A 57,671-nucleotide genomic window follows, 5' to 3' on the forward strand; every position below is an offset into this window, starting at 1 on the left:
CCGACGGTGCAGAACAGGGCCGCGGCGGCGTCGAGCACGTCCCGACGAGTGTCGCGCTCGCCGTCGGGATCGCCGCTCGCGCGGGGTCGTCCGGGTCTGCGTGCCATGGCGAGCCGACGCTACCACCGGGCCCTGCGCGCCCGGTAACAGGAGGTTTACCTGGCGGTGATCGCGGCGGAACGTCGGGGTCGGAGCCTGTTTCTGTCAGCCGACAGAAATCGAGGACGCGATGACCGCCACCACCACCGGGACCACCGCCGGTGCCCGTGAGCACGCCCGGGCGCAGGAAGCCGCCGCCGTCGGCACGGTCGCCACGATGCCGATCCGGCCCGCCAGCAGCTGGCCGAGCCCGCCCAGCGAGGTCGACCCGGAGACGCTCGTGCACGCCGAGGTCGTCGCGGGCGGCGGCTACACGCACCTGAGCGTCGCGCGTGGCACCCACATCCGTCTCACGGACCTCGCCGGCGACGCCTGCGCCCACGTCCTGGCCTACCGGCTCGACCGACCGTGGGAGCGGCTCAACGTCGCCGACACGGTCAAGGTCCAGTGGCAGGTGTACCTGACCGCGGGTCACCTGCTGCTCAGCGACCAGGGCAGGGTGCTCGCGAGCATCGTCGGGGACTCGTCGGCACACCAGGACGCCCTCTACGGCACGACGACCCGCGCCCGGAACGACGAGCGCTACGGCGACGGCAGCGCCCAGGGTCCGACTCCGGCGGGCCGCGAGCTCTTCGCGCTCGCGGCCGCCAAGCACGACCTGGCCCGTCGCGACCTGCCGCCGAGCATCTCGTTCTTCCAGGGAATCCGGGTCGACGACGAGGGTCGCCCGGTGTTCGAGGGATCGGCCGGCCCCGGTGCGGCGGTGACGCTGCGCGCCGAGGTGCCGCTGCTGCTGCTCGTCGCCAACACGGCGCACCCGCTCGACCCGCGCGAGTTCACGAGCTCGCCGCTCGAGGTGCTCGCGTGGACCGGGCTGCCGACGACCGAGGGCGACCCGCTCTGGGACGCCACCCCCGAGGGCCGCCGCGCCTTCGTCAACACCCGGGAAGACCTCACTGCACGGGGGATCGCATGACCACGCTCGTCGACGACGTCGTTCCCGCCCGCGCCCCCTGGTCCGCCGTCGTGCGTCAGGGCGACGTGCTCACGATCATCGACCTCGGCGGCAACCAGGCCGTCGACTTCCTCGTGTTCGACGCCGCCGACACCACCCTGCGGTACAGCGCCCCGGACACGATCCAGGGTCAGGACTCGGTGTTCCTGACCACCGGGTCGGTCCTGCGCGACTGCGAGTACGGGCCGCTCATGACGGTCGTGGCCGACGAGGTCGGGCGGCACGACACCCTGGGCGGCGCGTGCTCCAAGGAGTCCAACACGCTGCGCTACGGCAACCACACGTGGGCCCAGCACGCTTGCGTGGAGAACTTCCTGGCCGAGGGCGGCCGGCACGGCCTGGGCAAGCGCGACCTGGTCTCCAACATCAACTGGTACATGAACGTGCCGGTCGACCCCGACGGCGCCCTCGGCATCGTCGACGGCATCTCCGCGCCGGGCCTGTCCGTGTCGATGCGCGCCGAGCGGGACGTGCTGGTGGTCGTCAGCAACTGCCCGCAGATCAACAACCCGTGCAACGGCTTCGACCCGACGCCCGTGCGGATGGTCGTCACCACGGGAGACCTCGCATGAGGTTCGACACCCTGCTCGTCGCGAACCGCGGCGAGATCGCCGTCCGGATCCTGCGCACCGCCCGCGAGCTCGGGCTGCGCACGGTCGCCGTGTACTCCGACGCCGACGCGGGCGCGCCGCACGTCCACCTCGCCGACGCCGCGGTCCGCCTCGGCCCGGCGCCGGCCGCGCAGTCGTACCTGCGCTCGGACCTCATCCTGCAGGCCGCGCTCGCACAGGGCGCCGGTGCCATCCACCCCGGCTACGGATTCCTGTCCGAGAACGCCGAGTTCGCGCGCGCGGCCGAGTCGGCGGGGATCGCGTTCGTGGGTCCGACGCCGGCGCAGCTCGAGCTGTTCGGGTCGAAGCACACGGCTCGCGACGCCGCGCGGGCCGTGGCCATGCCGATGCTCGCCGGCACCGGCCTGCTGGACACCGTCGAGGAGGCCGTCGCGGCTGCCGGGTCGATCGGCTACCCGGTCATGCTCAAGGCCACGGCGGGCGGCGGGGGGATCGGCATGCGCGCGTGCGCGAGCCCCGACGAGCTCGTCGCCGCCTGGGAGGCCGTCCGGCGCACCGCCGGAGCTGCGTTCGGGTCCGCCGGGGTCTACCTCGAGCGGCTGATCACGGCCGCCCGGCACGTCGAGGTGCAGGTGTTCGGCGACGGGCTCGGCCGGGTCGTCACGCTCGGCGACCGCGACTGCTCCCTGCAGCGCCGGCACCAGAAGGTCGTGGAGGAGGCCCCGGCCCCCGGGCTTCCCGACGAGGTCCGCGCGCTCATCGCGTCGTCGGCGCGGACCCTCGCGGAGTCGGTCGACTACCGGTCCGCGGGCACTGTCGAGTTCGTCTACGACGCCGAGCGGCAGGAGGCTGCCTTCCTCGAGGTCAACACGCGCCTGCAGGTCGAGCACCCGGTCACCGAGGCGGTGTTCGGCGTCGACCTGGTCGGCTGGATGATCCGCCTGGCGCAGGGGGACACGTCCGTCGTCGACACCCCGCTCGACCCCCAGGGCGCCGCCGTCGAGGCCCGCGTCTACGCCGAGAACCCCGACCGCGACCACCTGCCCAGCGCCGGCACGGTGACCGCCTTCGAGGTCCCCGACGGCGTCCGCGTCGACACGTGGGTCGAGCCCGGGCTCGAGGTGTCCACCCACTACGACCCGCTCCTGGCCAAGGTGGTCACGGCAGGCCCCGATCGCGAGAGTGCCTGGTCTGCCCTGGGTGACGCCCTGCACGGGACCCGCCTGACGGGCATCGCGACCAACCTGGGCCTGCTCGCCACGATCGTGCGCGCTCCCGAGGTCGCCGCCGCCGTGCACCACACGGGCACCCTCGCGCACCTGCGCGACGAGACCCCGCGCATCGAGGTCCTGCGCCCCGGGATGCTCACGACGGTCCAGGACTGGCCCGGCCGGACCGGCCTGTGGCACGTCGGCATCCCGCCGTCGGGGCCGATGGACGACCTGTCCTTCCGGCTCGGGAACCTCGCGCTCGGCAACGCCGAGGGAGCCCCCGGCCTGGAGTGCACGATGGCCGGGCCGGAGCTGCGGTTCGCCACCGGCGTGACCGTCATGGTGACCGGGGCCCCGGCCGCGGTGACGCTCGACGACGTCGCCGTCCCGCAGTGGGAGCCGGTCGACGTCGCCGCGGGCGGGGTGCTCGCCATCGGAGCCCCCGCCGTGGGCATGCGGACGTACCTGCTGGTCCGGGGTGGGCTGGACGTCCCGCGGGTGCTCGGCTCGGCCGCTACGTTCGACCTGGGGCGTATCGGCGGCACGACCGGCGTCCCGCTGCGGCCGGGCGACCAGCTGGCGATCGCGCCGTCCGCGGGGCGTGCCGCCCGACCGGTCCCTCACGAGGACCGGCCCGTGCTCACCGGCGACTGGGAGATCGGCGCGCTCGAGGGTCCGCACGCGGCGCCGGAGTTCTTCACGCCGGACGACGTCGAGGAGTTCTACGCCACCACCTGGGCGGTGCACTTCAACTCGGCGCGCACGGGCGTCCGGCTCGTCGGGCCCAAACCGACCTGGGCCCGACCCGACGGCGGCGAGGCCGGCCTGCACCCGTCGAACATCCACGACACGCCGTACGCGGTCGGCGCGGTCGACTACACCGGCGACCTGCCGATCCTGCTCGGCCCCGACGGCCCGTCGCTGGGCGGGTTCACGTGCCCCGCGACCGTCGCCCTGGGCCAGCTCTGGAAGCTGGGCCAGCTGCGCCCGGGGGACAGCGTGCGGTTCGTGCCGGTCGACGAGGCGCAGGCCGACGCCTTGCGACGACGCCCGCAGGCGATCCCGCGGCCGACGAGACCGGCGCACGACGACGGCGGCATCCTCGCCCGCAAGGACAGCGACACCGAGGTGACCTACCGACGCAGCGGGGACGACAACCTGCTCGTCGAGTACGGCGCGATGACCCTCGACCTCGCCTCGCGGATGCGCGTGCACGCCCTCGCGCAGGAGGTGCAGCAGCGGGTCGACCACGACGGGCTGCGCGGCATCGTCGACCTCACGCCGGGGATCCGCTCTCTCCAGCTGCACGTCGACCCCGAGCGGCTGCCGCTGCGCAAGGCGCTCGACCTCGTCCGCGAGATCGAGGACGCGCTGCCGGCCACCACCGACCTCGTCGTGCCCAGCCGGACGGTCCACCTGCCGCTCAGCTGGGACGACCCGGCCACGCGCGAGGCCATCGAGCGGTACATGGCCGGCGTCCGCGACGACGCCCCGTGGTGCCCGTGGAACATCGAGTTCATCCGCCGGATCAACGGGCTCGGCGCGGTCGACGACGTCTACCGCACGGTGTTCGACGCGTCGTACCTGGTGATGGGTCTGGGCGACGTCTACCTCGGTGCCCCCGTGGCGACCCCGCTGGACCCGCGGCACCGGCTGGTCACGACGAAGTACAACCCGGCGCGCACCTGGACCCCGCAGAACGCGGTCGGCATCGGCGGCGCCTACCTGTGCATCTACGGGATGGAGGGCCCGGGCGGCTACCAGTTCGTCGGCCGCACCATCCAGGTGTGGGACACGCACGCCCGGCACCGGCCCTTCGAGCCGGGCACCCCGTGGCTGCTCCGGTTCTTCGACACCATCCGCTGGTACCCCGTCGGCGCCGACGACCTGCTCGACATGCGTGCCGACATGGCCGCCGGCCGACTCGACGTGGCCATCGACCCCGGCACGTTCTCGATCGCCGAGCACCAGCAGTTCCTCGCGGCGAACGCCCCGTCGATCGAGGCGTTCCGCGCCCAGCAGGCCGACGCGTTCGGCGCCGAGCGCGACGCCTGGGCCGCTGCCGGTGAGTTCGACCGGCGGGCCGAGCCGGACCTCCCGCTCCCGGCCGTCGGCGGCGGGCTCGAGGTGCCGGACGGTTGCGAGGGCATGGAGGCGCCGTTCGTCGCGACGGTGTTCCGCATCGACGTCCGCCCCGGCGACGTCGTCGAGAGAGGGCAGCAGCTCCTCGCGCTCGAGGCCATGAAGATGGAGGCGCCCGTGACGGCGACGGTCGGCGGGACGGTGGTGGACATCGTCGTCACGCCCGGCGACCAGGTCGGCCCGGGCCAGGTCCTGGTGATCGTGGAGCCGGCTGCCGTGACGACGGCCGCGTGAGCGAACCTCACAGTCGCCCTCGGCACCCAGTGCGCGAAAGGTTCCGCACGCGCAACCGGGGGCGCAGTCCGGCGGAAACACGGCCTCCCTAGCGTTCGGGACGTACCCCACCCCCCAGCTTCCCGGAGGTCCTCATGGCGACACCGCTCGCGACCGCCGACGCCCCAGACACCACCACGGCGTCCACCACGCTCGACACCGGCGCCCTCGCGGGTGCACCGATCACCACTCGTCCCGGCCGGTGGATCGACGGCTGGAACCCCGAGGACGCAGGCCAGTGGGCAGGCGTCGGCAGGTCGATCGCCCGCCGGAACCTGGTCCTGTCGATCTTCGCCGAGTTCCTCGGGTTCGCGGTCTGGGCCGTCTGGAGCATCGTGGTCCCGCAGCTCGCGGGCGTCGGCTTCGTGCTCAGCGTCGACCAGACGTTCTGGCTCATCGCGGTGCCGAGCCTCGTCGGCGCCACGCTGCGCATCCCCTACACGTTCGCGGTCCCGCTGTTCGGCGGCCGCAACTGGACGATCATCTCGGCGCTGCTCCTGCTCATCCCGACGATCGGGCTCGGCGTCGTCGTGCAGAACCCCGACTGGGGCTTCGGTGCCCTGCTCGCGGTGGCCTGCCTGGCCGGCGTGGGCGGCGGCAACTTCGCGTCGTCGATGGCCAACATCTCGTTCTTCTACCCGGAGAAGGAGAAGGGCCGCGCGCTCGGCTTCAACGCCGCCGGCGGCAACCTCGGCACCGCCGCGGTGCAGTGGGCCGTCCCGCTGGTGATCGTGATCGGCGCCGGCATCAGCCTGGAGCGCGCCGGTTTCATGTTCGTGCCGCTCGTCGTCCTCGCGGCGGTCCTGGCGTGGAAGTACATGAACAACCTGTCCAACGCCAAGTCGGACCCGCGCTCCTACGGCGTGGCCACGCGGTCGCGGCACACCTGGATCATCTCGTTCATCTACATCGGCACGTTCGGCTCGTTCATCGGGTTCGCGGGTGCCTTCCCGACCCTCCTCAAGGGTCAGTTCCCCGAGATCAGCTGGAACATCGCGTTCGCCGGTGCGCTCGTCGGCTCGCTGGCCCGTCCGCTCGGCGGGATCCTGGCGGACAGGCTCGGCGGCGCACGCGTCACCATCGCGGCCTTCACGATCATGGGCGCCGGCGTGGTCTGCGCGATCTTCGCGCTGCGGGCCCACTCGTTCGGCGCCTTCCTGGCCTCGTTCCTCGTCCTGTTCACCGCGACCGGCGCGGGCAACGGCTCGGTCTACCGGATGATCCCCGCGGTGTTCCGCTTCGGGGTCACCGACGAGGCGGACCGACTCCGTCGCATCAAGGCCGCGGCCGGCTGCATCGGCATCGCCGGTGCGATCGGGGCCTTCGGCGGGTTCCTCGTGCCGCGTGGCTTCGCGGCGTCCACCTCGCTGACGGGCAACATCCAGGCCGCCCTCTGGGCGATCGTCGGGTTCTACGTGGTGATGGGCGTGACCACCTGGTTCGTCTACCAGCGTCGCTCCGGCAGGTTCGGCGCGACGGTCATCTGACTCCCGACGCGTGCAGGACCCGGCCGAGCCGGCCGCGGGAACGCCCGCGGCCGGCTTCGCCGCGCCAGGCCCCGTGCACGTCCACGCGGTCTGGCCTGCGCCTGGGTTACCGTTCGCGACGTGGACGTCTTCCGTTGCCCCCGCTGCGCAACCATCGCCTTCATCGAGTCGACGCAGTGCGCGGCGTGCGGGCTGGAGATGGGACTGCACCCGCCGACGCTGACGATGCGCGCGGCACCCGAGCAGGGCACGGACGTCGGGGGCCAGTGGTGGTTCCCGTGCGGCAACCGGGACTGGGGCTGCAACTGGCTCGTCGCGGGTGACTCCGGTTCCGGGCGCTGCCTCGCGTGCCGGCTCACGCGCACCAGGCCCAGCAGCGACGACACCCTGGCCCTGGAGAAGCTCGCGAGCGCGTCCGCGGACAAGCGCCGGCTCCTGGTCCAGCTCGCCGACCTCGGCCTGCCCGTCACGCCCTGGTACGCGAAGGAGGGCGGCCTGGGCTTCGACCTGCTCTCCTCGCGGTCCAGCGGCACCCGAGTGGGCATCGGGCACGCGAACGGGATCATCACCATCGACCTGGCGGAGTCGCTCGACGCGCACCGCGAGGCGCTGCGGATCAGCCTCGGCGAGCCGTACCGCACGATGCTCGGCCACTTCCGGCACGAGGTCGGGCACTACTACGAGCTGATCCTGGTCGAGCGCACCGACTGGATCGACGAGTGCCGCACGATCTTCGGCGACGAGCGCGCCTCCTACTCGGACGCGATCTCCCGCCACTACAAGACCGGCGCCCCACGGGACTGGGCCGAGAGCTTCATCTCCCAGTACGCGACCATGCACCCGTGGGAGGACTTCGCGGAGTGCTTCGCGCACTACCTGCACCTCACCAGCACGCTGATCACCGCCGGCGCGGGAAACCTGAGTGTGCAGATGGAGGGGGTCCCGACGATCCCCGACGGCGAGATCACCCCGCGAACCAGCTACGCCGACGCGACGATGGACGAGATCCTCGGCGACTGGCTCCCGCTCGCGACCTTCTTCAACCGGGTCAACCGTGCGATGGGCAAGCACGACCTGTACCCGTTCGACATCCCCGAACCGGTGGCCCGCAAGCTCGACTTCGTGCACCGCGTGGTGAAGGCCTCGCGCGTGCCGGTACCGCTCAGCTGACCTTCACGCGGACCGTGTCGTAGCCGGTGGCGCCGTCGGGGATCTCGCCCTGGACGGCACCGGTCTGCGGGCCCTGCGGGTCGAACGCCCGCACGAACAGCTCGTGGTCGCCGGGTTCCGCGTCCCAGGACCAGGTCCACTGCCGCCACGAGTCGATGCCGCCGTCGTCGGCGAGCGTGGCGTCGTTCCAGGCGCCGTCGTCGACGCGGACCTGGACGCCCTTGACGCCGCGGTGCTGCGCCCACGACGTGCCGGCCACGACGACCGTGCCCGCGGGGACGGTCGTGCTCGCCTTGGGCACGTCGATGCGGGACTGGGTCTTGACCGGGCCCTCGGGCGACCAGCCGCGCTTGGTCCAGTACGCCTCGGCGTCCGCGAACCGCGTCACCTCCAGGTCGGTGACCCACTTGGTCGCGGAGACGTAGCCGTACAGGCCGGGAACCACCATGCGCACCGGAAAGCCGTGCTCGAACGGCAGCGGCTCGCCGTCCATCGCGATCGCCAGCAGCGCGTCGCGCCCGTCCATCAGCACCTCGAGCGGGGTGCCTGCCGTGAAGCCGTCGACACTCGTGGACAGGACCATGTCGGCGTCGCCCGTCGGGTTCGCCCGCTCCAGCAGCCCCTTGATCGGCAGCCCCAGCCACTTCTGGTTGCTGATGAGGTCGCCGCCCACCGGGTTCGACACGCACGCCAGCGTCACGTACGCCTCGACCAGGTCGGAGCCGAGCAGCTCGTCCCAGGTCAGCGTGATCTCCTTGTCGACCATCCCGTGGATCCGCAGGCTCCACGTCGACGGGTCGACGTGCGGGACGGTCAGCGCGGTGTCGATCCGGTAGAAGTCCTCGGCGGGCGTCAGCCACGGGTCCACGCCCTCGACGCCCACGTCCACGCCCGCCGGGACCGGGGCCACGGGCGTGCCGGCCTTCGGGATCTTGAGGGCGTCCCGGGCGGTCTGGGCGCCGCGTGCGTTGCTGCCGATCGTCCGGCCGACGAGGAGGGCGACCACGCCGAGTGCACCCGCCGCGAGCGTCGCCTGCAGGAAGCCGCGGCGGCCGATCGCCGCCTGACGCGCGCTCGCGTCGGGCGCGGGGATCTTCCGGATGAGGAACCGCAGGGTCCAGAGCCCGGCCACGGTGCCGACGACCGCGGGCAGCCCAGCCAGCGCACCGGCGTCCGGCCGTGCCATCGCGGCGAGGGCGGCGGCGGCGCCGAGCAGCACGACGAGGATCGCGCCCCACGCCCACCGGCGGGCCGCCAGGACGCCGGCGAGCGCTGCCAGGGCAAGCAGGACCACCAGCTCGCCGAGTCCGAGCACCACCTTGTCCGAGGTGCCGAACGTCGAGGTCGCGAACTCCTTGAGCCACGCCGGCGTCGCGTCGACGAACGCCGAGCCGACCGCCACGAGCGGGTCCGACGACGGCCCCGTCACCAGCGCGACCACCGCACCGACGCCGATCGTCACGATCCCGGCGACGAGCCCCGCAACCGCGGCCAGACCGGTCTGTCGACGTCCTGCCATCCCGAATGCCTCCTCGTCGCCGCGTCTAGGGCCGACTCTGCCTCCTGCGGCGCGGCTTGTCGTCACCCTGCGCAGTTCCGTCAGGCAACCGCAAGGAACTCACAGGTCGGGTGCCTGCACGAGGAAGGTCCGCAGCTTGTCGACGACCGGCTCGGTGAGGTCCACCAGCCGAGCCGCGGTGACGTACCAGTCGTAGTCGCCGACGACGAGGACGCGCTGGTCGAGCAGGAAGAACCACGCCTCTTCGATGTCCGCCATGTTGTCCTGCGCGGTGCGGGAGCTCATCGCAACGGCGGCGGTGCCGACGCCGCTCCAGACCACGACGACGGTCTCGTCGTCGGTCGAGTGCGCGCGCAGGACCTCGACCAGCTCCGCTGCGAGCTCGGAGCCGGTCGCGAACGGTCCCGAGCGGCTCAGGAACCGGTAGGCGTCCCAGTCGATCTCGTTCGAGGTCCATGACGTCGTCGGGACGCCCTGCAACGCGTACCGCAGGAACTCGAGCTCCTGCTCGTCCGTGAGGACGACCAGGTGGTCCTTCGACCGGCCCGGGCCGTCGAGCACGAACGCCGGCAGACCCGCCCAGCGGCTGGACTCGTGGCGCGGCATGCGCGCCATGTCAGGGAGCGTCCGGCCCGAGCGCAGCGGAGCCGAGCACAGCGGAGCCGAGCGACGTCGGGACGTGGGCGCCGTGACCCAGCTCGATCAGCGCGGTCCGGACTCGCTCGGCGGAGGCGTCCAGCGACGCGGCGGGTAGGTCCGGGCGCGCGTTGCGGAACGTCAGGCTCGCCTCGTCCCAGGCCGGGAGCACGTGCAGGTGCAGGTGGGGGACCTCGAACCCGGCGACGAGCAGCGCGGCGCGGGGTGCGTCCCAGGCGTGCTGCTGCGCCTGGCCGATGGTGCGCGCGACGAGCATCAGGTGGGTCAGGACGTCGTCGGGCGCGTCGGTGAGCTGGAGGATCTCGGCGCGGGGGACCACGAGCACGTGCCCGTCGGTGATCGGCGCGATGGTGCCGAACGCGACGGCGATCTCGTCGGCCCACACGAACCGGCCGGGGATGTCGCCGTCGATGATCTTGGTGAACAGGGTGGCCATGGGCCCACGCTAGACGCGTTCGCGCGCGAGCTTCTGGAGGGCGAGGACGGTGTTCCAGTTGCGGGCGGTGCCGACCCGCCCCGACGCCTTGGCCAGCACGTCCGGCGTCAGCTTCGAGCGGCCCTGCCCGTCGGGGTAGTAGGCGTACGTCTCCCGCTTCGCCCACACCAGGGTCTCGCGGCCGTACCGCGACGGGTCGAAGTGCTTGGCGGACGCGGCGACCGGACCGTCCCAGAACACGGCGACGACGTGGGCGGGGTCCTCCGCGACCTCTGTGGTGAACGGGACGGCGTCGACCACCGCGTCCCACTCCTCGAGGGTCCGTGCGATCACCGGGACGTCGAACCCGAACTCGTCGGCGAACGCCGCGGACAACCCGGCGGCGACGTCCGACCCCGACGCCGGGACGAGCACGAGGTTCCCGCTGTTCACGTAGGTGGTCACGGACGTGTGCCCGAGGTCCGACGCGACGGACCTCAGCTGGGCCGAGGTGACCTTGCGGCCGCCGACGTTCACGGCGCGGAGCAGGGCTATCACAGGACTCATGCGTCCCACTCTCACACCTCGCACCCACCCCGTGTGCGCGAAAGGTTCCTCCGGGGTAACGGTGCCGCACCCGTCGCGCAACACCGGCTTCCTACCGTCGGAGGTGCCCCAGCCCCCGATCGACGGAGCACCCCATGACCCAGCACCTCGTCGTCGTCGGCGGCGGCATGGTCGCCCAGCGCCTCGTCGAAGCCCTCCGCGACCGGGACGCCGCCGGGACGTGGCGGATCACGGTCCTGGCCGAGGAGCCGCGCCGGCCGTACGACCGTGTCGCGCTCACCAGCTACTTCTCCGGCCGCGACGCCGACGACCTGGCCCTCGGCGACCCCGCCCTGTGGGACGACCCGCTGGTCACGCTGGTCCGCGACGACGCCGTCGTGGCGCTGGACCGGGCCGCCCGCACGGTCACCACCGCGCACGGCCGCACCGAGCGCTACGACCACCTGGTGATGGCGACCGGCTCGTCGGCCTGGGTCCCTCCGCTCGAGGGTGCGGACCTGCCGGGCGTCTTCGTCTACCGGACCGTCGACGACGTCGCCGAGCTGCGCGGCTACGTCGAGAAGCTGTCGCAGGACCGTGTGGTCAAGGGCGCGGTCCTCGGCGGCGGCCTGCTCGGCCTCGAGGCCGCCGGTGCTCTGCAGGCGCTCGGGGCGAAGACCACCGTGCTCCAGGTGGGCACGCACCTCATGTCCGCGCAGATCGACCTCGGCGGCGGCGAGGCCCTGCGGCGCCTGATCAACCAGCTCGGCGTCGGCGTCCGGCTCAACGCGATGACCACGAGGATCCGCCCGCACCGCCGCGGCGGGGTGGGTCGCCTCGAGCTCGCCGACGGCGGCCGCGTCGACGCGGACGTCGTCGTGATCGCGGCGGGTGTGCGGCCGCGCGACGAGCTCGGGCGCGCCTGCGACCTGGCCATCGGCGCGCGCGGCGGCATCGTCGTCGACGACACCTGCCTGACCAGCGACCCGTCCATCTCGGCCGTCGGCGAGGTCGCGTGCATCCAGGGCGCCTGCATCGGCCTCGTCGCACCCGGGTACGCGATGGCCGAGATCACCGCGGACCGGCTGCTCGGTGGCTCGTCCACCTTCCCGGGGGCCGACACGGCCACGAAGCTCAAGCTCTCGGGCGTCGACGTCGCGTCCTTCGGCGACGCGTTCGGCGAGACGCCCGGCGCGCTGGAGATCGTCTGGGCGGATCCCGTGGCGGGCGTCTACAAGAAGCTCGTGATGTCCGACGACGCGCGCACGCTGCTCGGTGGCGTCCTCGTCGGCGACGCCTCGGCCTATGCGAGCCTGCGCCCGATGCTGGGCCGGGAGCTGCCCGGAGACCCGGCCGCGTTCCTGCTCCCCGAGGGGGGCGGCGGCGCGCCGGAGCTGGAGCTTCCCGACGACGCGGGCGTGTGCTCGTGCAACAACGTCTCTGCAGGGACCATCCGCGGCGCGGTCACCGAGCACGAGTGCACCGACCTCGGCGCGGTCAAGGCGTGCACCCGCGCGGGCACGTCCTGCGGGTCCTGCCTGCCGCTGGTGAAGAAGCTCATGACCACCGAGCTGACCAAGCAGGGGGTGACCGTGAGCTCGGCGCTGTGCGAGCACTTCGCCTTGAGCCGGGCGCAGCTGTACGACGCGGTCCGGGTCTCCGGGGTCTCGTCGTTCACCGCCGTCATCGAGCGCTTCGGCACCGGCCGCGGCTGCGACATCTGCCGCCCGACCGTCGCGTCGATCCTGTCGACGACGTCTCCGGCGCACGTGCTCGAGGGCGAGCGTGCCGCGCTGCAGGACACCAACGACCACGTCATGGCGAACCTGCAGAAGGACGGGTCGTACTCGGTGGTCCCGCGGATCCCGGGCGGCGAGGTGACCCCCGAGGGCCTCATCGCGATCGGGTCGGTGGCGCAGGAGTTCGGGCTCTACACCAAGATCACCGGCGGGCAGCGGATCGACCTGTTCGGCGCCCGGATCGACCAGCTGCCCGTGATCTGGCGTCGCCTGGTGGACGCGGGCTTCGAGTCCGGGCACGCCTACGGCAAGTCGCTGCGCACCGTGAAGTCGTGCGTCGGGTCCACGTGGTGCCGGTTCGGGGTGCAGGACTCGGTGGCGCTCGCGGTGATGCTCGAGCTGCGGTACCGCGGCCTGCGCTCGCCGCACAAGATCAAGCTCGGCGTCTCCGGGTGCGCGCGCGAGTGCGCGGAGGCCCGCGGCAAGGACGTCGGGGTCATCGCGACCGACAAGGGATGGAACGTCTACGTCGGCGGCAACGGCGGCTTCACGCCCCGGCACGCCCAGCTGCTGGCGGAGGACCTCGACACCGAGACCCTCGTGCGGACGATCGACCGGTTCCTGCTCTACTACGTCCGCACGGCCGACCGGCTGCAGCGCACGGCGCCGTGGATCGACGACGTCGAAGGCGGCCTCGCGGGCGTCCGGGCGGTCGTGATGGACGACGCGCTCGGCATCTGCGCCGACCTCGACGCACAGATGGACCTGCACGTCGACGAGTACGAGGACGAGTGGCGCGCCACCCTTGAGGACCCCGAGAAGCTCAGCCGGTTCGCGTCGTTCGTGAACGCCCCGGAGACTCCCGACCCGTCGCTCGCCTACGTCCCGGAACGCGGCCAGTCCCGCCCCGCGACGGCCGACGAGCGCGCAGCCGCGCGGCCGACTCCGCACCATGAACCCGTCCTGGTTGCCGGCACCACCCTGGAGGTCCGCTCATGACCGCGCTGGACGTCGCACCCGCCGCCTCGAGCACCGCCCGCTGGACGGTGGTGTGCCGGCTCTCCGACCTCGCCCCGGAGCGCGGTGCCGCGGCGCTCCTGGCGGACGGCGACCAGGTCGCCCTCTTCCGGCTCGTCGACGACCGCGTCTTCGCGGTCCAGCAGCACGACCCGTTCAGCGACGCGTACGTGATCTCGCGGGGGATCGTCGGGTCGCGTCGTGTGGGCGACACCGATGTACCGACGGTCGCCTCGCCGATGTACAAGCAGGTCTTCGCCCTGGAGACCGGGTCGTGCCTCGACGTCGCCGGCAAGGCCCCGCTCCGCGACCTGGCTCCTGACCTGCGCACCTGGCCCGTGCGGGTGCGCGACGGGCTCGTCGAGGTGGCGTCGTGACGACGATGCTCGGGCTCGACCTCACCGGTCGGCGCGTGCTCGTCGTCGGGGGCGGCCCGGTCGCCGCACGTCGGGTCCAGGCGCTGCTGGCCGACGCGGCCCGCGTGGTCGTCGTCGCGCCGCAGCTGTGCGAGGGGCTGAAGGACATGCACACGTGGGGGCTGCTCGAGTGGCGTGCGCGCGAGGTGGTCGAGGCGGACCTCGACGGCGTGTGGCTCGTGCACACCGCCACCGGTGACAAGGGCACCGACGCCGCGGTCGTCGGCTGGGCGGACGGTCGGCAGACGTTCTGCGTGGACGCGGGTGCGTCGAGCGGCTCCGCCCGCACCCCGGCCAGCACCCAGCACGGGGACGTCCTGGTCGGCGTCGTCTCGACCGGTGCGCCCGACCCCGTGCGGACGCGGGTCGTGCGCGACGCCCTGGCGACCCACCTGCGCGAGGGCCACGTCGACCTGCGTCGGCACCGCGCGGGTACGGGTCGCGTGGTGCTCGTCGGCGGCGGACCCGGGGACCTCGGGCTGCTGACCATCGCCGGTCGACGCGCGCTCGCCGAGGCCGACGTCGTGGTCACCGACCGCCTGGGACCCGTGAGCGTGCTGGACGAGCTGCACGCGGGCGTCGAGGTCATCGACGTCGGCAAGACCCCCGGCAACCACCCCGTCCCGCAGCACGAGATCGGTCGGATCCTCGTCGAGCAGGCGCAGCGGGGGCGTGTCGTCGTCCGGCTCAAGGGCGGCGACCCGTTCGTCTACGGGCGTGGCGGCGAGGAGGTGCTGGCCTGCCGTGAGGCCGGCGTCGACGTGTCGGTGGTACCGGGCGTGAGCAGCGCGTTCGGTGCGCCGGCCGCGGCGGGCATCCCGCTGACGCACCGCGGCACGGTCGGTGCCGTGCACGTGATGAACGGGCACGACGGCTGGTCGTCGGCCGCGCTGCTGGGCCTGCGCGAGAAGTCCTGCACCGTCGTGGTGCTCATGGGCGTCGGCGCGCTGCCCACGCTCGCGCAGCGTGCGCTCGACGGCGGCGTGGACCCGCAGACGCCCGTCGCCCTGGTCGAGGACGGCACCCTGCCCGGTCAGCGCGTCACGCGGGCGGTGCTGGCCGACGTCGTCGACGTCGCGGCCGCCGCAGGCGTGCGGGCGCCGGCCGTCATCGTGCTCGGCGATGTGGCGAACGCGGACCTGCTGAAGCCTCCAGCCGTCACAATGTCCTCGTGACCGAACCTATCGACCAGACCCTCGCCGGCTGCGTCGTGCTCGTCACCGCCGACCGTCGTTCCGCAGAGCTGGCCGCGGCACTCGGCCGCAGGGGCGCCGCGATCCGGCACGCGCCCGCGCTGAGCATGGTTCCGCACACGGACGACGCCGCACTGCTGGAGGGCACGCGCTCGCTGCTGGCGGACCCGCCGGACACCGTCATCGTCACCACCGGCATCGGGTTCCGCGGCTGGATCGAGGCCGCCGACGCGTACGGGCTTGCCGAGCCGCTGGTCGCGATGCTGCGCGACACCCGGATCGTCGCGCGCGGCCCCAAGGCGCGCGGTGCGATCCAGGCCGCCGGCCTCACCGCCGACTGGGTGGCCGAGTCCGAGACGAGCGCCGAGATCGCCGAGGTGCTGCTCGACGAGGGCGTCGCCGGCCGCGACATCGCCGTGCAGCACCACGGCGCCGGGGCCGACGGGCTCGACGAGGCGTTCGCCGCCGCGGGCGCCCGCGTCCGCAGCCTCATCGTCTACCGCTGGGGTCCGCCGCCCGACGCCGCCGTGGTCGAGGCCTCGGTCCGCTCCGTCGCCGCGGGCGAGGTCGACGCGGTCGTGTTCACGTCCGCGCCCGGTGCGGCGGCCTGGCTCGCGGCCGCCGACGACGCGGGCGTCTCCGAGCAGATCGAGCGGCTGGCCCGGCGGGGGAGCGTCGTGATGGCGGCCGTCGGACCGATCACCGCCAAGCCGCTGCAGGAGCGGGGGATCGAGCCGCTCGTGCCCGACCGAGGTCGGCTGGGGTCGCTGGTGCGCGCGGTCGTCGGCCACTACGGCGGGCTGCAGGCCTTACAGACGATCGCCGGCCCGCTGCAGGTGCACCGCGGCGCGGCCGTGCTGGACGGGCGCGTTCTGGCCCTGACCCCGACCGGGCTCGAGGTGCTCCGCCTGCTGGTCAAGGCCGGTGGATCGGTCGTCCCGCGCGACCACGTGCTCGCGGTCCTGCCCGGTGACTCGACCGACCCGCACGCCGCGGAGGTCGCGATCGCGCGCCTCCGGGACGCGACCGGCAGCCGGGCACTCATCAAGACTGTCGTGAAGAGGGGATACCGTCTCGAGCTGGAGGAGGTTCGATGACCAACGCACTGCATGCTCGCGGTCCGGTGCCCGACTACTCGTCGCCGGCCCACCCCGTCCTCGTCGGCTGCTCGCACGGCACCGACGACGTGCAGGGCCGTGCGGCCGTCCGCTCGATCCTCACCGGTGCCGCCGCCGCGCGCCCCGAGCTGGACGTGCGTGAGGCCTTCGTCGACGTGCAGCAGCCCGAGGTGGCCAACGTCGTCGCCGACGCTCTCGACGGCGACGCCGCCGGCGCGGTCGTCGTCCCGCTGCTCCTGTCGACCGGCTTCCACGTCCGCGTGGACATCGCCGCGGCCGTCGACCAGCCGGGCGCCACCGCGGCCTCGCCGCTCGGTCCGGACCCGCGGCTCGTGGACATCCTCGTCGACCGGCTCCACGCGGTCGAGCTCGCTCCCGACGACCTCGTCGTGCTCGCCGCCGCAGGGTCGACCGACCCGGCCGCCGCGCTCGCCGTCGAGGCCATCGCCGCCGGCCTTGCCGACCGCATCCCGCAGCCCGTCACGATCGGCTACGGCGCCGGTGCCGAGCCGCGGGTGCCCGTCGCGGTCGCCGCCGCCCGGGCGGACCTGCCCGAGGGCGGGCGCGTCGTGGTGGCGTCCTACCTGCTGGCCCCCGGCTACTTCCACGACCGGGTGCTCGAGGCCGGGGCCGACGTCGTCACCGACCCGCTCGCGCCCGACGACCGACTCGTCGAGATCGTCCTCGACCGCTACGACGAAGCCACCTGACACCTCCTCCACCAACGAGAGCGGGATCCGTCGCACGCGACGGATCCCGCTCTCGTTCCTGGTGCGTCAGGCGATGCGACGTCCGACCAGCGTGGCGATCCCGATGCCGGCCGCGAAGAACACGATCGCCAGGATCAGCCGGGCGAGCGCGTTCACGCCCTCCCCGTCGGCGCCCGCGATGTCGATCGAGTACGCGGTCGCCCCGGTCGCCCCCTCGGGTGCCCCGTAGGCCATCGACTCGTCGGCCGCCCGCTGCGCCCCGGCGGTGAGCACGGCGTACTTGACGCCGAAGTCGGCCGCCGTCTCCTTGCCGCTCGCGACGACCTGCGACGTGCCCTCGTCCGAGAGCTGCTGCGTGCCGTCCACGAGCTTGGGTGCGCCGGTCGCGGCGTCCCCGAGTCCGTCGGCGAGCTGCGTCGACCCGTCGGCCGCGTCTCGCAGCCCTGCGGCAAGGTCGTCGGCGCCGTCGCTGAGCCGGCCGGCGCCGTTGCCCAGCTCACCCAGGCCAGAGACGAGCGCGGTGCCACCGCTGCTGAGCTGGTTCGTGCCGCCCTGCAGCGCGTGGACCCCGCCGCGCAGAGTGCCGTTCGCCTTCGTGTCGCCGGCACCGCCGATCGCGGCTCTGGCGTCGACATACCCCTGCAGGAGCGCTGACACGCCGCCGCTGACGAGCGCGACACCCTCGAGGAGGCCGGGGTCAGCTCCACAGTTGGAGAAGGTCTTGTTGCTCAAGCCGCACTCGACCCGGTAGAGGCCGGGCGCCACCTGGTCCCGCAGGCCGGCTGCGATGGCGGTCGTCCCGCCGGCGATCGTCGTCGGGTCGGCAGTGTTCGTGAGGACTGGGACGCCGTCGTTCAGGCCGGCGACGATCAGGTCGTACGTCGGCAGGTACGCGGGGTTCATCCCGGCTCGGATCTGGCCGAGAGCGGTGATGGCGTTCGAGAGCTCGCCGCCCGCCTTCAGGGATCCGGCGACCACCTGGTCGAGGGACCCGGCCGCGGACAGGACCCCGAGTCGCGACTGGTCGACGCCGAACAGGAGGGTCTGAGGGGTCGTAGTCGTGCCGATGGCGGCCCGCATCCTCGCGATGCCGTCGACGAGCGGCTTCGCCGAGTCCGGTACAGCGCCGAACTTCGCGTACATGGCCGCGAGGCCCCCGTCGACCAGCGCCAGGCCCGAGTCGACCTGCTTGAGTCCGTCGATGAGAGCCGGAGCGGATGCCCGGGCCTTGGCCAAGCCCGCGTCGAGCTGGTGGGCGCCGTCGGCCAGCTGTCCGGCACCAGGGACGGCCGAGTCGTTGAGCCCGCTCGACAGCTGGGTGGCGCCGTCGTGCAGCTGCAGCAGGCCGGCCAGGAGCTGGGCCGCGCCGTCGTGCAGCTGGAGCACGCTGTCGTCGATCTGCAGGGCGCCGCCGGTCAGGTCGACGCCCTTCTGGGCGCCGGCCTCGTAGCTGGCCGCACCGCCCTTGAACGACGGGTAGTCGAGCGGGGAGACGGCCATCGAGGTGAGGTTGGCCGGGGGCACCACGCCGTGCGACACGTGTGCGGTGTAGCCGAACTCGGCGGTGTCCGAGCCGATCGGCGGGAAGAGAGTCATCTGGAACGTGAGCCGGTTGCCACCGTGGCCGTCGCCCGCGACGCCGGCCTCGTCGGAGCGGATGTCGGTGAAGCTCGAGGGCAGGGTGGTGACCAGCTGGCCGATCATCGGCACGACGGTCTCGGCCGACGCGGTCGCGCGGGTGCCGGTGCCGTCGTCGTAGGTGACGTCCTGCGTGCGGCCGGTGACGTTGGTGACCGTGTAGTGCACGCCGAGCGTGCCGCTGCGGCCGACCACGTGACCCGGCTCGACCGGCTCGCCGTCCAGCGTGTAGGTGACCTTGACCGTCAGGGGCAGGTCCTTGTCGTAGTCGCTGACGGAGCGCTGGCGCTTCTCCCCGTCGACGGTGACCTGGCTGACCAGCGTGCCGCCGACCACCTTGTAGCCCCCGAACCCGTCGAGGTTGCGCAGGCCCTTGGTGGAGACGGGGTTGGAGATCGTCGCGGTGCCGTGGCCGGAGAGCGCGAGCTGCTCGTAGACGCGCGCCTCCAGCAGGGCGCCCTTGGCGTCGAGCTTGGCCTGCACGGTCTCGGTGTTGGTGACGGCCACGTCGCCGCTGTCGGCTGCGGCCAGGGCGGGGGCGCTCGCGGCGCCGAAGGTCAGCGGGAGCATGACGACGGCGACACCGGCCGTCGCGAGGGAACGGCGCACGTCAGGCCTCCGTCTGAGGGTCGAAGGACAGGGTGTTGGCGGGCATGGAACGCCGGGTCGGGGGCTCCTCGACGACGAGCGCCTCGGCCTCCCGCTCGAGCTCGCGCTCCTGGACGATCTGCGGGCCGAGCAGCGCCGTGGCCAGGAAGCCGGCTCCGGCCGCGAGCAGGATCGACGTCGCGGTCGTGGCCGACGAGGCGACGAAGGCCGTCGGGTCCGCGGCGTAGGTGGCCTCGTACGCGCCGGCCATGGCCGCGGCGCCGAGCAGGGTCGACCACAGGGGCAGGCGGCCGCGGGTACCGGCGGCGACCGCGAGGCAGGCGAGCAGGACGAGCAGGACCGCGACGGCGCGGCCGGAGGTGGCGTCGGGCAGCACGGCGGCGCGCAGCGCATAGCCCAGCCAGGCCGCGACGAAGCCGACGGCGAAGCCGCCGACCCGGTGGGCGGGGGACCGGTCCGGGACCAGTCCGAGGGTGCCGCCCAGGGCCGCACCGAGCAGCGCGACGCTCTGCAGCTCGGGAGACGCGAACAGGACGACTGCTGTCGTGACCAGGGCGAGGACGAGCCCCGCCAAGAGGTACCGCTTCATGACCACCCCGTCGTGGTTGTGCCGTGGAGACGGGACGTGCCCGCTCATGAACGAGGTCCGCCGAAGTGCTCGGCGCGCTGCTGTGATCGCCGTTGACCGCGCGGCTCACCGGGCACTTCGGGCGGAACCCGGGCACTGTCTAGCACCCGGGACAACACCTGAGCCATGCGGTACTAGGTACTTGGTCACCGGTACTACATACATTGTTACCGGTCCGTAACCTGGGGCTCCGCTGTGAGCCCGAGAACCACCCGTCAGAGGTAGCGCAGCGGGTCGAACTCGTCGAGCGGGATGATCCGCAGCCGGGGCAGCTGGACGTTGAACGCCGCCACGTCGCCCTCGAGGTCGAACGTCGACAGACCCTTCGCGGTGAGCGCCGCGAGCTGGGTGCTGGTGAACTCCCGGAACGCCAGCAGGCCCACGCGCCGGTCGTCGTCGTCGACGAGCACCTCGAGCTCCGGCGCGAAGTCGCCGTCATGGCTGGCCAGCAGCACGTCCCCGCTGCGGCCGGCGATGGCGTCCAGCGTGCGCTTGATGCCGATGTCGACGACCTTCTCGTACGACTCGCCCGACAGGGGGATCGGCTGGAAGCCGATGGCCAGCAGTGCCTGGACGAACGACATGGGCAGCGAGCCGTTGGAGGCGTTGAGGAAGAACAGCGCCTTGACCGGCTGGTCCCACGTCTGCTGCGCGAAGGTCAGCACGCGCTCCCAGCGGGGGCGCTGCTCCGGCGTCGGCCGGCCCCCGAGGATCGACGAGCCGAGGGTGGCGTCGATGTTCTCGCCGTCCACCAGCAGGTAGGTGGTGCGCGGGGCCGCCTCGGTGGTCATCGACTGAGCGTATCCGCAGGTGGATCGCGGAGCCCGGGCGGAACACCGGTGACCTGCGCCGAGTTGAGAATGCATACGTACGCATGGACACGAAGGAGCGAGCGGTGAGCGAGAGCACGGACCTGCCCGGGACGCGGGAGGCGGCCGAGGCGTGGGAGTCGTTGTTCCGCGCCCAGGTGGCACTCATGCGCAGGTTCCAGCGCGACGACGTGTGGGGTCCGCTCACCATCCGCGAGTACGACGTGCTGTTCACGCTGTCCGGCTGCCCCGGCGGCGCGGCGCGGCTGCGCGAGCTGGGCGAGGGCAGCCTGTTGACCCAGCCCAGCCTGTCCCGGCTGGTCGAGCGGCTCGAGAACGACGGACTGGTCACGCGCGGCCCGGTGGAGGGCGACGCCCGGGGCGTGCTGGTGACCCTCACGCCGGAGGGCCGGCGCATGCAGCGCGAGATCGGGCGGCGGCACGTGCGCAGCATCCGGCACCTCGTCGGGGGAGCCCTCGACTCGGGGGAGCTGGCGACCCTGCGCGCCCTCACGGACAAGCTCCGCGCTGCTCAGCCGGGCATCCCCGACCCGACGCCGTAGCCCCGTGACACGCCGATGTGCACCGCTTGCAACGCTCTGCAAGCGGTTTGCGCGTCAGCGCGTACGATGACGCGCATGTCACGGCGACTCGCAGAGGTAGCGCGCAAGGTCGGTGTCTCCGAAGCGACCGTGAGCAGAGTGCTCAACGGGAAGCCCGGAGTGTCCGAGTCCACCCGCGAGGCGGTCCTGACCGCGCTCGACGTCCTGGGCTACGAGCGGCCCACCAAGCTCCGCGGCGAACGGGCCCGGCTGGTCGGTCTGGTGCTCCCCGAGCTCCAGAACCCGATCTTCCCGGCGTTCGCCGAGGTGGTCGGGGGAGCGCTCGCGCAGCAGGGCTTCACGCCGGTGCTGTGCACCCAGACGGCCGGCGGGGTGTCCGAGGCGGACTACGTCGAGCTGCTCCTGGGCCAGCAGGTCTCGGGCATCGTCTTCGCGGGCGGCCACTACGCCCAGCGCGACGCGACGCACGACCACTACGAGCGCCTGACAGGCCGCAACCTGCCGGTCGTGCTCATCAACGCCTCGATCGAGGAGCTCCCGTTCCCGCGGGTGTCGTGCGACGACGAGGTCGCCATCGAGCAGGCGATCGGGCACCTGGCGTCCCTCGGCCACACGACGATCGGGCTCGTCCTCGGGCCCGTCGACCACGTGCCGTCCGAGCGCAAGCTCCGCGCGGCGCAGGTGATCATGCGGCGCCTGGGCCTGGAGCTGGGCGAGAACCACGTCGTCCGCAGCGCGTACTCGCTCGAGAGCGGGCAGGCGGCGGGCAACCGGCTGCTGCGCGAGGGCGTGACCGGGATCGTGTGCGCGAGCGACCCGCTGGCCCTCGGTGTCATCCGGGCCGCGCGCCGGGCAGGCCTGAACGTGCCCGACGACATCTCGGTCGTCGGCTACGACGACTCGGCGTTCATGAGCTGCACCGAACCGCCGCTCACGACGGTCCGCCAGCCGATCGAGCCGATGGGCCGGGCCGCGATCGACCTCCTCGTCAGCCAGATCCACGGCGCCGCGGTCCCGCACGACGAGCTGCTGTTCGAGCCCGAGCTCGTCGTGCGCGGCTCCACGGGTCCGGCGCGCGCACGCCAGGTCGCTGCCGTCTAGACGCACAAGCGTGTCGTCGCCGTGACCTTCGGGTGCGAGCCTCCTCCGCGAGCGTCCGACGACACCGGCGGCCCACAGCTGAGGCGTGAGCACCGCGCGGAGCTCCTCGTCGCCTCGTGCTGCGGGGGGGCTCTCGTGTCGGCGTGGGCGTCTCTCCCGGCGAGAGGGGAGCGGGGGTCGATCGAGTATCGGCCGTCGTTTGGTCACACTTCGATAACTTGACTGTCAGGTTCTTGCGTACTTTCAGTCGAGTCCTTTAGTGTCCATCTCGCGACGATGACGTGGCGATGGCACATGAGAGACGAGACCGCAGTGACGCAGCCTCAACCGGAGACCGACCCTCAGTGGTGGCGCGGCGCGGTGATCTACCAGGTCTACCCCCGCAGCTTCGCGGACGGGAACGGTGACGGCACCGGCGACCTGGAGGGCCTGCGATCGCGCCTGCCGTACCTGCGGGACCTCGGCGTCGACGCGATCTGGGTCACTCCCTGGTACGTCTCCCCGCTGGCAGACGGCGGCTACGACGTGGCCGACTACCGGGCCATCGACCCGGCGTTCGGCACGCTCGCCGAGGCAGAGCGGCTCATCGACGACGCGCTCGCCGTCGGGATCCGCACGATCATCGACGTCGTCCCCAACCACGTCTCCGACCAGCACGCGTGGTTCCAGGCGGCCCTCGCCGCCGGACCGGGCTCCCCGGAGCGGGCGCGGTTCTGGTTCCACCCCGGCAAGGGCGAGAACGGCGACGAGATCCCCACCCACTGGGTCTCCGACTTCCAGGGCAGCACGTGGACCCGCACGACGAACCCCGACGGCACCCCCGGCGAGTGGTACCTGCACCTCTTCGCGCCGGCACAGCCGGATGTCAACTGGTCGCACCCGGACGTCGTCGCGGAGTTCGAGGACGTCCTGCGCTTCTGGTTCGACCGTGGCGTGGCCGGCATCCGGATCGACTCGGCAGCGCTCCTCATCAAGGACCCGGAGCTCCCCGAGGTGCCCGAGCACCCGGGCCCGGGGGGTCACCCGCACGTCGACCGCGACGAGCTGCACGACGTCTACCGCAGCTGGCGCGCCGTCGCCGACTCCTACCCGGGCACCCGGGTGCTCGTCGGCGAGGTCTGGCTGCGGGACACCGAGCGGTTCGCGCAGTACCTGCGCCCCGACGAGATGCACACCGCCTTCAACTTCGACTTCATGGCCCGCCCGTGGGACGCGAAGAAGTTCCGCGAGTCCATCGAGCTGACCCTGGCCGCGCACGGCCCCGTCGGTGCGCCCGCCACGTGGGTGCTGTCCAACCACGACGTCACGCGACCGGTCACCAGGTACGGGCGCGAGGACAGCTCGTTCGCCTTCAGCGCCAAGCGGTTCGGCACGGAGACGGACCTGACGGTGGGCCGGCGCCGTGCCCGCGCCGCCGCGATGCTCACCGCGGCGCTGCCCGGCTCCCTGTACATCTACCAGGGCGACGAGCTGGGCCTGCCCGAGGTGGAGGATCTGCCGCTGGAGCTCCTGCAGGACCCCATGCACTTCCGATCCGAGGGTGTCGACCCCGGCCGGGACGGCTGCCGCGTGCCGCTGCCCTGGTCCGGGACGTCCGCCCCGTTCGGGTTCAGTCCTGACGGCGCCACGGGGGAGCCTTGGCTTCCCCAGCCCGCCGCCTGGAGCGAGCTCACGGTCGAGGCGCAGGAGTCGGACCCGACGTCCACCCTGCACCTGTACCGCGACCTGCTCGCGATCCGCCGGTCCGAGCCCAGCCTGGGCGACGGGCCACTGAGATGGCTCGACCAGCTGGACACCTCCGACGACGTGCTCGCGTTCGCCCGTGGCGACCTCGTGTGCGTGGTCAACCTGGGCGACGCGCCCGCACCACTGCCCGCCCATTCCGACCTCCTGCTCACGAGCGCGCCGCTCGAGGCAGGGCTGCTCCCGCGCGACACCGCCGCGTGGTTGCGCACCGCTCGACCCTGAGCACCGCCCCCGCAGAAACCCCGCACGAACCAGACACGAACCAGAACGACTCCGAACCGGCATCCCGCCGGGCACGGAACCTCTCCCGAAGGAGTGACGATGAGGTCCTCACGCACCACCGCGCTCGCCATGGCCGGTGTGCTGTCCATCGGCCTGCTGGCCGCGTGCAGCTCGAACGACGACTCGGGCGACGACTCGTCCGCATCCAGCGACAGCAAGGTGACCATCACGGTCGCCGGCCTGCAGCCGGGAGCCGAGCAGACCGCGGTCGACGCGCTCAACGAGCGCGTGACGCAGTTCGAGGAGAAGTACCCGGACATCAAGATCGAGACGCAGGAGTACAACTGGCTCGCGTCGACGTTCGCCGCCGACCTCGCCGGTGGCACGCTGCCGACGGTCTTCGAGGTCCCCGCCACGGACACCAAGACGCTGATCCAGAACGGGCAGATCGCCGACATCGACGCGCAGGTGCAGCAGCTGCCCTACGCGGGCGACTTCAACGAGCAGGTCCTCGCGGCCGGCCTGAGCGACGACGGCAAGATCTACGCCGTCCCGGCCAAGTCGATCTACGCGGTCGCCCTGCACTACAACCGCAAGCTGTTCTCGGACGCCGGACTGGACCCGGACAAGCCGCCGACGACGTGGGACGAGGTCCGCGAGTACTCCAAGACCATCCACGACAAGACCGGCGTGCCGGGCTACGCGATGATGGCGCTGGACAACGCGGGCGGCTGGCAGCTGACCGCTGCGGCCTACTCGCGCGGTGGTCGCACGCAGGTGCTCGAGGACGACAAGTACAAGGCCACGCTCACGGACCCGGCCGTCAAGGAGTCGCTGCAGTTCCTGGGCGACCTCAAGACCGACGGCTCGCTGTTCGAGAACACGCAGCTCGGCTGGGGCGACATCAACGGTGACTTCGCGGCCGGCCAGTTCGCCATGTACACGTCGGGCTCGGACATCTACACCGCCCTGGTGCAGAACAACGGCGTCACGGCGGACAACCTGGACTACGGGCTGACGGCACTTCCCACGGCCGGTGAGGGTTCGGGCACGCTCGGCGGCGGTACCTACGCAGCCGTCGACCCGAACGCGACCGACGCGGAGAAGGACGCCGCCGTCAAGTGGATCGACTTCTGGTACCTGTCCAAGCTGGTCGACCAGGACCAGGCCGTCGCGGACGCCAAGATCCTCGCCGAGCAGTCCCCGCCGCAAGCCGTCGGCACGCCGACCCTGCCGATCTTCAGCAAGGACCAGTACAACACCTCGCTGGAGTGGATCAAGGACTACATCAACGTCCCGCTCGACCACATGACGGGCTACACCGACGTCATGTTCACGCAGCCGGTCATCCCCGAGGCCGCTCGTGCCACGCAGGACACCTACGGGCTGCTGTTCCCGATCGTCCAGGCGGTCATGACCGACCCGAGCGTCGACCTGGACAAGCTCCTCGCTGACGCGAACGAGCAGTCGCAGACCCTGATCGACCAGGCGGGCTGACCCACCACGACGGTGCCCGGTCGGAGCTTGCGCTCCGGCCGGGCACCGTTGGATCGTCCGACTACCGAACGACACGCACCGAGAGAAGGACCCGATGACCACCACCGACGCCGTCGTCGACAAGCGCCGGGAACGCAGACGCTCCCCGGTCACCTGGGTACGTGGCGGCGGCCTGACCACGCTGCTGTTCGCGCTCCCCATGCTGGTGATCTTCGGGGTGTTCTCGTGGGCGCCGATCGTCAAGGCCGTCGTCATGAGCTTCCAGAAGACGAACCTCATCACGACGTCGTGGGTGGGCCTGCAGAACTTCGAGCGCGTCTTCGCGGACCCGGTGCTCCCGATCGCGATCCGGAACACCGCGTACTTCGCGGTGCTCGCCCTCATCTTCGGCTACCCGGTCCCGCTGATCGCGGCGGTGCTCATGAGCGAGGTGCGGCGAGGCAAGGGGATCTTCTCGGCCCTGGCCTACCTGCCCGTCGTCGTGCCGCCGGTGGTCGCGGTGCTGCTGTGGAAGTTCTTCTACGACCCGCGGCCCGAGGGCGTGTTCAACACGATCATCGGCTACGTCGGGATACCACCCCAACCCTGGTTGCAGAGCGCGACGTCGGCCATGCCGTCGCTGGTGCTCGAGGCCACCTGGGCCGCGGCCGGTGGAACGGTGATCATCTACCTGGCCGCCCTCACCAGCGTGCCCACCGAGCTGTACGACGCCGCCGAGGTCGACGGTGCGTCCATCTGGGGCAAGATCTGGCACGTCACGATGCCGCAGCTGCGCGGCGTCCTGCTCATCACCTTCATCCTGCAGATCATCGGGACGGCCCAGGTGTTCCTGGAGCCCTACCTGTTCACCGGCGGTGGTCCGGCCAACGCGACCGTCACCGTCCTGCTCCTCGTGTACAGGTACGCCTTCCAGAACAGCCTGGGCGGCAACTACGGCATGGCGACGGCGCTGAGCCTGATGCTCGCGGTGTTCCTGGCCGTGATGTCCCTCATCTACTTCCGCATCACCCGTAGCTGGAGCACCTCGTGACCACCACCACTCCCACCCCCGGCAGCGTCCCCCTGCCCGAGGCGTCCGAGACGCCGGTCGACGAGGGCGGCGCGCTCCCGACGCAGGAACCGACGGTCCGGCGCAAGGCCACCAAGGGCGACACCGCCGACCGCAGCGCCCTGTCGGTCGCCGACTGGCGCCGGCCCCGCGTCCGACGGACCTGGCGGACCATCCACGTCGTGCTCCTGATCCTGCTGGTCGTCGTGTGCGTCGGCCCGCTGCTCCTGCTCGCCAAGTTCGCGATCACCCCGACGATCGACATCCTGAGCGAGCCGCTCGCGTTCTTCCCGAACGGCGTGAAGTGGTCCAACCTGCACGAGGCCTGGTACGGCATCGACATCAGCAAGTACTTCGTCAACACCGTCGTGCTGGCGATCGGGTCGTGGGCCATGCAGCTGCTCGTCGCGACGACCGGCGGGTTCGTCCTGTCGGTCCTGCGCCCGGGCTGGGCCAAGTACGCGCAGGGCCTCGTGCTGGCCACGCTGTTCGTGCCGGCCGTGGTGCTGCTGGTGCCGCTGTACCTGATCATCCTTCACCCGCCGCTGATCGATCACTCGCTGGTGAACTCGTACTGGGCCGTCTGGCTGCCCGCGGGCGCCAGCGCGTTCAACGTCGTGCTGGTGGCGCGGTTCTTCGACAACCTCCCGCGAGAGGTGTTCGAGGCCGCCAAGGTGGACGGGGCCGGTCCGTTCCGGCTGTTCTGGTCGATCGTGCTGCCGATGAGCAAGCCCATCCTCGGCGTGGTGTCCGTGTTCGCGGTCATCGCCTCGTGGAAGGACTTCCTGTGGCCGCTGCTCGTCCTGCGCAACCCCGACCTGCAGCCGCTCTCCGTGCGACTCCCGTCCATCGAGGCGACCACGGACAAGGGCACGCTCATGGCCGCCTACGCGATCGCCACCGTCATCCCGATCCTCATGTTCCTGATCTTCCAGCGGATGTTCCTGCGGGGCGCCGGCCTCGGTGGAGCGGTCAAGGGCTGACGCCCACGCGATTCTGACAGCGCGTCCCGACAATCTCACGCGCCCGGCGGTGGGCTCACCGCCGGGCTCGTGGGTGCGCGGTGCGATGATCGATGCCGTGGTTCCCGACACTGCAGTGAGCACGCCCCCGTCCACCGCCAGCCCCGTCGCCCCGTACGACGCGCTGCTGCTCTTCTCGTTCGGTGGCCCCGACGGTCCCGACGACGTCCTGCCGTTCCTGCGCAACGTCACCGCCGGCAAGAACATCCCCGACGAGCGTCTCGCGGTGGTCGCCGAGCACTACCACCACTTCGGCGGCGCCAGCCCGATCAACGGCCAGAACCTCGCGCTGAAGAAGGCGCTCGAGGCCGAGCTCGCCCGGCGGGGCATCGACCTCCCGGTCGTGTGGGGCAACCGCAACTGGACGCCGTACACCAGAGACGCGCTCTCGGCCGCGCACGCCGACGGCGCGCAGCGCCTGCTCGCGCTCGTGACCAGCGCGTACTCGTCCTACTCGGGCTGCCGCCAGTACCGCGAGAACCTCTGGGCGTCCCTCGACGAGCTGAGCGTGGACGTCGGCCTCTCCGACGGCGAGCACCCGCTCGTCGTCGACAAGGTCCACTCCTACTTCAACCACCCGGGCTTCGTGCAGGCGAACATCGACGCGGTCGTCGAGGCGTACGACACGGCGCCGGCGGACGCGCGGCTCGTGTTCGTCACGCACTCCATCCCGGACACGATGGAGGAGGCGTCCGCGGTCTCCGGCGCGTCCTACAGCGCACAGCACCTGGACGTCGCGGCGCTCGTCGCCGCCGGTGCCGCCGAGCGGCTGGGGCACCCGCTCACCTGGGACCTCGCGTACTGCTCGCGGTCCGGCCCGCCCAGCCAGCCGTGGCTCGAGCCCGACGTCAACGACCACCTCACGGCCCTGGCCGCCGACGGCGTCACCGCGGTCGTCCTGTCGCCGATCGGGTTCGTCTCCGACCACATGGAGGTCGCGTTCGACCTCGACACCGAGGCGCTCGAGACCGCGGCGCAGCTCGGGCTCGTCGCCGTCCGTGCCGACTCGGTCGGGGTGCGCGAGCCGTTCGTGCGGGGGCTCGTCGACCTCGTCGTCGAGCGCGCCACCACCGCGCGCGCCCACGACGCCGGCGCCGAGCCGGAAGCGCCCGTCGCCGTCGGCAGCTACTCCGCCTTCCGCGACGTCTGCCGGCCCGGCTGCTGCCTGATGCGCGCCGGCCAGCCGACCGGCATCCCTGCCGCCTGCTCGACCGACCCGCTGTCCTGACGCACTGGAGATCCCTGCGATGACGCACGACGACGCCGAGGCCCTGAACGCGACCGTCCGATACACGATGTGGACCGTCTTCGCGCTCGAGGAGGTGCTGCCCGAGAGCGACCGCGAGCGTGCGGAGCTGATCTCGGACGCCCTGAAGGCCGTGTCCGACGACGGCCTGGTGATCCGCGGCTGGTACGACGTCGCCGGTCTGCGGGCGGACGCCGACCTCATGGTCTGGTGGCACGCCGAGACCGTCGAGGAGGTCCAGGGCGCCTACCAGCGGTTCCGCGCGAGCGACCTGGGGCGCCACCTGCTGCCCGTGTGGTCGGTGGTCGGGCTGCACCGCCCGGCCGAGTTCAACCGGTCCCACGTCCCCGCGTTCCTGGCGGGTGAGCCCGCCGGCGACTACATCTGCGTCTACCCGTTCGTGCGGTCCTACGACTGGTACGTGCTGCCCGAGGACGACCGCCGACGCATGCTCGTCGAGCACGGGCAGGCGGCCCGGGGCTACGCGGACGTCCGCGCGAACACGGTCTCCGCCTTTGCGCTCGGCGACTACGAGTGGATCCTCGCGTTCGAGGCCGCCGAGCTGCACCGCATCGTCGACCTCATGCGCGACCTGCGTGCCACGGACGCGCGCCGGCACGTGCGCGAGGAGATCCCGTTCTACACGGGCCCGCGCGTCACGCTCGAGGCCTGGGCGGACCGGCAGCCCAGGGGCTGAGCCTTTCCCCGCGCGCGGTGGCAGGATCGGCCTCATGGTCGACCTCGCGGGGACATGGCGGTTCACGGCGGTGCAGGGTGCCGACGTCACGGCGGGGCTGCGCTCGGCGCCCTTCCTGACGTTCGACGGGGACGGCGTGGTCTACGGGGACGCCGGGGTCAACCGCGTGCGAGGCACGTGGGAGCTCGTCGGCACACGGCTCGTCTTCGGGCCGATGGTCTCGACGATGATGGCCGGACCGCCTGAGGCGATGACGTGCGAGCAGCGGATCCTGCGTCTCGTCGGCGACCCCGTCGAGGTGATCGCCCCCGACGGCGACACGATCGAGATGGACGGCTCGGGCGGCGCGGCCACGCTGGTCCGCGACGAGCACGCAGGAGACCGTCGGGTCTAGGGCACGCGGCGTCCGACCTTCGTCGGCCCGCTCGTACCTAGCCGCACCTGGGACGCGTGCGCCCTCCTGAGCCACCGCTGGTGCCCCACGCGTGCACCTGTGTCCCCAGTGCGGCGAGACAGGCGCGCGCGTCAGGCAGTGACGCGGGCCGGCCAGCGGGAGGCGATGGCCTCGACCGTGTGCTGGCGGGTCGCGATGTCGAACGCGGTGCCGGTGATCATCAGCTCGTCGGCGGCGGTCCGCTCGACCAGCGCCGCCAGCGCCTCGGTGGCGCGGTCCGCCGTCGTCGCGATCTGCGTGCCGGGGAACTTCTCGAAGAACTCCGCGGCCTGCACCGGGTCGATCTCGGCGAGGACGGCGGCGGCGTCCTGCGGAGAGACGATCGGGCCGAGCGGTCGGCCGGAGCGCAACGACAGGGCCATCACACGGCTCGGGCCGGCCAGGTAGTGCGCCTCCTCGTCGGATCCCGCGACGAGCACCGACGCCGAGACCATGAGGTGCGGCTGGTCGAGCACGGGCGACGGTCGGAAGGCGTCCCGGTAGGCCGCGGCCGCCTGCAGCGTCAGGCCGGTGTTGAAGTGGTTGGCGTACGAGAACGGCAGGCCGAGCTGGCCCGCGAGCTGCGCGCTGAACAGCGACGACCCGAGCAGCCAGACCTCCGGGGCGGAGGTCGCGGCGGGCGTCGCGGAGAGCCGGGAGGCCCGTAGGGAGCCGGCGTGGCCGTTCACCGAGACGCCGAGCAGCACGAGCACGTCGATGAGCTCGGCGGGGAAGTCCTCGGCGCCCAGCCCGTCGACCGTCCGACGGAGCGCCGCGGCGGTCATCGGGTCGGCACCGGGAGCGCGGCCGATGCCGAGGTCGATGCGTCCGGGGTGCAGCGCCTCGAGCATCGCGAACTGCTCGGCGACCACGAGCGACGGGTGGTTGGGCAGCATCACGCCACCCGAGCCGACGCGGATCGAGGACGTCGAGGCCGCGAGGTGCGCGATGAGCACGCCCGGGGACGTCGAGGCCACCGCAGCCATCGAGTGGTGCTCGGCCACCCAGAACCGCTGGTAGCCGGCCGCCTCGGCGGTGCGGGCCAGGGCGGTGGACGCGGCGAGGGCGTCGCCCGAGGACTGGCCGGCGGAGACGGGTGCGGTGTCGAGGACGGAGAGGGGTGCGAAGGTCACGTCTGTCGCAACGTCCGCACCCCCGTCTGTACTCCCTTACGGGTACAGACCCCGGATCTGGTGGGCCTCGGCGACCCGTCGGACCCCGATGGTCAGCGCCGCGTCCCGCAGCGAGATCCCCTCGGCCTGCGCGAGCGCCGCGACGGCCCGGTGCGCCGTGACTATGCGGTGCTCGAGGCGGTCCTCGATCTCGCGCTCGGTCCACCAGTACGCCTGGTTGGCCTGCACCCACTCGAAGTAGGAGACGACGACACCGCCGGCGTTGGCCAGGATGTCGGGCACGACGACGACGCCGCGCTCGCCGAGGATGCGGTCGCCCTCGGCCGTCGTCGGACCGTTGGCGCCCTCGACCACCCAGCGTGCCTTGACGTTCACCGCGGTCTCCGCGTCGATCACGCCCTCGACCGCAGCCGGGACGAGCACGTCCACGTCGAGGGCCAGCAGCTCGGTGTTGTCGATCGGGTCACCGCCGTCGAAGCCGACGACGTGACCGGTGAGCTGGACGTGCCGGGTCAGCGCCGAGACGTCGAGCCCGTCGCTGCGGAACACCCCGCCGGTCTCGTCGGAGACCGCGACCACGCGCGTCCCGGCGTCGTGCAGGAAACGCGCCGCGTGCGACCCGACCTTGCCGAACCCCTGGACGGCCGCGCTCACCTCGTTGAGCTGCACGCCCGCGTCGCCGAGTGCCGCCGCGGCCGCGTGCACCACACCGCGCGACGTCGCGGTGGCCCGGCCCAGCGACCCGCCGACGGCGACGGGCTTGCCGGTGGTCACGCCGGGGATCGTGTAGCCCTGGCTCACCGAGTACGTGTCCATGACCCACGCCATGGTCTGCTCGTCGGTGCCGATGTCCGGCGCCATGATGTCCCGCTCGGGGCCGATGATCGGCATGATCTCGCTGGTGTAGCGCCGGGTCACACGCTCGAGCTCCTGCTGCGAGTGCTCCCGCGGGTCGATCGTCACGCCGCCCTTGGCGCCCCCGTACGGCACGTCGACGACCGCACACTTCCAGGTCATCCACATCGCCAGCGCGCGGACCTCGTCCACGTCCACCGACGACGAGTACCGCAGCCCGCCCTTGCCCGGCCCGCGCGAGATGTTGTGCTGGACGCGGTACCCCATGAACAGCTCGATCTCGCCGTCGTCGCGCCGCAGCGGGACGGCCACGTTCATCTCGCGACGAGGGGTGGCGAGCATCTGGTGCAGGCCATCGCCATAGCCCAGGATCTCGACCGCGGACGCGAGCTGCGCCTTGGCGGTGTCGAGCGGGCTGGCCGGTTCTGGGGTCTCTGTGAGGTCGGTCACGTGGGACACCCTGTCACTGTCGGCGTCGGACGCCAGGGAGGCCCGAGGGGCGAGCCGTGGATGTCCAAGCCTCGGAAGCGGTCGCGTGAACTCGGGCGGTATCGGGCGCTGATCTGGCCCTTCGACGCCGCAGGCCTGAGACTGGACCGGACCCCGACGAAGGAGCGGCATGTCGCAGGACGTCTCGAACGATGCAGTCCGGCTGGCTCGGCAGTGGCTGTCGGCGACGGAGCAGGGGCAGACCTCACGCGAGCGCAGGACGACCGGCCGGCTGGCCGACCTCGTCGCCGATCCCGCCGGGCTGGAGCTCGCGGTGCGGTTCGTCGACCGGGTGGCGCGACCGCAGGACGTGCGGGTCGCGGCGCGTGAGCTGGCCGAGCTGAGCGCGTCGTCGGCGGGGTTCCTCGGCCGTGCCGACAAGGCGATGCTCGGGCTCGGGTCGCGGGTCGGACCGATGCTGCCGTCGGTCGTCGTGCCCGCGGCTCGGGAGCGCCTGAGGTCGCTCGTCGGGCACCTCGTCGCCGACGACGGACCGGGGCTGGCCAAGCACCTCGCCCGGACGCGCGCCGACGGCTTCCGGCTGAACCTCAACCTCCTGGGCGAGGCCGTGCTGGGGGAGCGGGAGGCCGCCGCGCGGCTCGCGCGGGTCACCGCGCTGGTCGAGCGTCCGGACGTCGACTACGTGTCCGTCAAGGTCTCCGCCGTGGCCAGCCAGCTGTCGACGTGGGACACCGAGGGGTCGGTCGCGCGCGTGGTCGAGCGGCTGCGGCCGCTGTACCTGACGGCCGCGGCTCACGGGACATTCCTCAACCTCGACATGGAGGAGTACCGCGACCTCGCGCTCACCATCCGGGTGTTCGAGCGGCTGGCGTCGGACCCGCTGCTGAAGGACGCCCCGATGGGGATCGTGCTGCAGGCGTACCTGCCGGACGCGTCCGACGCGCTCGACGAGCTGACCTCCGTCGCCGGGGGACGCACCGGCGACGCCCGCCTCAAGGTGCGGCTGGTCAAGGGCGCCAACCTCGCGATGGAGCAGGTGGAGTCCGAGCTGCACGGCTGGCCGCAGGCGCCCTACACGTCCAAGGCCGACGTCGACGCCGCCTACCTGCGGCTCGTCGACCGCTCCCTGTCGCCCGAGCGCACCCGCCACCTGCGCGTCGGCGTCGCCAGCCACAACCTCTTCCACGTCGCCGCGGCGCACCTCCTCGCGCAGGAGCGCGGGGTCGGCGAGGCCCTCGACGTCGAGATGCTGCAGGGCATGGCCCCGGCGCAGGCCCGCGCGGTCCGCGACACCGTGGGCTCGGTCCTGCTCTACACGCCGGTGGTCGCACGGCACGACTTCGACGTCGCCATCGCCTACCTGGTGCGGCGGCTCGAGGAGAACTCGGCGAGCCAGAACTTCCTGCACGCCCTGTTCGCCGACGACGCCGCGATGGATGCCCAGGAGTCGGCCTTCCGCGTCGCGTACCGGGACCGGCTGCTCCCGCCGACCGCGCCCCGCCGCGTGGCCCGCCCCGCGCTCGACCTCTCCGACGCGTTCGCCAATACCCCCGACACCGACCCCGCCGCCGCGCTCGCGCGGGCGTGGGCGCGGGGGATCGTCGAGCGCGAGATCGACGCGCCGCCCGGTGCGGTGGTCGTGTCGTCCGTGGAGGAGGTCGACGAGGTCGTCGCGAACGTCGGTCTCTCCTGGGCCTCGGTCTCGCCCGCCGACCGGGCCAAGGCCCTGCACCGGGTCGCCGAGTCGCTCGAGGAGGCCCGCGCGGACCTCGTCGCGGCGATGGTCCACGAGGCCGGCAAGACCGTCGCCGAGGCCGACCCCGAGGTCAGCGAGGCCGTCGACTTCGCCCGCTACTACGCGGACTCGGCCGCTGCGCTCGCGGACGTGCGCGGAGCCGTGCACACCCCGGCCGGCATCTCGGTGGTGACCCCGCCGTGGAACTTCCCGGTCGCGATCCCGGTCGGTTCGGTGCTCGCGTCGCTCGCCGCCGGCAGCCCGGTGATCGTGAAGCCCGCGCCGCAGACGCCGCTGTGCGGGCAGGTCGCGATGGCCGCGATCCAGCGGGGGCTGGACGCGCCGGGCGCGCTCACCGTGGTGCTCAGCCCCGAGGGGGCGGTCGGCCAGCACCTGGTCACGCACCCGTCGGTGTCGCGCGTGCTGCTGACCGGGTCCATCGAGACCGCCCGGCTGTTCGCCGGCTGGCGTCCGTCTCTGGACGTCTACGCCGAGACCTCCGGCAAGAACGCCCTGGTCATCACACCGTCTGCGGACGTCGATCTCGCGGTCGCCGACCTGGTGAAGTCCGCGTTCGGGCACGCCGGCCAGAAGTGCTCGGCCGCGTCGCTCGCGATCCTCGTCGGCACCGCCGGACGCTCCGACCGCCTGCGCCGCCAGCTCGCCGACTCCGTCTCGTCGCTGCGCGTCGGCCCGGCCACCGACCTCGGCAACGCCGTCGGGCCGCTGACCGAGCCGGCGAGCGGCAAGCTCCTGCGCGCCCTGACGACGCTGGAGCCGGGGGAGTCCTGGCTGGTCACGCCCCGCCGGCTCGACGACGAGGGTCGCCTGTGGTCGCCCGGCGTGAAGTTCGGCGTCCAGCGCGGCTCGTGGTTCCACACCACCGAGTGCTTCGGTCCGGTGCTCGGGATCATGTTCGTGGAGACGCTCGACGCGGCGATCGAGGCCCAGAACGCCGTGCCGTTCGGCCTGACCGGCGGGCTGCACTCGCTCGAGGAGGCCGAGATCGAGCAGTGGCTCTCCCGCGTCGAGGTCGGCAACGCCTACGTCAACCGGCACATCACCGGCGCGATCGTCCGGCGCCAGCCCTTCGGCGGCTGGAAGGCCTCGACCGTCGGCCCCGGCGCCAAGGCCGGCGGCCCGCACTACGTCGCGCAGATCGGGTCGTGGGCGGACTCCGCCGAGGTCCCGGTGTCCGACGACCACTGGTTGGCCTGGGCCGCAGCAGACGACGAGCGCCTGTGGGCCTCGCAGTTCTCGGTCGAGCACGACCCGTCCGACCTTCGCGTCGAGGCGAACATCCTGCGCTACCGCCCCGTCCCGCTGCTGACGATCCGGGTGGGTTCCGGTGCGCGGCCGGTCGAGGTGGAGCGCGTCCGGCACGCCGCCGCGACGGCCGGCGTCCGGGTCTCGGTCAGCGAGCTCGCGCACGAGCCCCACGAGACGTTCGCCGGGCGCGTCCGCGACGGCTGGGTCACGGGCCGCATCCGCGTCGTCGGCGAGGCACCCGGCCTGCGCGAGGCCGCGGTGACCCGCCTCGGCGACGTGACGGTGCTGGACGCGCCGGTCGTGGCGTCCGCGGCCCGCGAGCTGTTGACCGTGGTCCGCGAACAGGCCGTCAGCCGCACCCTGCACCGCTTCGGCCACGTCCCGCCGAACCGGGCCGAGCCGTCGTGAGGTCGTGCGTTCCGCACGACGACACGCTCGCGCTGAGCGCGGGCCGAGGGCCTACGCCGACGCGCGGATGACCAGCTCGGGCGCGAAGATCAGCGGCTCCGTCGGGGGAGCGCCGTTGAGCTGCGCGAGGAGGCGGGCGCCGGCGGCGCGGGCCATGGCGACGACGGGCTGGATGACCGACGTCAGCGGCGGGACGGTCGAGGCGGCGACGCCCAGGTTGTCGTAGCCGACCACGGCCATGTCGCCGGGCACGTCCTTGCCCAGCTCGGCCAGCACGCCCAGGGCGCCGGCGGCCATGAGGTCGGAGGCGATGAACAGCGCGTCGAGGTCGGGGTGCTGCGCGAGGATCTCGCGGGCGGCGGCCGCGCCGGAGGCCAGCGTGAAGTCACCGTAGGCGACGGCGTCGTCGGCCATCCCGGACGCCGCCATGGCGCTGCGCCAGCCGGTGAGGCGGTCGATCCCACCGGACATGTCCTGCGGGCCGGCGATGGTGCCGATGCGCTTGTAGCCGCGCTCGATCAGGTGCTGGGTGGCGATGCGGCCGCCCTCGACGTTGTCGGTGTCGACGTACTGGACGCCGCGGTCGTCGGCGGACAGCGGGCGACCGACGAAAACGTTCGGCACGCGCGAGGCCTGCAGGGCGCGGTCGAGCTCGTCGTTGCGGTGGTGGGAGACGACGATCGCGCCGTCGACGTGCCCGTTGCGCAGGTAGCGGACGGTGCGCTCGGAGTCGCCGGGGCGGGCGATGACCAGGACGACCTGCACGTCGGAGTCGGCCAGCGAGGTGCTCAGGCCGTTCAGGGTGCCGGCGAAGAACGGGTCGGACAGGACGCGCTCGTCGGGCTCGGGCACGACGAGGGCGATCGAGTCCGTGCGACGGGTGACCAGCGAGCGGGCAGCACGGTTGGGCGTGTAGCCGAGGTCGGCGACGGCCATCTCGACCGAGGCGAGGGCCTCTGGGGAGACGCGCAGGCCTCCGTTGATCGCGCGCGACGCGGTCGAACGAGACACCCCTGCGCGCTCCGCCACCTGCTCGAGCGTCGGCGCGGGAGGCCGCCCGTCGTCGATCTGCTGCGTCACGTTCTCGACCACCGTTGGTCTTCCCTCCTTAGGCTGCGTGAGCAGCGACGGCGTACCGGCCGGACGCGTGGGACCAGTGTCCTGGTCCGTCGCGTCAGCCTGCCACGGTTGCTCAGCCCTTGACCGCACCTTGCATGATCCCGGCGACGAGCTGCCGCCCGGCGATGACGAACAGGATGAGCAGCGGGATCACCGACAGGACGACGCCGGCCATGATCAGCGACATGTCCTTGAAGTAGGCGGCCTGCAGCTGTTGGAGCGCGATCGGCAGCGTCGGGTTCTTCGAGCCCAGGACGATGAAGGGCCAGAAGTAGTTCGTCCACGACGCCACGAACGTGAAGAGCGCCAGCATGGTCGCCGCGGGGCGGGCCGCCGGGAGCGCGATGCTCCAGAACGTCCGGAGCATGGACGCCCCGTCGACGCGGGCGGCCTCGATGAGCTCGTAGGGCAGCGCCTGCTCGAGGTACTGGGTCATCCAGAACACGCCGAACGCGGTGACCAGGCCGGGCACGATGACGGCCTGGATCTGGCCGATCCAGTGCAGCTGCTTCATGACGAGGAACAGCGGCACGACGCCGAGCTGGGTGGGGACCGCGGTGGTCGCGATGACGAAGACCAGCAGCGGAGCGCGACCCTTGAACCGCAGCTTCGCGAACGAGAACCCGGCCAGCGTCGAGAAGAACACCACCGACAGGGACATGATCACGGCGATGATCACCGAGTTGATCACGGCCTGCGTGAACGGGACGCCGGACTCCAGGACGCGGCTCACGTTGTCGAAGAAGTGGCTGCCGGGGATCAGCGACGGGATCGGGTGCCGCGCGATGTCCGGGGCCGTCGACGACGCGAGGAGGAACGCGTAGTAGAGCGGGTAGAACGAGATGATGATGACGATCGTCAGCAGCACGTAGGTGAGCCACCGCGGCCGACGCTGCGTGCCGCCCTCAGGGACCGCGCGGCCGCGCCTGCGCGCCGCGCTGCGGGCCGCGCCCCTGCCGGCGAACTGCTCGATCGCCGCGACGGACGGCGCGCCGCCCATCTCGCCGCCGGCGCCGGCTCCCATGACGCTCATGCGCCGACCCTCTTCCTGTTCTTCTTCTTGCCACCTTGTTGCTCGGAGGAGATCCGTCGCGTGATCAGGTAGTTGACGATGCCGATGATGACGATGATCACGAACAGCAACCAGGCGACGGCGGCGGCGCGACCGAAGTTCTTCTGCGCCCAGCCGAGCTGGTAGATGTAGTTGGTCACGGTGAGGTACTGCTGGTCGGAGCCGCCGCGGCCGTCCTGGTCGAACATGCGGGGCTCGTCGAAGATCTGCAGGCCGCCGATGGTCGACGTGATGATCACGAAGATGATCGCGGGGCGCAGCATCGGGATGGTGACCGAGAAGAACTGTCGGACCCGGTTGGCGCCGTCGATGAGCGCCGCCTCGTAGATGTCCCGCGGGATGGCCTGCATCGCCGCCAGGAGGATGAGGGTGTTGTAGCCGGTCCAGCGGAAGTTGACCATCGTCGCGATGGCCACGTGGCTGGGGAGGACCTCGGCGTGCCAGCGGACGCCCTCGAAGCCGAGGTCGCGCAGGATCTGGTTGATGATGCCGGACTGGTCCGCGAACATCTGCCCGAAGATCAGGGCGACGGCGACCGGTGCGACGACGTAGGGGACGAGCACGCCCATGCGCCAGAACGTCTTGGCGCGCAGGTTCGCGTCGAGGATCGCGGCGATCACCAGGGCGATGGCGATCTGCGGGATCGAGCTCAGCAGGAAGATGCTGAGGGTGTTACGGACGGACTTCCAGAAGATCTCCTGGTGCAGGACCGTCGAGAAGTTCTCGAGCCCGACGTAGTCGCCCTGGCCCTTGAGCAGCCCCCACTCGTGCACGGACACGAACGCTGTGTAGAACAGCGGGAACAGTCCGACGACGATGAAGAGCAGGAAGAACGGCGAGATGTACAGGTAGGGCGAGAGCTTGACGTCCCAGCGCCCGAGTGTCTGGGAGAAGCCGGCGCGGCGCGGAGTCCTGCTCGGCGCGTCGCCGGCCGTGGACCCCGCAAGGTTCGGGGTTCGGGTGCTGGTCATTGCTTGTCCTTCGCGTGCTGGACGGGTTCGAGCAGGACGACGGTGGCACACCGGGGCCGGGTGGGACAGCCCTCCCGGCCCCGGTGCTCACACTGTGTCGTCAGCCGAGGTCGTTGACCGCGGTCTCGAACTTGGCCCAGGACGAGGCGGCGTCGTCGGTCTTGTCGACGTCGACCCGGGTGTACGCGTCGCCGAGGGCGGCGTTGATCGGGAAGTACTGCTCACCGCGGTACGGCTGGGTCGCGATCGGCGCGAACCGGTTGGAGAAGATCTCACCGGTCGGAGCGTCGTTGAAGTACGGGTCCGTCTTGGCGACCACGTCGGCGTTCGTCGTGGCCTCGGTCTGGCTCGGGAAGTTGCCGAAGGTGGTGAAGACCTTGGCGGCCTGCTCCGGAGCGGTCAGCCAGTCGGCCAGGTCCTTGGCGGCGGCGGCGTTCTTGCCGTCCGCGGGAACCAGGAGGTAGGAGCCGCCCCAGTTGCTGGCGCCACCGGGCATGACGTCCGCGACGTCCCAGTTGGTCTGGTCGGGCGCGTTGCCGGCGATGATCTGCGTCATCCACGGCGGGCACAGCTGCGTGGCGAACTTGTCACCCTTGAAGGCGTCGTTCCACTCCGGCGTCCACTGCTTGAGGTGTGCCGACTCGGCGAGGACCTCAGGGCTGGTGAGCTGGTTGTAGACGGACAGGGTGGGAGAGTCGGGCTCGAGCACCGTGATCTCGCCGGTCTCGGGGTCCTCGAACGGGGCCTCGAGCTGGTTGATCATGCCCTGCGAGAGTGCGCCGATCGAGTCGAACCAGGCGACACCGGCGGGGGCCGACGCCATGAACTGCTGGCCGACGGCGAAGTAGTTGTCCCAGTCACCGTCGAGCATCTGAGAGACGGACTCGCGGTCGCTCGCCAGGCCGGCTGCCTCGAAGAGGTCCTTGCGGTAGCAGATGGCCTCGGGGCCCGAGTCCGTGCCGTAGCCGATGAGCTTGCCGTCGGTGTCCGTGGCCATGTCCGTCTTCCAGTCCGGCCAGCGGTCCGTCACGGTGTCCGAGCCCAGGTCCAGGAAGAAGTCGGAGGATGCGAGCAGCTCGGGCATCCAGTCGCCGTCCGCGGCGACGATGTCGTCCGCGACGGTGTCGGTGGCGATCGCGTTCTGCACGGCGAGACGAGCGTTGTCCGACGTGTCGATCTTGTTGCTCTTGATCGTCACGTTGGGGTGGTCCGCCATGTACTCCTTGTACAGGTCGGTGTAGCCGAACTCGTTGAACGTCGCCACGGAGAGCGTGATCTTCTCGTCCGACGGGGCCGACGACGAGTCGTCGCTGCCGCCGTCGCCGGAGGAACACGCCGTGGCGAGCAGGGTGATGCTGGCGACACCCGCAGCTGCCGCCCACATCTTGCTAGAGGTCTTGCGCACAATGACTCCCTTGTCAGTCGGACGGCGTCCTCGCCGTAACCCGAGGGCTCCCGTGATCCGCGCAGCCGCAGTGCGTGCTCGGACGTCAGGTGGGCCTGGTGGACCCGGCGTGGTCGCGCTCCCATCCGCAGTGTGCGGGAGCGTTCCCACGCGTTGCCGAGAACTGTCGTCGGAGGCCCCTCAGGTGTCAAGCAGCCCGACACGTCGTGATGCCGTGGTAGCGATCCCACGCTCATGAACCTGCAGGTCAAAGTCTCTTTACCGTGCCAGACGCGTTACCGAATCGTTACGGCGTGACGGGCGGTTTGTTACCTGGTGAACGGTGCCGTGGGAGCCGTGGTCACGCGTGGTCGGCGATCCATCGCGTCGCGACGCCCTGCTCCACCTCGAGCGCGGCCCGCACGGCGCCGGCGGCCGCGTTCTCGATCGCGGAACCGAACAGGGGCATCGTCGACTTGAGGTCGCCGTCGTAGCTGACGGTGCTCGCGTCGGGGCCCGCCGGGACCAGCCGGGTACGTCCGCTGAGCCGCACCGGGGCGCCCGCGATGTCCAGGACGACCGTGCCGATCCGGGAGCCGTCGGCCGCCGGAGCCTCCCACGCCTCGACCTGACGGACGTCGATGCTGTTGCCGACGAAGCTGCGCAGGTGGGACGGGATCTGGTCGGTCGGCAGCGACCGACGGGTGGTGACCGTGAACTCGCCGTCCGCCGACCCCGTGATGTCGACGTGCTGCTCGAGCGCGCCGCTCGCCCGGACCTTCGCGTGCACGTAGTCCGGGTCGCTCAGCAGGAGGGCCGCGTCATGGGCTCCGGTCGGCAGGTCCAGGGTCACGTTCAGTCGCACGGGAGGGTCCTTCGGGGATTGTGGTGGTCGTCCGAGGGTAGCCGAGGGCGGCGCCGCCGAACCGGTCGGGCGACGCCCCCACGCCACCTACCCTGGTGAGGTGTCCACACTGAGCACCCTCGTCGCTCGCCACGCCGCCCTCGACGGCCCCGACCTCGAGTGGTTGCACCTCCTGGTGGGGGACTGGCAGGTGCTCTCCGACCTCGCGTTCGCGGACCTGGTCCTGTGGCTCCCCACGGCCGACGGCGACTTCGTGGCGGTCGCCCAGTGCCGCCCCTCCACGGGCGCCACGGTGCACTACGACGACGTCGTCGGCTCGACCGCGCCGGACGGCCAGCGTCCGCAGCTGCAGCGCTCGCTCGACGAGCGCGCGGCCCAGCGGTCGCGGGAGCCCCGCTGGTTCGGTTCCTACGCCGTGCGCGAGGAGGCCGTGCCGGTGGTGCGCAACGGCCGACCGATCGCCGTGCTCGCCCGGCAGACCAACCTCGGCGGCGCCCGCACCCCCAGCCGGCTGGAGCTCAACTACGTCGAGGCCGCCGACGACATCTTCGCGATGGTCGGCCGCGGGGAGTTCCCGGCCCCGGATGCCCCCACCGGCCCGCGCCGCGGCGCGCCCCGCGTCGGCGACGGGCTCGTCCGCCTGAACTCCGAGGGCGAGGTGCTCTACGCCAGCCCGAACGCGCTGTCCTGCTTCCACCGGCTCGGGGTGGTGGGCGACCTCGTGGGCCGCTCGCTCGTCGAGGTCACCGCCGACCTGATCTCCCAGGAGGACACGGTCGACGAGTCCATGCCGCTGGTCCTCATGGGCCGGGCGCCGTGGCGCGTCGACGTCGAGTCGCGCGGGGTCGCCCTCTCGCTGCGGTCGGTCCCGCTCACGGAGCACGGGCAGCGCGTCGGCGCGGTGCTCCTGTGTCGTGACGTGTCCGAGCTGCGGCGTCGCGAGCGCGAGCTGATCACCAAGGACGCGACGATCCGCGAGATCCACCACCGCGTGAAGAACAACCTGCAGACCGTCGCCGCGCTGCTGCGGCTGCAGTCCCGACGGATGAGCTCCCCGGAGGCGCGCGAGGCGCTGGGGGAGGCCATGCGTCGCGTCGCGACGATCGCCCTGGTGCACGAGACCCTCTCGCAGACGCTCGACGAGTCGGTGCCGTTCGACGACCTCGTCGGCCGCAGCCTGCGCCTCGCCGCGGACGTGGCGACCGAGGGCGCCCACGTGCGGACCACCGTGCGGGGCTCGTTCGGCTCGATCCCCGCCGAGGACGCGACCGCCCTGGCGCTCATCCTCACCGAGCTCGTCACCAATGCCGTCGAGCATGGGTTCGAGGGGCGCGAGTCGGGGACCGTCGAGGTGATCGTGGACCGGCAGGACGACGTGATCCGCGTCGAGGTGGCCGACGACGGCTCCGGCCTGCCCCCGGACCGCGCGGACGGCGCCGGGTCCGGGCTGGGCACGCAGATCGTCTCGACCCTCGTGACCAACGAGATGCGCGGCACCATCGCCTGGTCGAGCCGGGAGGGCGGCGGGACGTCCGTCGTCATCGAGGCCCGCCTGCGCGCCCCGCGCGACGCGGGGTCGCTGATCTAGCCGTCCAGCCGCGGCCCCGGTCTTGCCCCCGGCTATCCGCACGCGGGACGAGGTCGGCGACCGTCCCACGGCCACCTGTCCGGTCCCGACGAGGTCGGCGGTGGCCCTGCTGCCATCTGGCTGGTCCCGACGAGGTCGAGCGTGCCGATCCTGCGGCACTTGTGACACCTGATGCCTCGTGAGGCGCGGTCAGCGCCCCAGGAGCTCACTCCTGTACCAAGTGCGGCTAGATCGGCACGGACTGCCACCGTGCGAGCGGCCGCGTGCGCGAACGGCGGCGTGCGTGCGTCGCTCGTGGCGCACAAGGACGTCGTCGGCGTCCGTCACCGCCCACGACGCACGAACGCCGCGCACCCCGAGGGGTGCGCGGCGTTCGGAAGAGTGCTGTGGTCAGCCCGCGCGGCGCTGGCGCGCGGTGCGGCGCTTGAGCGCGCGGCGCTCGTCCTCGGACAGGCCGCCCCAGACGCCGGCGTCCTGGCCGGTCTCGATGGCCCACTTCAGGCAGGTGTCGACGACGGGGCAACGGCGGCAGACGCCCTTGGCCTCCTCGATCTGCAGGAGGGCAGGTCCGGTGTTCCCGATCGGGAAGAACAGCTCGGGGTCCTCGTCGAGACACGCTGCGCGGTGGCGCCAATCCATGAGCTTCTCTCCTAGGCACACGTCCGTCCGGCGCCCGGGGTCTGGGCGCGCGGGACTGGACATGAAATCGGGGGGTGTTTGCGGGGGCTGTTGGTGCTTCAACAAGGGTCACACCCGCCTGCCGTCCGCACAAGGGGTTACGGGAAGGTTTCATGTCGGTAACGACTGAGGCGTTCGTCACACCTGTGTCCTGCCTGTGGGTGAGCCACGTCACGACGAAGCCGCAGGTCGGAGCCTATGTAGGACAAACGTCCAGGTCAGAAGGCTGTCCTGACCTCGCCTTTCGCAACAGGTGACGTACCAAAGCACCTCCGCGGCGTGGTATCGCGGAGCACGCACCGGACGTCCTGATACGGCGCGACGAGTCTCTAGGCTCGGACCCGTGACCGACACCCGCCCGCCCATGCTGCTCGCCGTCTGCTGCCTGATCGTCCTCGAGGCCGCGGCGTTCGCCGGTCTGGGCATCGCGGTGGGGTCCGAGCTGGTGCGCGGCCGGGCGACGATGCCGGGCGCGACGGCGTTCCTCGCGGTCTGCGGCCTCGGCGTCGCGGCGCTGCTCGGCCTCTGCGCCCGCGGGCTGTGGCGGGGGCGTCGCTGGGCGCGGTCGCCGGTGATCATGTGGCAGATCCTGCTCGTGATCCTCACGGTGAGCTGGTACAACGCCGCCCCGTCGGTGTGGGCGTTCGTGGTGATCGTGATGGCCGCGGCGATCGTCGTCGGCCTGTTCCTCCCGGCGGTCGTCCGCGCGACGACGCCCCCGCGCGAGGCTCAGCCGGGGTCGTAGACCTGCACGAGCGTCACGTCGCGTCCCATCACCAGCGCGCCGCGCCCGACCGTCCGACCTCCGGGCACGGCGAGCCACCGGGACCGGGGTCCGACGAGCTCGGCGGACGCCGGGTCCGAGGCGTCGAGGACCAGCACGCGCCGGCCGCGCAGCAGCCCCGGCAGCGCGCCGCGGTACGCGCCGGCTGCCGACAGGGCGGTGCTCGTCGCGACGATCCGCACGCCCAGGTTGGCCACGAGGTCCGGGTGCTCGCGCTCCACCTCGTCGAGGTCGTCGACCAGGAGCGTCACGGCATCCGGGAGGGTGGCCGCCGCGGCCGCGTCCACGCTCGAGAACCGCTCCAGCGCGGGGTACGGCTCGCCCGAGGCCAGCCGGAGCACGGGGTGACCGCCGCGGATGAGGCCGAGCCCGACGACCGCGAGCGCCGTGCTGCGACCCGATCCCGGCGGTCCCGCGACGAGCAGGCCGCGGGACACGTCCACGGCGGTCGGCACCGCGTCGTCGCCTCCGATCCCGAGGAACACCCGCCAGGGCGTCGTGGCGTGGTCCGCCTCGATGTCCGTCAGCGGTGCTCGGCGCGGCAGCGGCCGTACGCGCACCACCGACGGGTCGGGCTCGGCGCGCGCACCGACCGGCTCGGGCGCGAGCGCCACCTGCACCTGCTGCGCGCCGGCGGGCGCGAGGTGGATGGCCCGGCCGGGCGTGAGGCGTGGGCCGGCGAAGGCGGTGGGCACTCCCGCGAGCGCGTCGAGCATCGGGTCGGCGAGCGACAGGACCAGCCGGTCCCGGAACGCACCGGCGTGCTGGACAGCCACGGCGCCGACGTCTGCCGTCGCCGCGACACCCGTCGTGCCGCTCGCCCGACCGCCGCGCCACGCGGCCGTGAGCCGGTCGGCGCCCGCGCCGCGTGCGAGCTCGCCGAGGGTGCCGAGCAGGAGGTCGACCCGGTCGACGAGCAGCACCGTCCGCGGACCGTCCGGCCGATCCAGCAGCTCGAGGAGCCGCGCGGTCTCCACCACGTCGTCGACGGCCAGGACCGTGCCCAGGGACCCGTGCACGTCGCCGGCACGCAGTCGGGCGACCGCCTCCTCGGGCAGGCCGACGGCGTGCACCGACCACCCCTGGTCGAGCGCGCCGAGGCCGACGGTGACCAGCGTCGTCGACCGTCCCGAGCCGGGGCCGCCCATGACGAGCAGGTGGCCGCCCGCGGGATCCCACCGCACCGCCGCGCGGCGCTGCTCCTCCGGGAGGTCCGCGACGGCGAGCGCGACGCCCGGTCCGGCCTCGACCTCGTCGACGCCGACGACGAGGGGCAGCGCAGGCAGCCACGGCACCGGGGCGCTCGGGCGGTCGCTGGCGGCCTCGACCGCGGCGGCGACCCACGAGGCGACCGCGTCGGGGTCACGGTCCGCCGCGCCGGGCGTCCAGCGGGACGGTGAGCCCCAGGGCGGCGCGAGCCGGGCGGCCGGGACCTGGGGGACGGTCGTCGCTCGCGCCACCTGCACCGCCTCGACGTGGCGCGACCCGCGACGGACCAGCGCGCGACCGGGCGTGCGCGGGTCGATCGCCGCCGCGTCCGGGACGTCCAGGACGTCGGTCGAGTCCGCGGCGTCCGCGACCCGCAGCGCGATGCGCAGGCTGACGTTCGCGCGCAGGTCCGATCCGACCGCCCCCGCGGGCCGCTGCGTGGCCAGCACCAGGTGCACGCCGAGCGCCCGACCCTGCGCCGCGAGCCGGGCGAGCGCGGCCGCCGCGTCCGGGACGTCCTCGGTCAGCGCGCGCAGCTCGTCGACCACCACGAGCAGACGCGCGGGGGTCTCGGGGTCGGTCGGCGAGAGGTCGGCGAGGTCGCGTGCGCCGGCGGCCACGAGCACCCGCTCGCGCCGCCGGAGCTCGGCACGCAGGCCGCCGAGCACCCGGTGCGCGTGCGCGGCGTCCAGGTCGGTGACGTGCTCGAGGACGTGCGGCAGCCCCGCGACGGCCCCGAGCCCCGTGCCGCCCTTGAAGTCGACCAGCAGGATCGCGAGGCGTTCCGGCGGGTGGGTCAGGGCGAGGGCGAGCACGACGGTGGTCAGCAGCTCCGACTTGCCGGCCCCGGTGGTCCCCGCGACCAGCGCGTGGGGTCCGTCGGACACGAGGTCCACCGTGACGGGTCGGCCTGCGGCGCCGGTGCCCAGCGCGACGACCATCCCGGCGGCCGACGCGTCCCAGGCGGACGAGACGGCCCCGGCGACGGGAGGCGGGACGCCGGGCTGCGCGCCCAGGGCGGCGCCCGCCGGGAGGTCGAGCGGGTCCTCGGCTCGGCGGCGCAGCCCGGCGGCGCGGCGCACCTGCGCCTCGGCGGTGGCGACGTCGACGGCGTGCCGCGGGACCGGCGCCGCCCGGCCCTGGGCGTCGTGCAGCCGGACCGACCGCCGGGACACCTCGATCCTCGACCGGCACCACGCCGGGACGTCCGCCGCGCTCGCGGCGAGGAGCACCACGCGCTGCCCGGGTGGCGCACCGGAGCGCCACCGGGCGAGGGCGGCCGGGTCGAGCGGATCGTCGACGACGACGAGCGCCGACTCCTCGTCGGACCCCGGGAGGTCGTCGCAGGGCCCGGCCCAGACCAGCCACGACCAGTCCAGCAGGTGACGGCTCCGCACGGCGAGCGGTCCGCGCAGGTGGGTGCCCAGCGCCGCGAGCACGATGGCGCGGGCCACGGGCAGGGACAGGGACCGCGGGCCGACGACCGCGACCGTGCCGCCGTCGTCCCACGGCACCACGCCCTCGACCGGCTCGTCGTCCGGACGCGCACGCACGGTGGCCGCGACCAGGGCCGCGGGGTCTGCGGGCCGAGCCGGAAGAGAGCGAGCACGTCGGCGACGGAACGGGAGAGCGCCGAGCGGGCCGATCAGCCCGACGAGCGCGAGCAGCGGCTGGTGCAGTGCGACCGCGAGCGCGACGGACCCGATCACCGGGGTCAGCCACGTCGCGACCGACGGCCTTGCGCGCGCCTCCGGGGACGGAGCCGGCTCCGGGAGCACCCGAGGGCGCAGCTCGTAGGTCCACGCACCGATCGTCCGGGGCGCACCCGGGTGCCAGCGACGAGCACGGGACCGGACGCGGTCGCCGCGTCGTCGGACGGTCAGGCCGGGGGCGACCGCCACGCGCGTCCGGTCGGGCAGCCCGACCAGGACCCCGCAGCGCGGCCCGGCGACGACCGCCACGTGCCAGTCCGCGCGGAGCGCCTCCTCCGCCGAGGGGCGCGGGACCGGTCCGAGGCTCAGCGCGCACCCGTGCACCAGGGGTGGCTGACCGGCCACGTGCGACTCGTCGAGAACCTGGTCCGCCACGGCGACGCGGTGCGTCGAGCCGGCCCACGCCGGGTGCCCGCTCAGCCGGGCGAGCGCCGGCCGCAGGGCCGCGAGCGGCGTCCCGGGCGAGACCTCGACATCGGTGCTGACGGTCCCCGTACCGCGTTCGGGGTCGGGGTGGAGCAGGGTGACGCGCACCCGGCGACGATCCCCTGCGGGCGTCGGTCGCGGGGTCTGACCTGCGGCCCTGTGGACGACGTTCGCCGTCCACAGGGCCGTGGTCGGGTCAGTCGACCGCGAGCGCCGCGACGGGCGACGTGCGGGCCGCCGTCCGGCCGGGCAGCACCGAGGCGAGAAGCCCGGCCGCCAGGGCGACGACCAGGACGAGGCCCAGGTCCCGCCACGGGACGGTGAGCAGGACGTCCCCGAGGCTGCCGAAGACGACCACCGACCCGGCCCAGCCGTAGAGCAGGCCGAGGCCCACCCCGAGCAGCGCTCCGACGCCCGCGATGAGCATCCCCTCGACGGCGAGCATCCAGCGCAGCTGGCGTCGCGACAGGCCGATCGCCCGCAGGGTCGCCGACTCGCGGCGCCGCTCGAGCACCGACAGCGACAGGGTGTTGGCGACGCCGATGAGCGCGATGACCACGGCGACCGCGAGCAGCCCGATCACGATGCCCAGCACGGAGTCGACGACGCGGTCGTTGCTGACGCGCTGGGCGGCCGCGCTGGTGATGTCGAGCCCGCCGTCCGGCAGGGCCTCGCGGACCTCCTGCAGGACCGTGCCCGGGTCGGCGCCGGGCTCCAGCGTCACCCAGAACGTCGAGACTGGTGCGTGCGGCGCGATCCGGTCGAGCGTGGCGTTGGTGACGATCCCGCGCGTGCCGCCGAGGCCCGTGGCGACCGCGGTGAGATCGACCGGCGGGCCGTCGGGGTTGGGGTTCCAGTCGGCGTCGTAGGTGCGCTCGACGACGGTGGTGCTGCCCGCGATCTCGTCGTCCGAGACCCAGCTGGGCAGGAGCACGGTGTCGTCGGACAGATCGTCGACCAGGGCGGCGTCACGCATGATCGTCGACGCCGAGTCGTCCTCGACCGCCGCGACGGTGAGCGTCGAGCCGTTGGGGAACGCGACGTCGGCCGTCCGTACCGAGGCGACGCGGGCGATCCCGTCGACGCCGGCCAGCGCCGCTCGCACGGGCGCCTCGTCCATCCGCACCGACCCGTCGCCGAGCCGCCCGTCGACGACGAGGTCGACCGGGTAGCGCTGGTCGAGCTCGCGGTTCATCGACGTGCGAGCGCTCGCGGCGCCCGTGCTCATCATCACGACGAGCGTGACGCCGATGAGCAGCGCGGTGCTCGTCGCGGCCGTGCGGCGCGGGTTGCGCACGGTGTTCGCCGCGGCGATCCGGGCACTGGTCCCGGTGGACGCCAGCCCGCGCCCCAGCAGGGCGACGATCCTCGGCACCCAGAAGACGGCGCCGAGCAGGACGCCGACGAACGACAGGGCACCGGCGAGCACGCCGACCCCGAGCAGGAGGTTCGCGCTGCCCGAGCCGCTGCGGGACGCCGCCGCGGTCAGCAGGAGCACCCCGGCGCCGCCGACGACGAGCAGCAGGGAGACGGCCAGGCGGACGCGGCCCGCCCTGGCCGACACGGCGGGTGCGTCGGCGGGGCGCAGCGCGGCGATCGGAGCGACCCGGGTGGCTTCGCGGGCCGGCACGAGCGAGGCGAGAAGGGTGACCAGCGTGCCGACGAGCAGCGGCACGAGGACGACCGCGAGCGTGATCGGGATGGTCGACGGGAGAGGAACGCCGAGGTCGGCGCGGTTGAGCACGGTGAGCGCGACCTGGGCCAGGACGGCTCCCGCGACCAGCCCGGCGAGCGCGGACCCCAGGCCGAGGATCCCCGCCTCGAGCAGGACGGACTGCCGCAGCTGGCGCTTGCTGGCGCCGACGCAGCGCAGCATGGCGAGCGTGCGGGTCCGCTGGGCGACGAGCACCTGGAACGTGTTGGCGATGACGAGCGCCGCGACGAGCATGGCGACCGCCGCGAACCCGAGCACGACCGTGACCAGGAGGTTCCCGCCGCCGGAGAGCTCGGCGACCGCCTCCGCGGCGGCCTGGTCCTTGGTGAGCGCGCGGGCGTCGCCCACGAGGGGGGTCAGGGCGGCCTGCAGCTCGGTGGCGCTGACCCCGTCGGCGGCCGCGACCAGGGTGATCGGGCTCTGCGACGTATCGACGAACCTCGCGGCCTCGTCGGCGGTGACCAGGCCGGCGCCGCCGGACTGGGACCAGGCGCGGGTGGGGTCGGCCGTGATGCCGACGAGCTCGAAGGAACGTCCGTGGTCCCCGCCGGACCCGAGGGACGCGACCTCGACGGTGTCGCCGACCTCGGCCCGCAGCGCGGACGCCGTGTCCGACGGCAGAGCGAGCTGGCCGACCTCGGTCGGAGACGACCCCTCGGCGATGGTCAGCGAGCCCAGGCGCGGGTCGGACGGCGCAGTGATGACGTTCTGGGCACGGACCCGGCCGTTGGCGCGGACCTCCAGGGTGACGGGGTCGAGGACCGTCATGGCTGCGACGTGCGGATCGCGGGCGGCCTCGTTGCGTTCCGTCGCCGTCAGCTGGCCGCGCACCACGACGTCGGCATGGCCGTAGGTCGCGGTGAGGGCGTCGTAGCCGGTGCGCGTGATGACCCCGCCGGCGATGAGGGTCGCGGCGAGGAACGCGGAGCCGATCGCGACGGCGACCGCGGCGGCGGAGAGTCGGCCCAGGCTGCGGCGCATCTGGGCGAGCGTGAGTCGCAGCATCAGCGCGCCACCGGCTGGTCGAGCGTGCGCAGCGCCTCGAGGCCCATGAGCACGGACTCCGGCGTCGGGTTCTCGATGTCCCCGGCGATGCGTCCGTCAGCGAGCAGGACCACCCGGTCCGCGTACGCCGCGGCCGTCGGGTCGTGCGTGACCATGATGATCGTGCGACCCAGCTCGCGCACGGACCGGCGCAGGAAGCTCAGCACCTCGGCACCCGAGCGCGAGTCGAGGTTGCCCGTCGGCTCGTCGGCGAACACGACCTCCGGCTTGGCGATCAGCGCCCGCGCGATCGCGACGCGCTGCTGCTGCCCGCCCGACAGCTCGCTGGGCCGGTGGGTCAGCCGCTGACCGAGGCCGAGCGTCTCGACGAGGGTGTCGAACCACTCCCGGTCCACCGCGGCGCCCGCCAGCTCGAGCGGCAGCAGGATGTTCTGCTCGGCCGTGAACATGGGCAGGAGGTTGAAGGACTGGAAGACGAAGCCGACCCGGTCGCGACGCAGGCGGGTCAGCTCGTCGTCGCCCAGCGCGGTGATCTCCGTGTCGCCCAGCAGAGCCATCCCCGACGTGGCCTGGTCGAGGCCGGCGAGGACGTGCATGAGCGTCGACTTGCCCGACCCGGACGGGCCCATGATCGCGGTGAAGGCACCGGCCGCGAAGTCGACGTCGACGCCGTCCAGGGCGTGCACGGCCGCTGCACCGCGGCCGTAGACCTTGGTGAGGGCACGGGCGCTCGCGGCGGGTACCGGGTCGATCGGGCGGAAGACGGTGGTGTCCACGGGGTGCGGCTCCTTCGGTCGGTGACGTGCTCGACGCTACGGAGCAGGCCGCGTCCACCACATCAGGCCACGGTGTCGTCGCGCGTCATCCCGTGGTCGCACGCCGGGCCCGCGCGATCACGATCCGGGTCGTACCAGCCCGGTCTCGTAGGCGACGACGACGGCCTGCACCCGGTCGCGAGCGTGCAGCTTGGCCAGGATGCGACCGACGTGCGTCTTGACCGTGGCCTCGGCGACGAACAGGTCCTGGCCGATCTCCGTGTTGGACCGGCCCCGGGCCATCAGGACGAGCACCTCGCGCTCGCGGTCGGTGAGGTCCGCCACCGCCAGACGCGCCGGATCCGTCGGGGTGCCCGGCTCCTCGGGCGGCAGCGCGACGACGAGGTGCTCCAGGAGCCGGCGCGTGCTCGACGGGGCGATCACGGCGTCCCCACGGTGCACGGTGCGGATGGCCGCGAGCATCTCCTCGGGCGGCGCGTCCTTGAGCAGGAACCCGCTCGCGCCCGCACGGATCGCGGACAGCACGTACTCGTCGAGGTCGAACGTCGTGAGCACGATGACCTTGGGCGCCGGTGCGGCCTCGGTCCCGCGCGCGACGATCTCCGCGGTCGCCGCCAGGCCGTCCATCGTCGGCATCCGGACGTCCATGAGCACGACGTCGACCACACCGGGGTGCGCCACGGGGTCCAGCGAGCGCACCGCCTGCGACCCGTCGCCCGCCTCGACGACCACCTCGAGGTCGGGCTGGCTGTCGATCACCATGCGGAAGCCGGCCCGCACGAGCTGCTGGTCGTCGACGAGGCCGACTCGGATGGTCATGAGAGGTCCTGTCCTGGGGGTGTCGGGAGCTGCGCGCGGACCCGGAAGCCGCCGCCTGGACGGGGACCGGCGCTGACGGTCCCCGCGAACATCGTCGCGCGCTCGCGCATCCCCAGCAGCCCTTGGCCGAGCCCGTCGGAGTCGGCCGCCGCGCCGCGGCCGTCGTCGCTCACCTCGAGCACGATCGCGTCGGGCAGCCACTGCACGAGCACCGAGACCAGCGGGTCGGGACCGGCGTGCTTGAGCACGTTGGTCAGGGCCTCCTGGGCGATCCTGTAGACCGTCAGGCCGGCGCCCGGCGGGAGGTTGCGCGGCGTGCCCATGCGGACGAGCGAGACCCGCATGCCGCTCGCCCGCATCTGGTCGACCAGTGCGCCGACGTCCGCCTCGGCGGGCTGCGGCTCGAACTCGAGCGCCGGTGAGTCCGACCCGCGCAGCACCCCGAGCAGCCGCCGCATGTCGGTGAGCGCGGCGCGGCCGGTCTCGCCGATCGTGCCGAGCGCCCGGGTCGCGGCGCCGGGATCGGCATCGGCTGCGTACCGCCCACCGTCCGCCTGCGCGATCATCACGGTCAGCGAGTGCGCCACGATGTCGTGCATCTCGCGGGCGATGCGGGCGCGTTCGGCGGCCGTCGCGATCTTGGTCTGCTGGTCGCGCTCGATCTCGAGACGGCGCGCCCGGTCCTCGAGCGCCTCGATCCGTTCCCGCCGCGACCTGCGCACGAGGCCGAACGCCCAGACGGCGAGCGCCGCGACGCCGGTGAACATGGCCGTCGCGGTCGCGGCCGGGGTGTCGTACCAGCCGTACAGGGCGACGCCGAGCACCACGGAGCCGACCAGCGACCCCGCGATCGCCACCCGATGTGCCCAGCGAGGACCGTGCACGGTCACCGAGTACAGCGCCACGAGCACCATCGCGTCGGCGGGGAACACGATCGGCGCGCCGACGAGGACCTGCAGCAGGGCGACGGCGTAGATCGTCGCGGCCGAGGCCGTGGGGCGCACCCGCCGCCACGCGATCGGCACGACGAGCGCGACGGAGAAGACCGGCGCGAGCACGGGGTCGGCGATCGCCGCGGCGGCGCCGAACGCGATCGAGGCCGGGAAGACGACGAGGAGGATGAGCGCCGCGAGGGTGGCGTCGACGACGAACCGGTGCGCCTCCTCCCAGCGCAGCAGGCGCTCCCAACTCGTCACCCCCCGAGGGTAGGTGCGTCGCCGCTCCTCGTCGTGCCCCCGCGGACGGACCCCGCGTCCCCCCACAGATGCAGGCAGGGATCACACGTGCCCACTGGCGGACAACACCGTCCCGTGACCTAGCATGGGCGAATGACCCAGGTGTTGCTGGCAGAGGACGATCCCGCGATTGCCGAGCCTTTGGCCCGGGCCCTCGGGCGTGAAGGTTATGACGTGCGCGTGCAAGGAACGGGTCAAGGCGCGATCGACGGCGCCTCGGCGGCGGACCTCATCGTGCTGGACCTCGGCCTGCCCGACATGGACGGGCTTGACGTCGCCCGCGCGATCCGCAACCTCGGCCTGACCACGCCGCTCCTGGTCCTCACGGCACGGGCCGACGAGGTCGACCTGGTGGTCGGGCTCGACGCCGGTGCCGACGACTACGTGACCAAGCCGTTCCGCCTCGCCGAGCTGCTGGCGCGCGTCCGCGCGCTGCTGCGCCGCAGCGTGGGCGACCCGGGCGACGAGGACGAGGTGCACGCCCAGAACGTCCGCGTCGACGTCGCCGCGCACCGCGCGTTCCAGGGCGAGCGCGAGCTGCACCTGACCGCCAAGGAGTTCGACCTCCTGCGCGTCCTGGTCGGCGCGGCCGGCACGGTCGTCGCCCGCGAGACGCTCATGCGCGAGGTCTGGGGCTCCGACCCGACCGGCTCGACCAAGACGCTCGACATGCACGTGTCGTGGCTGCGTCGCAAGCTCGGCGACGACGCGAACGCGCCGCGGTACGTCACGACGGTCCGCGGCATGGGATTCCGCTTCGAGACCGGCGGCGCGAGCAGCAGCACCGGCGGCTGACCCGTGCGTCGTCGCGTCCTGCAGGCGACGATCGCGGCGGTCACCGTCGCGGTCGTCCTGCTCGGCTTCCCCCTGGCGTTCCTGGGTGCCCAGCTCGTCCGCGAGAACGAGATGCAGGCCCTCAAGGCCCGGGCCGACACCGTCGCCCGCTCGGTCGACTTCCGCATCCAGCAGGACATCCCGCTGACCGACCGCATGCTGGAGAACGCGACCGGCGGTCCGGGAGAGGTCCCTGCCTCCGTGCGCGTCAAGGCGCCCGACGGGGAGCTCTACCAGTCGGGGGACCACGTCGAGGGCCGCAGCCTGTCGGTGCAGGTCACGTCCCAGGCCGGGGCCGTCGTGGACCTGTACGTGTCGTGGTGGGACGTCTTCTGGCTCAGTGCCCGGGTCATCGCGCTCGTCGTCGCCGCCGCCGTCGTGGCCTTCGCCGCGGGGATCGCCATGGCGATCTGGCAGGCCAACCGCCTGACCGCCCCGCTCGTCTACCTCGCCGCCTCGGCCGAGCAGCTGGGCGCCGGCCAGGTCCGGCCACGGCTCGAACCCTCGGGCGTCGAGGAGATCGACCTCGTCGCGGCCGAGCTGGCCCGCAGCGCCGACCGGATGGCCGCGCGACTGGCCGCCGAGCGGCAGTTCGCGTCGGACGCGTCGCACCAGCTGCGCACCCCGCTGACCGCCCTGACCATGCGGCTCGAGGAGATCATGCTCGCGACGGACGACCCGGACGTCAGCGAGGAGGCCCGGATCTCGCTCGAGCAGGTCGAGCGCCTGGTCCGCGTGGTCGACGACCTGCTCGCCAGCTCGCGGCGCGCGCAGGGGGGCACGACCGAGGCGCTCATGCTCGTCGACGTCGTGCGCCAGCAGGAGGAGGAGTGGCAGCCGACGTTCGACGTGGCCGGCCGGCACATCGTCGTCGAGGTCGACCCCGCCACCCAGGTGCTCGCCACCCCGGGCGCGCTCGCCCAGGTGCTCGCGACGCTCATCGAGAACTCCCTCAAGCACGGGGCCGGGACCACGACGGTCCGTGCCCGCACCGGCGGCCCGTCCGGCGCCGTGGTCGTGGAGGTGGCCGACGAGGGCGCCGGCGTGCCCGACGACCTGGCGCCGCGCATCTTCGAGCGCGAGGTGACCTCAGGGCGGGGGACCGGGCTCGGGCTGGCGCTCGCGCGCGACCTGGCCTCCGCCGACGGCGGCCGGCTCGAGCTGGCGCAGCGCCGTCCGGCGGTGTTCGCCCTGTTCCTGTCCGGCGTGCCGACGTCGCTGCGTCCGGACTCGGTCGTCCCGATGGGTGCCGTGGTGACCCGACCGGACCGCCGCCGCCGCTAGGGCGTCGGGCCCGCGGGGTGGCCGGTGAACACCCAGCGCTTGTAGCCGACGTACCGCAGGACGGTCCCGATCACGATGCCGAGCACCGTCGCGACGTTGTCGGCGAGCGCGTTGGTCAGTCCCAGCGCGTAGTGCGACAGGGCGAGGGTGAGCACGGGGATGCCTGCGCAGACGATGTTGATCGAGGCGAACACCAACAGCTCGCGAGCCTGCCGATCGGTCCGTTGCCGGGAGAACGTCCAGTGCCGGTTGCCGACCCACGAGACCAGGGTCGCGGCGACCAGCGAGATGATCTTGGCGGTCACGGGCTTCTGCTCGAGCAGGTGCCCGGGGCCGAACCGCAGGAGGTTGAACAGGCCGAGGTCGACGACGAACGCCATCCCGCCCACGGACAGGAAGCGCAGGATCTCGTAGGTGCGCGCCCGGCCGGCGGACACTGCGACCGCGGCCTCCGGCGCGACGGTCGGTCCGGAGACCGTCGAGCCGCGTGCCACCGACGCCCCGGCAGCCTCGTCGTCGGTGCTCACACCCCACCCACCCGTCCGCGTTGCTCCCGCCCGCCATCGACCGGTGAGACGGCGAGGATATCTCGCCGCCCTGTCCACGGTCGTCGTCGACGGAACGGGACGCGTGAGGCTCGACTAGTGTCGTCGCCCGTGACAGCACCCGTGGTGGCAGTGGTGGGCGGTGGCCAGCTCGCTCGGATGATGGCGCCTGCGGCGACGGCCCTGGGCCTGCACCTGCGCGTGCTGGTCGAGAGCCCGACGTCCTCGGCGGCCCAGGTGGTCGTGGACGCTCCCGTCGGCGCGGCGTCCGACGAGGCGGCGATCGAGCGGCTCGCGGTCGGCGCCGACGCCCTGACCTTCGAGCACGAGCACGTCCCGAACGCGCTGCTCGACCGGCTCGAGGCCGACGGAGTCTCGGTGCAGCCGCGTGCCGTCGCGCTCGTGCACGCGCAGGACAAGATCGTGATGCGGACCCGGCTGACCGAGCTGGGCATCCCCTGCCCGCGGTGGGCGGCCTTGACGTCGTCGGCGGACCTCGACGCGTTCCTGGCCGGTGGCGAGGCCGTGGTCAAGACGTCCCGTGGCGGCTACGACGGCAAGGGGGTCCGCGTCGTGCGGGCCTCCGACGAGGTCGCCGACTGGTTCGCCGCGGCGGCCGCGGGGACCGGTGCACCGCTGCTCGCGGAGGAGAAGGTCCCGTTCACGCGGGAGCTCGCCGTGCTCGTCGCGCGTCGGCCCGGCGGCGAGGTCCGGACGTGGCCGGTCGTCGAGTCGGTGCAGAGGGACGGCGTGTGCGCCGAGGTCGTCGCGCCCGCGCCCGACCTGGACCCGGCGACGCGTGCCCAGGCGCTCGACGTGGCCACGCGGATCGCCGAGGGCCTCGGGGTCACGGGCGTGCTGGCGGTCGAGCTGTTCGAGGTGCCCGGCGCGGACGGCACGCCGACCGTCGTCGTCAACGAGCTCGCCATGCGGCCCCACAACTCGGGGCACTGGACCATCGACGGCGCGGTCACCAGCCAGTTCGAGCAGCACCTGCGCGCGGTCCTCGACCTCCCGCTGGGCGACACCGCACCGACCGCCACGTGGACCGTCATGGCCAACGTGCTCGGGAGCGCGCTCGACGACCCCACGGACGCGCTGGCCAGTCTGGACCCGTCGGTGAAGGTGCACCTGTACGGCAAGGAGGTCCGCGCTGGCCGCAAGCTCGGTCACGTGAACGTCAGCGGGGACGACCTCGCCGACGTCCGGGCGCGCGCGGTCGCAGCGGCGGCGCTCCTGCGCG

47 protein-coding genes (2 of these 47 only partly in view) are annotated in these 57,671 nt (G+C 72.7%); 25 read left to right on the forward strand and 22 right to left on the reverse strand.

The features are described from left to right. A protein-coding gene (locus AC1DZC_RS01910) for a TetR/AcrR family transcriptional regulator (RefSeq protein WP_477038216.1) crosses the window boundary here: on the reverse strand, positions 1–107 show its beginning. The gene continues 547 nt to the left of window position 1, outside the view; only the first 107 of its 654 coding nucleotides appear in the window; it begins with the start codon at positions 105–107; its stop codon lies beyond the left edge, outside the window. Positions 108–229: 122 nt separating this feature from the next. Here AC1DZC_RS01910 and AC1DZC_RS01915 point away from each other — a divergent pair, with 122 nt between their 5' ends. The 5 genes from AC1DZC_RS01915 to AC1DZC_RS01935 all read left to right on the forward strand — a co-directional run bounded on the left by AC1DZC_RS01915 (position 230) and on the right by AC1DZC_RS01935 (position 7,969). Then, positions 230–1,075 (forward strand): urea amidolyase associated protein UAAP1, encoded by an 846-nt coding sequence (locus tag AC1DZC_RS01915; RefSeq protein WP_477042030.1) that lies wholly within the window; start codon positions 230–232, stop codon positions 1,073–1,075. Beyond that, positions 1,072–1,686 (forward strand): urea amidolyase associated protein UAAP2, encoded by a 615-nt coding sequence (locus tag AC1DZC_RS01920; RefSeq protein ID WP_477042031.1) that lies wholly within the window; start codon positions 1,072–1,074, stop codon positions 1,684–1,686. Before AC1DZC_RS01915 ends, AC1DZC_RS01920 begins: the two co-directional genes overlap by 4 nt. Beyond that, positions 1,683–5,273 (forward strand): urea carboxylase, encoded by a 3,591-nt coding sequence (gene uca / locus AC1DZC_RS01925; protein ID WP_477042032.1) that lies wholly within the window; start codon positions 1,683–1,685, stop codon positions 5,271–5,273. The genes AC1DZC_RS01920 and uca overlap by 4 nt, the downstream gene beginning before the upstream one ends. Positions 5,274–5,407: 134 nt before the next feature. Then, positions 5,408–6,799 carry an MFS transporter gene (locus AC1DZC_RS01930; RefSeq protein ID WP_477042033.1) on the forward strand — a complete coding sequence of 464 codons (1,392 nt, stop codon included), beginning with the start codon at positions 5,408–5,410 and terminating at the stop codon, positions 6,797–6,799. A gap of 120 nt (positions 6,800–6,919) precedes the next feature. Continuing rightward, positions 6,920–7,969, forward strand: coding sequence for a zinc-binding metallopeptidase family protein (locus tag AC1DZC_RS01935; RefSeq protein WP_477042034.1), 1,050 nt, complete (start codon positions 6,920–6,922; stop codon positions 7,967–7,969). Here AC1DZC_RS01935 and AC1DZC_RS01940 read toward each other — a convergent pair. The 4 genes from AC1DZC_RS01940 to AC1DZC_RS01955 form a co-directional block, all read right to left on the reverse strand. Further along, complete coding sequence (locus AC1DZC_RS01940; RefSeq protein ID WP_477038222.1) at positions 7,962–9,488, reverse strand: molybdopterin-dependent oxidoreductase; 1,527 nt, start codon at positions 9,486–9,488, stop codon at positions 7,962–7,964. The genes AC1DZC_RS01935 and AC1DZC_RS01940 overlap by 8 nt on opposite strands. Before the next feature lie 99 nt (positions 9,489–9,587). After that, entirely contained in the window at positions 9,588–10,103 is a 516-nt protein-coding gene (locus AC1DZC_RS01945; protein ID WP_477042035.1) for a hypothetical protein, read from the reverse strand. A gap of 1 nt (position 10,104) precedes the next feature. Continuing rightward, entirely contained in the window at positions 10,105–10,581 is a 477-nt protein-coding gene (locus tag AC1DZC_RS01950; protein WP_477042036.1) for an HIT family protein, read from the reverse strand. A gap of 9 nt (positions 10,582–10,590) precedes the next feature. Further along, positions 10,591–11,127, reverse strand: a complete 537-nt coding sequence (locus AC1DZC_RS01955; protein ID WP_477042037.1) for a DUF1697 domain-containing protein — start codon at positions 11,125–11,127, stop codon at positions 10,591–10,593. 134 nt (positions 11,128–11,261) lie between these two features. Here AC1DZC_RS01955 and nirB point away from each other — a divergent pair, with 134 nt between their 5' ends. Genes nirB through AC1DZC_RS01980 form a run of 5 tightly spaced genes read left to right on the forward strand, consistent with a single transcriptional unit; the run spans position 11,262 to position 17,299 of the window. Then, entirely contained in the window at positions 11,262–13,844 is a 2,583-nt protein-coding gene (gene nirB, locus AC1DZC_RS01960) for a nitrite reductase large subunit NirB (protein WP_477042038.1), read from the forward strand. Further along, positions 13,841–14,239 (forward strand): nitrite reductase small subunit NirD, encoded by a 399-nt coding sequence (gene nirD / locus AC1DZC_RS01965; protein WP_477042039.1) that lies wholly within the window; start codon positions 13,841–13,843, stop codon positions 14,237–14,239. The genes nirB and nirD overlap by 4 nt, the downstream gene beginning before the upstream one ends. Beyond that, a complete protein-coding gene (gene cobA / locus AC1DZC_RS01970; protein WP_477042040.1) occupies positions 14,236–15,453 on the forward strand; it encodes a uroporphyrinogen-III C-methyltransferase in 1,218 nt (405 codons plus the stop codon). The genes nirD and cobA overlap by 4 nt, the downstream gene beginning before the upstream one ends. Further along, entirely contained in the window at positions 15,450–16,568 is a 1,119-nt protein-coding gene (locus tag AC1DZC_RS01975) for a uroporphyrinogen-III synthase (protein ID WP_477038229.1), read from the forward strand. Before cobA ends, AC1DZC_RS01975 begins: the two co-directional genes overlap by 4 nt. Next, positions 16,565–17,299, forward strand: coding sequence for a sirohydrochlorin chelatase (locus tag AC1DZC_RS01980; protein WP_477038230.1), 735 nt, complete (start codon positions 16,565–16,567; stop codon positions 17,297–17,299). The genes AC1DZC_RS01975 and AC1DZC_RS01980 overlap by 4 nt, the downstream gene beginning before the upstream one ends. A gap of 66 nt (positions 17,300–17,365) precedes the next feature. Here AC1DZC_RS01980 and AC1DZC_RS01985 read toward each other — a convergent pair whose 3' ends face one another. The 3 genes from AC1DZC_RS01985 to AC1DZC_RS01995 form a co-directional block, all read right to left on the reverse strand. After that, positions 17,366–19,546 carry a hypothetical protein gene (locus tag AC1DZC_RS01985; RefSeq protein ID WP_477042041.1) on the reverse strand — a complete coding sequence of 727 codons (2,181 nt, stop codon included), beginning with the start codon at positions 19,544–19,546 and terminating at the stop codon, positions 17,366–17,368. A 1-nt stretch (position 19,547) separates the two neighbouring features. Beyond that, entirely contained in the window at positions 19,548–20,135 is a 588-nt protein-coding gene (locus AC1DZC_RS01990) for a hypothetical protein (protein ID WP_477042042.1), read from the reverse strand. Positions 20,136–20,389: 254 nt separating this feature from the next. Further along, complete coding sequence (locus AC1DZC_RS01995; protein ID WP_477038233.1) at positions 20,390–20,965, reverse strand: NYN domain-containing protein; 576 nt, start codon at positions 20,963–20,965, stop codon at positions 20,390–20,392. Between the two features lie 83 nt (positions 20,966–21,048). Here AC1DZC_RS01995 and AC1DZC_RS02000 point away from each other — a divergent pair, with 83 nt between their 5' ends. The 9 genes from AC1DZC_RS02000 to AC1DZC_RS02040 all read left to right on the forward strand — a co-directional run bounded on the left by AC1DZC_RS02000 (position 21,049) and on the right by AC1DZC_RS02040 (position 30,519). Then, positions 21,049–21,546, forward strand: coding sequence for a MarR family winged helix-turn-helix transcriptional regulator (locus AC1DZC_RS02000; protein WP_477038234.1), 498 nt, complete (start codon positions 21,049–21,051; stop codon positions 21,544–21,546). Between the two features lie 75 nt (positions 21,547–21,621). Continuing rightward, positions 21,622–22,647, forward strand: coding sequence for a LacI family DNA-binding transcriptional regulator (locus AC1DZC_RS02005; RefSeq protein ID WP_477038235.1), 1,026 nt, complete (start codon positions 21,622–21,624; stop codon positions 22,645–22,647). A gap of 294 nt (positions 22,648–22,941) precedes the next feature. After that, complete coding sequence (locus tag AC1DZC_RS02010; protein WP_477038236.1) at positions 22,942–24,615, forward strand: glycoside hydrolase family 13 protein; 1,674 nt, start codon at positions 22,942–22,944, stop codon at positions 24,613–24,615. A 99-nt stretch (positions 24,616–24,714) separates the two neighbouring features. Further along, a complete protein-coding gene (locus tag AC1DZC_RS02015; protein ID WP_477042043.1) occupies positions 24,715–26,112 on the forward strand; it encodes an ABC transporter substrate-binding protein in 1,398 nt (465 codons plus the stop codon). Positions 26,113–26,206: 94 nt separating this feature from the next. Continuing rightward, on the forward strand, positions 26,207–27,142 hold the full coding sequence (locus tag AC1DZC_RS02020) for a carbohydrate ABC transporter permease (protein WP_477038238.1): 936 nt from the start codon (positions 26,207–26,209) through the stop codon (positions 27,140–27,142). Continuing rightward, a complete protein-coding gene (locus AC1DZC_RS02025) occupies positions 27,139–28,143 on the forward strand; it encodes a carbohydrate ABC transporter permease (protein WP_477038239.1) in 1,005 nt (334 codons plus the stop codon). Before AC1DZC_RS02020 ends, AC1DZC_RS02025 begins: the two co-directional genes overlap by 4 nt. Positions 28,144–28,228: 85 nt before the next feature. Next, positions 28,229–29,410 (forward strand): ferrochelatase, encoded by a 1,182-nt coding sequence (locus AC1DZC_RS02030; RefSeq protein WP_477042134.1) that lies wholly within the window; start codon positions 28,229–28,231, stop codon positions 29,408–29,410. A 19-nt stretch (positions 29,411–29,429) separates the two neighbouring features. Continuing rightward, complete coding sequence (gene hemQ / locus AC1DZC_RS02035) at positions 29,430–30,125, forward strand: hydrogen peroxide-dependent heme synthase (protein ID WP_477038241.1); 696 nt, start codon at positions 29,430–29,432, stop codon at positions 30,123–30,125. 34 nt (positions 30,126–30,159) lie between these two features. After that, positions 30,160–30,519 (forward strand): META domain-containing protein, encoded by a 360-nt coding sequence (locus tag AC1DZC_RS02040; protein WP_477042044.1) that lies wholly within the window; start codon positions 30,160–30,162, stop codon positions 30,517–30,519. Positions 30,520–30,650: 131 nt separating this feature from the next. Here AC1DZC_RS02040 and AC1DZC_RS02045 read toward each other — a convergent pair whose 3' ends face one another. Both AC1DZC_RS02045 and AC1DZC_RS02050 read right to left on the reverse strand, forming a co-directional pair. Next, a complete protein-coding gene (locus AC1DZC_RS02045; protein ID WP_477042045.1) occupies positions 30,651–31,691 on the reverse strand; it encodes an LLM class flavin-dependent oxidoreductase in 1,041 nt (346 codons plus the stop codon). A gap of 36 nt (positions 31,692–31,727) precedes the next feature. Then, positions 31,728–32,996 carry a Glu/Leu/Phe/Val family dehydrogenase gene (locus AC1DZC_RS02050; RefSeq protein WP_477042046.1) on the reverse strand — a complete coding sequence of 423 codons (1,269 nt, stop codon included), beginning with the start codon at positions 32,994–32,996 and terminating at the stop codon, positions 31,728–31,730. A 169-nt stretch (positions 32,997–33,165) separates the two neighbouring features. On the opposite strand from AC1DZC_RS02050, the gene AC1DZC_RS02055 reads away from it, so the two are divergent. Continuing rightward, the gene (locus AC1DZC_RS02055; RefSeq protein WP_477042047.1) at positions 33,166–36,408 is read left to right on the forward strand and encodes a proline dehydrogenase family protein; all 3,243 of its coding nucleotides are present in this window, start codon (positions 33,166–33,168) and stop codon (positions 36,406–36,408) included. A 51-nt stretch (positions 36,409–36,459) separates the two neighbouring features. Here the strand turns inward: AC1DZC_RS02055 and AC1DZC_RS02060 are convergent, their stop codons facing one another. The 5 genes from AC1DZC_RS02060 to AC1DZC_RS02080 form a co-directional block, all read right to left on the reverse strand. Then, entirely contained in the window at positions 36,460–37,500 is a 1,041-nt protein-coding gene (locus AC1DZC_RS02060) for a LacI family DNA-binding transcriptional regulator (RefSeq protein ID WP_477042048.1), read from the reverse strand. 100 nt (positions 37,501–37,600) lie between these two features. Further along, positions 37,601–38,560, reverse strand: coding sequence for a carbohydrate ABC transporter permease (locus tag AC1DZC_RS02065; protein ID WP_477038247.1), 960 nt, complete (start codon positions 38,558–38,560; stop codon positions 37,601–37,603). Further along, the gene (locus AC1DZC_RS02070) at positions 38,557–39,570 is read right to left on the reverse strand and encodes a carbohydrate ABC transporter permease (RefSeq protein WP_477038248.1); all 1,014 of its coding nucleotides are present in this window, start codon (positions 39,568–39,570) and stop codon (positions 38,557–38,559) included. The genes AC1DZC_RS02065 and AC1DZC_RS02070 overlap by 4 nt, the downstream gene beginning before the upstream one ends. A 100-nt stretch (positions 39,571–39,670) precedes the next feature. Continuing rightward, a complete protein-coding gene (locus tag AC1DZC_RS02075) occupies positions 39,671–40,975 on the reverse strand; it encodes an ABC transporter substrate-binding protein (protein ID WP_477038249.1) in 1,305 nt (434 codons plus the stop codon). A 340-nt stretch (positions 40,976–41,315) separates the two neighbouring features. Then, positions 41,316–41,819: a DUF2505 domain-containing protein gene (locus AC1DZC_RS02080; protein WP_477038250.1), complete on the reverse strand. Its 504-nt coding sequence runs from the start codon at positions 41,817–41,819 to the stop codon at positions 41,316–41,318. Between the two features lie 100 nt (positions 41,820–41,919). Here AC1DZC_RS02080 and AC1DZC_RS02085 point away from each other — a divergent pair, with 100 nt between their 5' ends. Then, entirely contained in the window at positions 41,920–43,407 is a 1,488-nt protein-coding gene (locus AC1DZC_RS02085) for a sensor histidine kinase (RefSeq protein WP_477038251.1), read from the forward strand. Between the two features lie 390 nt (positions 43,408–43,797). Here AC1DZC_RS02085 and AC1DZC_RS02090 read toward each other — a convergent pair whose 3' ends face one another. After that, positions 43,798–44,046 carry a WhiB family transcriptional regulator gene (locus AC1DZC_RS02090; protein ID WP_028044865.1) on the reverse strand — a complete coding sequence of 83 codons (249 nt, stop codon included), beginning with the start codon at positions 44,044–44,046 and terminating at the stop codon, positions 43,798–43,800. 382 nt (positions 44,047–44,428) lie between these two features. Here AC1DZC_RS02090 and AC1DZC_RS02095 point away from each other — a divergent pair, with 382 nt between their 5' ends. After that, positions 44,429–44,830 carry a hypothetical protein gene (locus AC1DZC_RS02095; RefSeq protein WP_477042049.1) on the forward strand — a complete coding sequence of 134 codons (402 nt, stop codon included), beginning with the start codon at positions 44,429–44,431 and terminating at the stop codon, positions 44,828–44,830. Here the strand turns inward: AC1DZC_RS02095 and AC1DZC_RS02100 are convergent. The 5 genes from AC1DZC_RS02100 to AC1DZC_RS02120 form a co-directional block, all read right to left on the reverse strand. Next, a complete protein-coding gene (locus AC1DZC_RS02100; protein WP_477042050.1) occupies positions 44,815–48,324 on the reverse strand; it encodes an FtsK/SpoIIIE domain-containing protein in 3,510 nt (1,169 codons plus the stop codon). The genes AC1DZC_RS02095 and AC1DZC_RS02100 overlap by 16 nt on opposite strands. 88 nt (positions 48,325–48,412) lie before the next feature. Next, a complete protein-coding gene (locus AC1DZC_RS02105; RefSeq protein WP_477042051.1) occupies positions 48,413–50,935 on the reverse strand; it encodes an ABC transporter permease in 2,523 nt (840 codons plus the stop codon). Beyond that, positions 50,935–51,711, reverse strand: coding sequence for an ABC transporter ATP-binding protein (locus tag AC1DZC_RS02110; protein WP_477040579.1), 777 nt, complete (start codon positions 51,709–51,711; stop codon positions 50,935–50,937). The genes AC1DZC_RS02105 and AC1DZC_RS02110 overlap by 1 nt, the downstream gene beginning before the upstream one ends. A gap of 117 nt (positions 51,712–51,828) precedes the next feature. Further along, positions 51,829–52,530 carry a response regulator gene (locus AC1DZC_RS02115; protein WP_477042052.1) on the reverse strand — a complete coding sequence of 234 codons (702 nt, stop codon included), beginning with the start codon at positions 52,528–52,530 and terminating at the stop codon, positions 51,829–51,831. Further along, positions 52,527–53,726 (reverse strand): sensor histidine kinase, encoded by a 1,200-nt coding sequence (locus AC1DZC_RS02120; RefSeq protein ID WP_477040577.1) that lies wholly within the window; start codon positions 53,724–53,726, stop codon positions 52,527–52,529. The genes AC1DZC_RS02115 and AC1DZC_RS02120 overlap by 4 nt, the downstream gene beginning before the upstream one ends. 132 nt (positions 53,727–53,858) lie before the next feature. On the opposite strand from AC1DZC_RS02120, the gene AC1DZC_RS02125 reads away from it, so the two are divergent. Both AC1DZC_RS02125 and AC1DZC_RS02130 read left to right on the forward strand, forming a co-directional pair. Then, on the forward strand, positions 53,859–54,560 hold the full coding sequence (locus tag AC1DZC_RS02125) for a response regulator transcription factor (protein WP_477040576.1): 702 nt from the start codon (positions 53,859–53,861) through the stop codon (positions 54,558–54,560). A 3-nt stretch (positions 54,561–54,563) separates the two neighbouring features. After that, complete coding sequence (locus AC1DZC_RS02130; protein ID WP_477042053.1) at positions 54,564–55,883, forward strand: ATP-binding protein; 1,320 nt, start codon at positions 54,564–54,566, stop codon at positions 55,881–55,883. On the opposite strand, the gene AC1DZC_RS02135 is transcribed toward AC1DZC_RS02130, so the two are convergent. Then, a complete protein-coding gene (locus AC1DZC_RS02135) occupies positions 55,880–56,410 on the reverse strand; it encodes a GtrA family protein (RefSeq protein WP_477042054.1) in 531 nt (176 codons plus the stop codon). The genes AC1DZC_RS02130 and AC1DZC_RS02135 overlap by 4 nt on opposite strands. Positions 56,411–56,539: 129 nt before the next feature. Here AC1DZC_RS02135 and AC1DZC_RS02140 point away from each other — a divergent pair, with 129 nt between their 5' ends. After that, positions 56,540–57,671: the 5' portion of a 5-(carboxyamino)imidazole ribonucleotide synthase gene (locus tag AC1DZC_RS02140; RefSeq protein WP_477042055.1), read on the forward strand. 14 nt of this gene lie beyond the right edge of the window; 1,132 of the gene's 1,146 nt are visible here — the first part of the coding sequence; it begins with the start codon at positions 56,540–56,542; its stop codon lies beyond the right edge, outside the window.

This window comes from Cellulomonas sp. P2_B4, assembly GCF_056404795.1.

Coding starts and splice junctions, on each gene's coding strand:
- AC1DZC_RS01915 (WP_477042030.1), top strand. CDS start 230: ATGACCGCCACCACCACCGGGACCACCGCCGGTGCCCGTGAGCACGCC.
- AC1DZC_RS01920 (WP_477042031.1), top strand. CDS start 1,072: ATGACCACGCTCGTCGACGACGTCGTTCCCGCCCGCGCCCCCTGGTCC.
- uca (WP_477042032.1), top strand. CDS start 1,683: ATGAGGTTCGACACCCTGCTCGTCGCGAACCGCGGCGAGATCGCCGTC.
- AC1DZC_RS01930 (WP_477042033.1), top strand. CDS start 5,408: ATGGCGACACCGCTCGCGACCGCCGACGCCCCAGACACCACCACGGCG.
- AC1DZC_RS01940 (WP_477038222.1), bottom strand. CDS start 9,488: ATGGCAGGACGTCGACAGACCGGTCTGGCCGCGGTTGCGGGGCTCGTC.
- AC1DZC_RS01945 (WP_477042035.1), bottom strand. CDS start 10,103: ATGGCGCGCATGCCGCGCCACGAGTCCAGCCGCTGGGCGGGTCTGCCG.
- AC1DZC_RS01950 (WP_477042036.1), bottom strand. CDS start 10,581: ATGGCCACCCTGTTCACCAAGATCATCGACGGCGACATCCCCGGCCGG.
- AC1DZC_RS01955 (WP_477042037.1), bottom strand. CDS start 11,127: ATGAGTCCTGTGATAGCCCTGCTCCGCGCCGTGAACGTCGGCGGCCGC.
- nirB (WP_477042038.1), top strand. CDS start 11,262: ATGACCCAGCACCTCGTCGTCGTCGGCGGCGGCATGGTCGCCCAGCGC.
- nirD (WP_477042039.1), top strand. CDS start 13,841: ATGACCGCGCTGGACGTCGCACCCGCCGCCTCGAGCACCGCCCGCTGG.
- AC1DZC_RS01980 (WP_477038230.1), top strand. CDS start 16,565: ATGACCAACGCACTGCATGCTCGCGGTCCGGTGCCCGACTACTCGTCG.
- AC1DZC_RS01990 (WP_477042042.1), bottom strand. CDS start 20,135: ATGAAGCGGTACCTCTTGGCGGGGCTCGTCCTCGCCCTGGTCACGACA.
- AC1DZC_RS01995 (WP_477038233.1), bottom strand. CDS start 20,965: ATGACCACCGAGGCGGCCCCGCGCACCACCTACCTGCTGGTGGACGGC.
- AC1DZC_RS02000 (WP_477038234.1), top strand. CDS start 21,049: ATGGACACGAAGGAGCGAGCGGTGAGCGAGAGCACGGACCTGCCCGGG.
- AC1DZC_RS02005 (WP_477038235.1), top strand. CDS start 21,622: ATGTCACGGCGACTCGCAGAGGTAGCGCGCAAGGTCGGTGTCTCCGAA.
- AC1DZC_RS02010 (WP_477038236.1), top strand. CDS start 22,942: ATGAGAGACGAGACCGCAGTGACGCAGCCTCAACCGGAGACCGACCCT.
- AC1DZC_RS02015 (WP_477042043.1), top strand. CDS start 24,715: ATGAGGTCCTCACGCACCACCGCGCTCGCCATGGCCGGTGTGCTGTCC.
- AC1DZC_RS02020 (WP_477038238.1), top strand. CDS start 26,207: ATGACCACCACCGACGCCGTCGTCGACAAGCGCCGGGAACGCAGACGC.
- AC1DZC_RS02030 (WP_477042134.1), top strand. CDS start 28,229: ATGATCGATGCCGTGGTTCCCGACACTGCAGTGAGCACGCCCCCGTCC.
- hemQ (WP_477038241.1), top strand. CDS start 29,430: ATGACGCACGACGACGCCGAGGCCCTGAACGCGACCGTCCGATACACG.
- AC1DZC_RS02040 (WP_477042044.1), top strand. CDS start 30,160: ATGGTCGACCTCGCGGGGACATGGCGGTTCACGGCGGTGCAGGGTGCC.
- AC1DZC_RS02055 (WP_477042047.1), top strand. CDS start 33,166: ATGTCGCAGGACGTCTCGAACGATGCAGTCCGGCTGGCTCGGCAGTGG.
- AC1DZC_RS02065 (WP_477038247.1), bottom strand. CDS start 38,560: ATGAGCGTCATGGGAGCCGGCGCCGGCGGCGAGATGGGCGGCGCGCCG.
- AC1DZC_RS02070 (WP_477038248.1), bottom strand. CDS start 39,570: ATGACCAGCACCCGAACCCCGAACCTTGCGGGGTCCACGGCCGGCGAC.
- AC1DZC_RS02090 (WP_028044865.1), bottom strand. CDS start 44,046: ATGGATTGGCGCCACCGCGCAGCGTGTCTCGACGAGGACCCCGAGCTG.
- AC1DZC_RS02105 (WP_477042051.1), bottom strand. CDS start 50,935: ATGCTGCGACTCACGCTCGCCCAGATGCGCCGCAGCCTGGGCCGACTC.
- AC1DZC_RS02115 (WP_477042052.1), bottom strand. CDS start 52,530: ATGACCATCCGAGTCGGCCTCGTCGACGACCAGCAGCTCGTGCGGGCC.
- AC1DZC_RS02125 (WP_477040576.1), top strand. CDS start 53,859: ATGACCCAGGTGTTGCTGGCAGAGGACGATCCCGCGATTGCCGAGCCT.